The 57,671-nt window shown below is 41.6% G+C and carries 36 protein-coding genes (2 of these 36 cut by a window edge); 13 read left to right on the top strand and 23 right to left on the bottom strand.

What is annotated here, in order from left to right; genetic code table 11:
- The 4 genes from G6053_RS03845 to G6053_RS03830 form a co-directional block, all read left to right on the top strand.
- A protein-coding gene (locus G6053_RS03845) for a SusC/RagA family TonB-linked outer membrane protein (RefSeq protein ID WP_165305605.1) crosses the window boundary here: on the top strand, positions 1 to 2,815 show its 3' portion. 410 nt of this gene lie to the left of the window's left edge; 2,815 of the gene's 3,225 nt are visible here — the last part of the coding sequence; its start codon lies off the left edge, out of view; the stop codon is at positions 2,813 to 2,815.
- Positions 2,816 to 2,833: 18 nt separating this feature from the next.
- On the top strand, positions 2,834 to 4,414 hold the full coding sequence (locus G6053_RS03840) for a SusD/RagB family nutrient-binding outer membrane lipoprotein (RefSeq protein WP_165305604.1): 1,581 nt from the start codon (positions 2,834 to 2,836) through the stop codon (positions 4,412 to 4,414).
- Between the two features lie 71 nt (positions 4,415 to 4,485).
- On the top strand, positions 4,486 to 5,922 hold the full coding sequence (locus G6053_RS03835; RefSeq protein ID WP_165305603.1) for an alpha-L-fucosidase: 1,437 nt from the start codon (positions 4,486 to 4,488) through the stop codon (positions 5,920 to 5,922).
- Positions 5,923 to 6,128: 206 nt separating this feature from the next.
- Entirely contained in the window at positions 6,129 to 7,163 is a 1,035-nt protein-coding gene (locus tag G6053_RS03830) for a sialidase family protein (RefSeq protein ID WP_165305602.1), read from the top strand.
- A gap of 50 nt (positions 7,164 to 7,213) precedes the next feature.
- On the opposite strand, the gene G6053_RS03825 is transcribed toward G6053_RS03830, so the two are convergent.
- The 7 genes from G6053_RS03825 to G6053_RS03795 form a co-directional block, all read right to left on the bottom strand.
- Positions 7,214 to 9,577: a glycoside hydrolase family 3 N-terminal domain-containing protein gene (locus G6053_RS03825; protein ID WP_206531863.1), complete on the bottom strand. Its 2,364-nt coding sequence runs from the start codon at positions 9,575 to 9,577 to the stop codon at positions 7,214 to 7,216.
- A gap of 483 nt (positions 9,578 to 10,060) precedes the next feature.
- Complete coding sequence (locus G6053_RS03820; RefSeq protein WP_165305601.1) at positions 10,061 to 10,858, bottom strand: glycerophosphodiester phosphodiesterase family protein; 798 nt, start codon at positions 10,856 to 10,858, stop codon at positions 10,061 to 10,063.
- A 172-nt stretch (positions 10,859 to 11,030) separates the two neighbouring features.
- The gene (locus tag G6053_RS03815) at positions 11,031 to 12,224 is read right to left on the bottom strand and encodes a metallophosphoesterase family protein (protein ID WP_165305600.1); all 1,194 of its coding nucleotides are present in this window, start codon (positions 12,222 to 12,224) and stop codon (positions 11,031 to 11,033) included.
- A gap of 30 nt (positions 12,225 to 12,254) precedes the next feature.
- A complete protein-coding gene (locus tag G6053_RS03810; protein ID WP_165305599.1) occupies positions 12,255 to 13,907 on the bottom strand; it encodes a SusD/RagB family nutrient-binding outer membrane lipoprotein in 1,653 nt (550 codons plus the stop codon).
- A 14-nt stretch (positions 13,908 to 13,921) separates the two neighbouring features.
- Positions 13,922 to 17,575 (bottom strand): SusC/RagA family TonB-linked outer membrane protein, encoded by a 3,654-nt coding sequence (locus G6053_RS03805; RefSeq protein WP_241254914.1) that lies wholly within the window; start codon positions 17,573 to 17,575, stop codon positions 13,922 to 13,924.
- 118 nt (positions 17,576 to 17,693) lie between these two features.
- Positions 17,694 to 18,674 (bottom strand): FecR family protein, encoded by a 981-nt coding sequence (locus G6053_RS03800; RefSeq protein ID WP_165305598.1) that lies wholly within the window; start codon positions 18,672 to 18,674, stop codon positions 17,694 to 17,696.
- Positions 18,675 to 18,737: 63 nt separating this feature from the next.
- Positions 18,738 to 19,358 carry a sigma-70 family RNA polymerase sigma factor gene (locus tag G6053_RS03795; protein WP_165305597.1) on the bottom strand — a complete coding sequence of 207 codons (621 nt, stop codon included), beginning with the start codon at positions 19,356 to 19,358 and terminating at the stop codon, positions 18,738 to 18,740.
- 399 nt (positions 19,359 to 19,757) lie between these two features.
- On the opposite strand from G6053_RS03795, the gene G6053_RS03790 reads away from it, so the two are divergent.
- Positions 19,758 to 22,148 (top strand): TonB-dependent receptor, encoded by a 2,391-nt coding sequence (locus G6053_RS03790; protein WP_241254913.1) that lies wholly within the window; start codon positions 19,758 to 19,760, stop codon positions 22,146 to 22,148.
- Between the two features lie 116 nt (positions 22,149 to 22,264).
- On the opposite strand, the gene G6053_RS03785 is transcribed toward G6053_RS03790, so the two are convergent.
- Positions 22,265 to 22,957 carry an outer membrane beta-barrel protein gene (locus G6053_RS03785; protein WP_165305596.1) on the bottom strand — a complete coding sequence of 231 codons (693 nt, stop codon included), beginning with the start codon at positions 22,955 to 22,957 and terminating at the stop codon, positions 22,265 to 22,267.
- A 415-nt stretch (positions 22,958 to 23,372) separates the two neighbouring features.
- Here G6053_RS03785 and G6053_RS03780 point away from each other — a divergent pair, with 415 nt between their 5' ends.
- Together G6053_RS03780 and G6053_RS03775 are read left to right on the top strand one after the other, a co-directional pair.
- A complete protein-coding gene (locus G6053_RS03780; RefSeq protein ID WP_165305595.1) occupies positions 23,373 to 25,295 on the top strand; it encodes a heparinase II/III family protein in 1,923 nt (640 codons plus the stop codon).
- Positions 25,296 to 25,553: 258 nt separating this feature from the next.
- Positions 25,554 to 26,810 carry a glycoside hydrolase family 88 protein gene (locus tag G6053_RS03775; RefSeq protein ID WP_165305594.1) on the top strand — a complete coding sequence of 419 codons (1,257 nt, stop codon included), beginning with the start codon at positions 25,554 to 25,556 and terminating at the stop codon, positions 26,808 to 26,810.
- A gap of 151 nt (positions 26,811 to 26,961) precedes the next feature.
- Here the strand turns inward: G6053_RS03775 and G6053_RS03770 are convergent, their stop codons facing one another.
- The 3 genes from G6053_RS03770 to G6053_RS03760 all read right to left on the bottom strand — a co-directional run bounded on the left by G6053_RS03770 (position 26,962) and on the right by G6053_RS03760 (position 29,457).
- On the bottom strand, positions 26,962 to 28,947 hold the full coding sequence (locus tag G6053_RS03770; protein ID WP_165305593.1) for a polysaccharide lyase 8 family protein: 1,986 nt from the start codon (positions 28,945 to 28,947) through the stop codon (positions 26,962 to 26,964).
- A 136-nt stretch (positions 28,948 to 29,083) separates the two neighbouring features.
- Complete coding sequence (locus G6053_RS30735) at positions 29,084 to 29,281, bottom strand: hypothetical protein (protein ID WP_241254912.1); 198 nt, start codon at positions 29,279 to 29,281, stop codon at positions 29,084 to 29,086.
- Positions 29,278 to 29,457, bottom strand: coding sequence for a hypothetical protein (locus tag G6053_RS03760; RefSeq protein ID WP_165305591.1), 180 nt, complete (start codon positions 29,455 to 29,457; stop codon positions 29,278 to 29,280). Before G6053_RS03760 ends, G6053_RS30735 begins: the two co-directional genes overlap by 4 nt.
- A 122-nt stretch (positions 29,458 to 29,579) precedes the next feature.
- Between G6053_RS03760 and G6053_RS30730 the strand changes: the two genes are divergently transcribed.
- Entirely contained in the window at positions 29,580 to 30,191 is a 612-nt protein-coding gene (locus G6053_RS30730; protein WP_241254911.1) for a hypothetical protein, read from the top strand.
- Positions 30,192 to 30,242: 51 nt separating this feature from the next.
- The gene (locus tag G6053_RS03750; protein WP_165305590.1) at positions 30,243 to 31,328 is read left to right on the top strand and encodes a Gfo/Idh/MocA family oxidoreductase; all 1,086 of its coding nucleotides are present in this window, start codon (positions 30,243 to 30,245) and stop codon (positions 31,326 to 31,328) included.
- 124 nt (positions 31,329 to 31,452) lie between these two features.
- On the opposite strand, the gene G6053_RS03745 is transcribed toward G6053_RS03750, so the two are convergent.
- From G6053_RS03745 to G6053_RS03710, 8 genes are all read right to left on the bottom strand, one after another.
- On the bottom strand, positions 31,453 to 32,697 hold the full coding sequence (locus G6053_RS03745; protein ID WP_165305589.1) for a YdcF family protein: 1,245 nt from the start codon (positions 32,695 to 32,697) through the stop codon (positions 31,453 to 31,455).
- 11 nt (positions 32,698 to 32,708) lie between these two features.
- Entirely contained in the window at positions 32,709 to 34,229 is a 1,521-nt protein-coding gene (locus G6053_RS03740; RefSeq protein WP_108636028.1) for a RagB/SusD family nutrient uptake outer membrane protein, read from the bottom strand.
- Between the two features lie 66 nt (positions 34,230 to 34,295).
- Positions 34,296 to 37,547, bottom strand: a complete 3,252-nt coding sequence (locus G6053_RS03735; RefSeq protein WP_165305588.1) for a TonB-dependent receptor — start codon at positions 37,545 to 37,547, stop codon at positions 34,296 to 34,298.
- Between the two features lie 523 nt (positions 37,548 to 38,070).
- Complete coding sequence (locus G6053_RS03730; protein ID WP_165305587.1) at positions 38,071 to 38,742, bottom strand: hypothetical protein; 672 nt, start codon at positions 38,740 to 38,742, stop codon at positions 38,071 to 38,073.
- Between the two features lies 1 nt (position 38,743).
- Complete coding sequence (locus G6053_RS03725; RefSeq protein WP_108636032.1) at positions 38,744 to 39,115, bottom strand: hypothetical protein; 372 nt, start codon at positions 39,113 to 39,115, stop codon at positions 38,744 to 38,746.
- Positions 39,116 to 39,122: 7 nt separating this feature from the next.
- Complete coding sequence (locus G6053_RS03720) at positions 39,123 to 39,884, bottom strand: hypothetical protein (RefSeq protein ID WP_165305586.1); 762 nt, start codon at positions 39,882 to 39,884, stop codon at positions 39,123 to 39,125.
- A 4-nt stretch (positions 39,885 to 39,888) separates the two neighbouring features.
- On the bottom strand, positions 39,889 to 40,542 hold the full coding sequence (locus G6053_RS03715) for a hypothetical protein (protein ID WP_165305585.1): 654 nt from the start codon (positions 40,540 to 40,542) through the stop codon (positions 39,889 to 39,891).
- A gap of 11 nt (positions 40,543 to 40,553) precedes the next feature.
- Positions 40,554 to 42,296 carry a hypothetical protein gene (locus tag G6053_RS03710; RefSeq protein ID WP_165305584.1) on the bottom strand — a complete coding sequence of 581 codons (1,743 nt, stop codon included), beginning with the start codon at positions 42,294 to 42,296 and terminating at the stop codon, positions 40,554 to 40,556.
- 901 nt (positions 42,297 to 43,197) lie between these two features.
- Between G6053_RS03710 and G6053_RS03705 the strand changes: the two genes are divergently transcribed.
- Complete coding sequence (locus G6053_RS03705; RefSeq protein WP_165305583.1) at positions 43,198 to 44,289, top strand: DKNYY domain-containing protein; 1,092 nt, start codon at positions 43,198 to 43,200, stop codon at positions 44,287 to 44,289.
- Between the two features lie 37 nt (positions 44,290 to 44,326).
- Here G6053_RS03705 and G6053_RS03700 read toward each other — a convergent pair whose 3' ends face one another.
- Positions 44,327 to 45,427 (bottom strand): Fic family protein, encoded by a 1,101-nt coding sequence (locus G6053_RS03700; RefSeq protein ID WP_165305582.1) that lies wholly within the window; start codon positions 45,425 to 45,427, stop codon positions 44,327 to 44,329.
- A 312-nt stretch (positions 45,428 to 45,739) separates the two neighbouring features.
- Here G6053_RS03700 and G6053_RS03695 point away from each other — a divergent pair, with 312 nt between their 5' ends.
- On the top strand, positions 45,740 to 47,203 hold the full coding sequence (locus tag G6053_RS03695) for a hypothetical protein (protein ID WP_165305581.1): 1,464 nt from the start codon (positions 45,740 to 45,742) through the stop codon (positions 47,201 to 47,203).
- A gap of 99 nt (positions 47,204 to 47,302) precedes the next feature.
- Here the strand turns inward: G6053_RS03695 and G6053_RS03690 are convergent, their stop codons facing one another.
- The 3 genes from G6053_RS03690 to G6053_RS03680 all read right to left on the bottom strand — a co-directional run bounded on the left by G6053_RS03690 (position 47,303) and on the right by G6053_RS03680 (position 53,931).
- Positions 47,303 to 49,195 (bottom strand): alkaline phosphatase, encoded by a 1,893-nt coding sequence (locus tag G6053_RS03690; RefSeq protein WP_165305580.1) that lies wholly within the window; start codon positions 49,193 to 49,195, stop codon positions 47,303 to 47,305.
- Positions 49,189 to 50,745, bottom strand: coding sequence for a RagB/SusD family nutrient uptake outer membrane protein (locus G6053_RS03685; protein ID WP_165305579.1), 1,557 nt, complete (start codon positions 50,743 to 50,745; stop codon positions 49,189 to 49,191). The genes G6053_RS03690 and G6053_RS03685 overlap by 7 nt, the downstream gene beginning before the upstream one ends.
- A gap of 99 nt (positions 50,746 to 50,844) precedes the next feature.
- Positions 50,845 to 53,931: a TonB-dependent receptor gene (locus G6053_RS03680; protein ID WP_165305578.1), complete on the bottom strand. Its 3,087-nt coding sequence runs from the start codon at positions 53,929 to 53,931 to the stop codon at positions 50,845 to 50,847.
- A 227-nt stretch (positions 53,932 to 54,158) separates the two neighbouring features.
- Between G6053_RS03680 and G6053_RS03675 the strand changes: the two genes are divergently transcribed.
- Positions 54,159 to 55,952 carry an alpha-L-fucosidase gene (locus G6053_RS03675; RefSeq protein ID WP_165305577.1) on the top strand — a complete coding sequence of 598 codons (1,794 nt, stop codon included), beginning with the start codon at positions 54,159 to 54,161 and terminating at the stop codon, positions 55,950 to 55,952.
- Between the two features lie 229 nt (positions 55,953 to 56,181).
- Positions 56,182 to 57,671, top strand: the 5' portion of a protein-coding gene (locus G6053_RS03670) for a PAS domain S-box protein (protein WP_165305576.1). The gene runs 385 nt beyond the window's last position; 1,490 of the gene's 1,875 nt are visible here — the first part of the coding sequence; it begins with the start codon at positions 56,182 to 56,184; its stop codon lies beyond the right edge, outside the window.

Raw genomic sequence — 57,671 nt, 5'->3', positions numbered from 1 at the left:
CAACTTCGGTTCCGCATTATACGGTAAAGCACCAGGTGTAAAAATCACCACTGCTCCTGGTGGTTCGGCCAGTGCGGTAAATGTGCAGATCCGTGGGATCAATTCATTAAACTATCAACGCCAACCACTTTACGTTGTGGACGGAATTATCATCCGAAACGATCAGCAAAATGGGGCTGCTGGAGCCAACAACAACAACTTCGATCGTGATCAACGAATCCGCGGCAACGGAATGTTGGATATCAATCCTGCAGACATCGATAACATATCCATTTTAAAAGGTGCTGCAGCAAGTGCATTATATGGCTCAGATGCAGCGAGCGGAGTGATTGTTATTACGACAAAAAAGGGAACTAAGGGACGCGGTCTAGGTGTCGATTTTAATTACACAGGATCCTTGGAGCGCGCCGCATTCTTACCGAAATTTCAAAACGAATATGGTCCGGGGTATGATGCCGGCATTAACGTCACCAATGGCGCTACCGAAGAAGGTTGGATCCTGGATGCCAAGTCACCCACTGGACGACGACCTTACTTTAGGTCCTACGCAAGCTTCGGTCCCAAATTTACGGGAGAAGATGTTCTTTGGTGGGATGGCCAGATTAGACCTTACGTTGCGCGTAAAAACAATTACTACGACGTTTTCGACAAAGGTTATAATTCTACCGCAAACATCGGAATATCCAATCAGACTGAAAAACTCAATTATCGTTTGAGTGCAACCCGCATGGATTATAAAAGTACCAGCCCGGGAAGCAAACAGACAAAAAATACATTTAATTTAAATAGCTCATTAAAGCTAAGTAACCGTTTATCCACAGATATCGTCGCGAATTATATCAACACCAACACGCACAATAGAACATACCTTTTAGGACAGGTACTAGGTAGTTTTGATGGATTCTTCAGTAGAACGGAGGATATGGCAGCCATGAAAAAAGCCTATCAAACATCAGATGGCTATAAGTATTCGAAATTTGGTACAGGCCGTCCGGAGGATTTTATTTACACAATGCGTGCATCAAACCTATTGGATTATTTCTGGAATCAGTATAAAAACAGTTATGATGAGGTTGAAAACCGTATTTTAACCAGCGCGACATTAAATTGGGATGTAGTTGATCACCTCAAATTCAGAGGAAGAATAGGGAATGACTTTACTTCTGCTACCAGTACAAATAAGCAGTACACAGAGAATGCAACGAAGTATAATTCGCCGTCAAGCAGTACCGGTGGCTATTCAACCACTAAAGGAGCCTATTCAATTTTATATGGCGATTTAATGATGACATATAGCAATAAGATCAATGAAAATTTTGACTATTCAGCTAGTGTTGGCTTTCAATCCCGGTCAGAAAATTACGATGATCAATCCTCAAGCACCGCTTCTGGGCTCGTTACTGAAAACTGGTTTAGTTTAAGCAACAGCTTGGCGCAGGCTACAACGACGAATGCTCGAAAGGAAATGCTTAAATACGCTTACTTTGGGTCATTAAACATCGGTTACAAGGGCTTTGCTTATCTTGATGGAACATACCGTTCAGAATACTCATCAACTCTTCCTCCACAAAACAACAACTACCAATATGGTTCCCTAAGTGGTAGTTTCATTTTTAGTGATGCATTTAATATCAAATCCGACAAGTTTTCCTATGGTAAGTTACGTGCTTCGTATGGTATCGTAGGTAATGATGCTGCTATTTACGAAGCCAATATCGCCTATACTCAAGCGCCTTTGTTAACAGTGAATGGAGCTATACCGGCATTGACGTACAAAAACCGATATGGTAATCTAGATCTTAGACCGGAAAGGAAATATGAAATGGAGTTCGGTCTGGAATTGAAATTTCTAAAAAACAGAATCGGCTTAGATGCAAGTTACTACAACAACTATATCGAGGATCAAATTCTTGGGTTGACAACACCTGCATCAACAGGTGCAACATCTCAGCTTCTAAATATTGGAAAAATAGCTAATCATGGATTGGAATTATCCATTAACGGAACGCCTATCCAAAACGAAAATTTCACTTGGAATTCCAGACTAAATTATTCTTTCAACCGCTCTAAAGTCAAAGAATTATTGGCGGGTGTTGATGAATTGGTTTTTTACTCAGCTGATGCCAATTCATTAAAAATTACGGCAAAAGCAGGAGAAACTCTGGGAAATATCTATGTATATGATATCGCTAAAGATGAGAATGGCAATAATCTGATATCGGATGAAGGCTTTTATGTAATGGATAAATCCAAATATAAAATGGTAGGCAATATTATGCCTAAAGCAATTGGTGGATGGACAAATACCTTTAACTACAAGAACTTTAGCTTAGATTTCACTGCTGATTACCGGTTTGGCGGTAAAATGGTATCCGAAAATCTTAAGTATGGAATGGCTTCCGGACTTTATGAGAACACACTTCCCTACAGAGAAAGTGGCATCACGCTACCGGGTGTTAATGCCAATACTGGAAAAGCAAATGATGTACATTTAAGTGGAGCGGAATATTACTTCAATACGTTTAACTGGGGTGATGACTCCTGGTCTGAAAAAGGTGCGGTTTATGACAATAACTTTATTAAACTAAGGGAACTTTCTATTGGTTACCGGATCCCGGACAGCTTTACAAAACGCATCAAAATGAACAATCTTAGATTTTCATTAATCGGAAGAAATTTATTCTATTTCTACCGAACATTGAAAAATCTTGATCCTGAAGCTCCAGTAGGAAATGCTTGGTGGGCTCAGGGTGTTGACGTTGGTTCCTCCGCAGCAACAAGAAGCTTTGGTTTTTCGTTAAACGCTAATTTTTAATCACTTTTTACTGAAATCATGAAAAAAATATTTTTTACCATATTTACACTTACGACTGCTTTAACCTCCTTGGTAGGCTGTAAAAAGCAATTGGATGAAAAATTTCAAAATCCAGACGCTACCGAAAAAGCCAGTGTTTCAGCATTCTTTGCCGAATTGTTAAATAATGACCGGGTGAGACCTTCCTATTGGCATTATAGAACTTTCATTTTATCAAATCAGGCAATTTATACACAAACAGCATCTTTTATCCCATCCAATTCCATGTATCAGCCAAATGATGGCTATTCATATGATTATTGGGTAGATTTCTATTCACCAGGCGTACTTGGCATCTATAGAGCCATGGAAAAAGCCTATGCTGCACTCCCTGAGGAAGAAAAAGCTAATGCCAAAGTTATCTTGCAGGCAGCAAAAGTAGTTGTCTTAGACGAGGCTTCAAAGTTAGTAGACAACTATGGCGATATCCCGTTCAGCGAAGCAGGCAGCCTACCTTCAACTAATGTGATCAAACTTCCAAAATTTGATGATCAAAAAGAGCTGTATTATCAATTCATATCGGATTTAAAGGAGATAAACACCTATTTCGATACCGTAGAATCTAATCCCGAATTCGCCAAATATGATATATTAAACAGCGGTAATGTCGGTAAATGGAGAAAGTACACAAACTCGCTGAGACTTCGTTTATTATTGCGAATTTCCAATGTCGACGAAGCCAAAGCACGCACGGAGATATTGGAGATCCTAAATAACCCAAGTCAATTTCCATTAGCAGATGGAAACAATAATGGCAGCTATGATCCAAAAACAGAAGATATCCTTTTGGCTCCATTGACAAACTATACAGGTACATTAAGACAAGGGCTGATTGAGGGGCCTAATCATTATGCAACTGACCATATGTTAAACAAGGTTATGTTACCATCAAAGGATCCCCGTATTCCGGTATTTTATGACAAATTTGGAGTAACTGTGGATAATAAATTTATACCAAACAAAGAGTATAAAGCCATGCCGATTACTTTTACTTCCACCGAGATGGAAAAGAACTATCAAAGCTATTCTATTTTGGATTCCACAACATTTGCTGACAACAAAGAACTTCCCGGTATCGTATTTTCAGCCAGTGAAACCAACTTTATTAAAGCCGAAGCTCAGTTAAGATGGGGATCAAGTGCTGCAGCTAAAGAGGCTTATAATACAGCTGTAAAACAGTCAATATCTTTCTACTATTATTTGAACAATATAAATAAGTCCGGTTTAAAAACCGAAACTAAACCTGCCGACAATGTCATCAATGATTTTATTGATAAATCCACGATAACATTCACAGGGGATAAAAATAAAGACCTTGAGTTAATCTATACGCAAAAATGGTTGCACTATGGTTTTCTACAGGCACAACAAGCTTGGTCCGAATTACGACGAACAGGCTATCCAGTGCTAACCTTTCCAGTAGCTGGGCTTGTCAACTTCGCGAATCCACCTATGAGGTTGAATTATCCATCTTCAGAGGTATCAAATAATAGTAAAAATTACGAAGCCGTAAGATCAAAGGACACACGAACAACCAAAATTTTCTGGGACGTCAATTAATCGACACTACATCTCCTACAGAAAGCCACCTTCAAGTGGCTTTCTTTTTATCATTTTCATTATATTTATACATGCAAAAACTGACAACCATTATATCAACCGCACTCTTGGCTACGACCTCTATTTTAGTCTTTGGTCAAGCCCATAATGTGTCGGGTGGCTATCAAAAACCTACCGATCCGCAGGTGATCGAAACCCTCGAACAATGGCAAGACATGAAATTTGGTCTCTTCATGCACTGGGGGACCTACAGTCAATGGGGGATTGTTGAAAGCTGGAGTTTATGTCCGGAAGATGAGGGCTGGACACAACGCAAGCCTGAACATGGCGCAACTTACAACGAATACGTAAAGAACTACGAAAATCTACAGACAACATTCAATCCTACGGATTTCAACCCACAAAAATGGGCCGATGCCGCCAAAGCAGCCGGAATGAAATATGTGGTCTTTACGACCAAGCATCACGATGGATTCGCCATGTTTGACACCAAGGAATCGGATTATAAAATTACTTCCAGCAAAACCCCTTTCTCTTCAAACCCAAAAGCTAACGTCACCAAAGAAATATTCAATACTTTTCGCAATGACGGGTTCAAAATCGGAGCTTATTTTTCAAAACCGGATTGGCATACGGATTATTACTGGTGGAGTTATTTCCCGCCAAAAGATCGCAATGTAAACTATGATCCCCAAAAGCATCCTGAACGTTGGGAAAAGTTCAAAAACTATACCTACAACCAAATCAATGAACTTACATCTGAATATGGCAAAGTCGATATCTTATGGTTGGACGGTGGTTGGGTACGTCCATTCAAAACGATTGATCAATCTGTAGACTGGCAACGAACCATCAAAGTTGAACAAAATATTGATATGGATCGCATTGGTGGCATGGCCCGAAAAAATCAGCCCGGAATCATTGTCGTAGACCGCACCGTTCCCGGTAACTGGGAAAACTATGTCACACCGGAACAGGCCATACCTGAACATCCCCTGGACATTCCTTGGGAAAGCTGTATTACTATGGGTGACTCGTTTAGCTATGTTCCCAACGATAATTATAAGCCAACAAAGAAAATCGTCGAAACTCTTGTCAAGATTATCGCTCGTGGTGGTAACTATTTGCTGAACATTGCTCCTGGCCCTAAAGGAGACTACGATCAGGCTGCATATGATCGTTTAAACGAATTGGCCGCTTGGATGAAGATCAACCAAAGTGCTGTATACGCTACACGTACCATTGCGCCTTACCATCAAGGTGATTATTATTATACCCGAAGTAAAGACAATAAAATCGTCAATGTATTCCACCTGTCGGAGGGAGATACTTACCAACAGCCGAATGAATATGTCTTTGAGGTACCTGACAATTTTAAGGTAAAAAAAATAACAATATTGGGCCATAAAGGTCGTTTGAATTGGTCGCAACATGACAATCAGATCACCCTGAGAAGTCCGGGTACAAGATTTAATTATGCTACCGCGATTCAATTGCAAAGCAAGTAACAAAAAAGCAGCTGGATTACATCAAGCTGCTTTTTTGTTATCCGATAACGATGATCGATTTCAGGCATTTTCAGAGGCTTTCATTTGACTAACGAAGATCAACAAATACAAATCCACCTGATCGCTACCATCAATCATTGTTCAAATAACTAAAATACAACCTATAAAAAACAGCACTTGTGAACTTGTCAGCACGTACTAACCGAATGAAACAGATAACCTTATTTTTAGCATTATTACTCATAACATTTTATTCATGTAAAAGTTATAAGCCGCAGATCATCTCATCCCGGCAGATCTTCAAGGAAGGACAGGTCAATTTCAAACAATGTCATGCTTCGACCATACAATCCATCGGCAAAGACAGCCTTTTGGCTTGCTGGTTTGGCGGCACGCAAGAATCCAATCCGGATGTGGTGATATGGAGTTCCCATTATACAGACGGAAAATGGCAAACACCAGTACAAATCGCTGATGGGATTCTTGCAGACAAACGCTATCCGACCTGGAACCCCGTGCTCTATCAACATCCTAAAAGTGATACCCTCTATTTATTCTATAAAATTGGTCCTAACCCAAGAGAATGGAAAGGCTATGTCAAATACTCCCTCGATAAAGGTCGTCACTGGTCTGTGGCACAGGCATTACCCGATGGTATTTTGGGCCCAATTAAAAACAAACCATTTACATTGTCTAATGGAGACATACTATCTCCTTCCAGTACCGAATCAAAAGACGAAATCTGGAAAGCGCATGTAGAAATAAGTCGCGACCGGGGTAAAACCTGGTCTATTCATACAATTCGGCCCGATACAAATATTCAAGTCATTCAGCCCAGTATTGTCCAACACAGAGATGGCCGCCTCCAGGTACTTTGTCGCAGTAAAGAAAATAAAGTAATGAGTGCTTTTTCTTCCGATCAAGGCAATAACTGGGGATCATGGAAAGCCACCAATCTGCTCAACCCCAACTCGGCTACTGATGCCATCCGATTGAAAAATGGTTTATTTATGATCGTTTACAATCCCGCCATAGCAGGAAAAGATTGGTGGGAAGGGCGTACAAAGCTGCGTGTCGCAACTTCCCGTAATGGCCTACAATGGAAAGATGCTCTTATACTTGAAGACGGGGTCAAGGGGGACGAGTATTCTTACCCCACAATTATTCAAGATAACAGTGGTCTAATACATATCACGTATACATGGAATAGAAAGAGTATCAAGCACATTATCCTTAAATAAACAAAGGGATCTATTTTCAATAGATCCCTTTGTTTATTTAAGGAATTGTCTTAGTAATCCTTCTTTAGTTCCATCTCTCCTTTCAATCGAATGTCGTCGGATGACGCCCCGATCAGCAATTTGAATTTCCCTTTCTCTGTTTTCCAAACATTATTTGCGTTCCACAGTTTAAGATCTTCTTTGCCTAACTGGAAAGTGTACCTTTCTTTATTTCCTGCTGCAATGGTTTTACGTTCGAATTGTTTTAACTGCATAATGGGTGTTACTACCGAACTGACTTCATCGACAACATATAACTGCGCTACTTCATCACCGGCCGCGCTACCCTTATTTTCGACATCAAAAGAAACCGTACACACAAAATCAGCTGCACCTTCGGTCAGTCCGACCTGTAAGTTGCTGTATTCAAATTTACTGTAACTTAATCCATAACCAAAAGCATATAGAGGTTTGGCCGACATCTCCACATAATCATGATGTTTAGGTTTTGTATGATTATAATGTACAGGAAGCTGGCCCACAGAGCGAGGCACAGAAATCGGTAACCGGCCGGCCGGATTATAATCGCCAAACAGGACATCGGCAATAGCCAATCCACCCTCCTGTCCGGGATACCAGGCATTTACGATCGCAGGAATATGTTCAGCAGCCCAATTCAGATTAAGTGGTCGTCCCATAATGGTCACCAGGACTACAGGTTTTCCTGTTGCCCGGATCGCTTTCATCAGTTTTATTTGATCGCCCATCATATCCAACGAAACGCGATCAAATCCTTCACCGCTTTCCATATCACTGACAGTATTGGGATCTACATTCGCTGCTCCGGTTGCCTGGTAAGAAGTTTTAAAATCCCGAGCACTCGAACCTCCGAGAATCAAAACTACCACATCTGCTTGCTCAGCAGCCGCTACCGCAGCTGGAATATTAGAATTTGCCGTATCACGGATGGCGCAACCTTTGACATAATCAACTTGCGTTCCTCTTCCCAGAGCCGAGCGAATACCTGTCAATACAGTCTGAACCTTCCCTTCGGCCTGTGGCGCAGTATAATCCCCCAATTGATTATAGCCATTGTCAGCATTTGGCCCGATCACCGCAATCCGTTTCAACGATTTGCTTAATGGTAGGATATTTTGTTCGTTTTTCAGCAAGATAATGGATTCCCGTGCAACCTGTCGTGCAACAGATCTATTCTGTGCTGTGGCAACTTTTTGAGCAACAAGCTTCTCATCTACATAAGGACGGTCGAATAGCCCAAGGTTAAACTTCATCCGTAGCACCCGCGCTACTGCAGTATCCAATACTGCCGGCTCGACCAGTCCTTGTTGTACCGCTTGCAATAGATTCGGGCCGTATCCCGATCCGCTCAAGTCCACATCCAATCCGGCATGTATACTTTGTGAAGCGGCTTCTGCTGCTGTCGCCGCCGTTGCATGCCCACCGTTGAGACCAGAAATACTTAATAGATCTGACACCACAAATCCCTTGAACCCCCAGTCTTTCCGTAAAATATCTTTCAACAGCCAAGGATTTGCAGAGCAAGGAATACCGTCAATACTATTATATGCCGTCATGACCGACCCCGCACCGGATTTAACGGCACGCTCGAATGGCGGTAGAAAATACTGTCTTAGGCTTCGTTCACCAAAAGATACAGACTCACCATTATGTCCGCCATCGGGTGCAGCGTAAGCAACAAAGTGTTTCAATGTACCAATGATTTTATCCTGTTGCCCAAGCTTCTCACCCTGAAAACCACGGATCATGGCGCTTCCCATCTGTGCGATGAGGTAAGGGTCTTCCCCATAGGTTTCCTCGGTCCTGGACCAACGCGGATCGCGCGCCAGATCAAGAACGGGGCCATAACCATTCTTTCCGCCGACAGCGTAAGTCTCCTGAGCAATTGTTGATGCCATACGCTGAATTAGATCCGGATTCCAGGTACTCGCCTGCCCTATTGCCGTCGGGAATACCGTGGCACCAATGGCCATATGTCCATGCGGAGCTTCTTCAGACAGCAACAATGGAATACCCAGGCGGGTGCTATCCAACATGTATCGCTGAATGGCATTGGTCGCCCGTGCAGCTTCCGTGGGAGTAAGACCATTGAGTAAGGTTTTTTGTGTCCAGGGATCGGCACGCAATGTGGCCCACAACAAGCCGATATGCTGCTCCTTTACCGCTTTCTTTAATTTATCACTAACCCCGACATACTTGCCCTTTTTCTCATACATATCCCATCCAAGCAATTTGCTTAGTTGCCCGACCTTCTCTTCCACGGTCATACGCCCTAAAAGATCTTTGACCCGCTGTTCGGTAGGCAATGTGCCATTTTTATAGGGCAATTTTTGGGCTTGAACTTTTGGCGAAAGCAATGTTGCCATTGCCGTAAAAAGTATTATTTGGACTTTCATAAGTAGTCTATTTTAAGCATTTTTTATATATTATGAGACCTGTAGTTTTTGCATCACACACTATATGCAACCGGTTTCAAAATACTAAATTAACGATTTAGCAGTAATAATCAAGATAATTTTTCGAATATAGAAAATTCAGAATCCGAATCAATAGAACGAATAAATTACCTGCATATATGCAAAATCACTACATCGTATTCATTATCCAAAACGAAGGAAAGGGTTATTAATTTCTATACATTTACAATTCATGTAAAAAATATTATCTCCTAAAATAAGAAAAGACGGCAAGCCGTCTCTCCATTCATGTGTTATAGGAATGCTACTTATTTTTTCTGCTTTACTTTTCCTTTAAAATGGTATTCCATTGGCAATAATTTATCTATGCCGCCTCTCATTTAGTTATAACTCCAACGTCTCAACCTGCCGGACTGCTACAGCGCATAAATATTTTCTAACCGAATAGATAAAAGAATAGCATTATTCTCCGGTACGATCAGTTTCCGAATGCACTGTAATTGCATCAGTCCAAAGACCCGGATAATCTGTTTGTACAATACGTACATAAGGGTATTTTTCCAAGAATGACCGGTAGACTTTTACCCCTTCCAGGCTTGCTTTTTCATCATCATCCCCCAGACTATTCATCCAGAAATAAACACCCTGCTGCCGCAGGGAATTAAGCCTTTCTGTGTCCGTAAACGACTCATCAAGATGGATGATTGATGTCATCTTCATCTGTAGAATCGCATTCAGTTCCTTCATACTCCGTGCCCGCGGGAAAATCGTGATTTTTGTATTGAGTTTATAGATGCCCGGCATATCTTTGTAATCATAAAGAAAAAATAACACCTGGTCTTCCATCCCCTCTTGAGCGATAAGATCATAGGTTTTGGCGACAAATCCCTTCCGTTCTTCCTTAAAATCCAGGTCAACAATAATTTTCCCTTTACAGACACGCAGCGCTTCCTGCAACGTTGGAACTGTCAAATTAGTCATTTCACCTTCAGCGGGGCCACGCAAACGCATTTTCTGAATTTCGGCGTAGGTATGTTTACTGACCTCCCCACTTCCATTTGTGGTACGATTGAGTGTATTGTCATGCATCAGTACAAGTACACCATCTTTTGTGGCGCGAACATCCAATTCCACAACGGAAGTACCCAAGCGAATCGTCTCTTCAATTGCAGCGATAGAATTTTCGGGATACGTCAGGTGTGCACCCCGATGTGCCGCGATATGTATACTCTTTTGATCCAGATTTTTTAGTAAATTCACAGACTGAGCATATAACATGGTAAGGGACATTCGCACTATACCTAACAAGATAATACAATAAAAGCTTTTTTTCATCCTTATAAATTTGTTTATTCGACAACCAATACTCCTATGGATCAAGGTCCGTCGACTTTGTTTTCAGACGGAAATGATCCATAAGCGTACGTTATGATTATTTTTTTGACAGCTCAAACGAATCAAACAATTGTCCATTGAGCTTATAACTTGCAAAATAGAGTTTATTCGCCCTGAATTTTATCACCTGGTAGAGTTGTGTTTTCTCGGTTGCAACATCCATCCATCGCTCAGAATCAGATTCGTACATCTTTGGTCCCGCTACTGACAACAGGTATACAGGTCGTTTTCGGCCAAGGCTACCCCGGGCATAGGTATGATCGTGGCCCTGCAAGACCAAATCAACACCATATTTCTCGAAAATAGGTTTGAACCGTTCTCTTAATATGGTATTGTCTCGACTTTTTGCTGTAGAGTATACCGGATGATGCATCACAACAATATTCCATTTTTTCGTGGAAGAAGCCAGTACACTCTCCAGCCATTTTTCTTGTGTAGAAGCCGCTACCGAATCCAGCATAATTAATTGGGAGTTTAGAGAAATAATGCGCAGGTCCTGATAGTCCAAGTAGTAAACCGCATCCTGAAGTCCCACAGGTCCATTTTTTGGTAGGTTAAACTGTACTTTCCAATGCGGATCCAAAACCAGACTTCCTGTCGAATCGCGTCGGTATTCATGATTCCCGGGCGTGGGGATAGCAGGTATCATTTGATGAATGAACCCTGCCCCTTCATACCATTCAGCCCATTCCTCATCCGTATTGGAGCGATTGATCAGATCACCGGCATGAACAATAAAACGTGCATTTGATTCCTGCTGAAAAGCACGGCGAATCGTCCGTGACCAGCGCGAACGCAAATCATTCTGAGCATCCCCCAGGTAGATAAAAGAAAAATCACCCGAGTGTGCCGCCGTTTTAAATTGATTCCACGCACTCCAATGGGTACCGTCACCTACGCGATAGGTATAGGTTGTTCCGGGTTTTAAATTCCGAAAGCTAACATGGTTATAAATATCCTTCTGCTCGCCCCTTTCCAGATACGATCGGGTACCTTCTACTGTATGCGCATTTGTTTCAAAATCGGGATTGCTTTGCTCTTCGGCAATCTGTCCTATTATTTTTTCGCCATTACCCGTCGCGCGCCAGGAGACCGACTGTGTGCTGCTCGGATCGTCAGACCAGGTCAACATAATACGATCCGGCTGTTTATCCGTCACACTGGACTGTGCCTGACCATGCGCCATGGAACACCATAACGCTATTGCTAAAAAAAGAGATTTTATTTTCATTGTTATTTTAATCTATGTATCCTGTATATTTTACCAAGGTTTACCCGTTCCTTGCAATAACCAAGGTTTGGACCATGCACTATTTTCATTATCAGCCTGCGAATACGCTGTTTTCTCGATACGGCTTAACGCTTCTTCGGCATTCTTATGATTCACGCTCATTTCTGTCTGCATGTAAGGTACACGTACCGGAAGCTGTGCACGGATCGCTGCAGGTCCAGCTTTTAATTTTGGATACCCCGTTCTCCGATAATCAAACCAGGCCTGTGCACCGGTGGACCAGCTAGCGATCCATTTTTGCTCGATAATCTGTACTTGTGTATTTTCAAAAGTCACACCCTTTTGGCGAATATAATCTGCGTAATTTGACGCTTTTCCCCAGCTTGTCAGCGAGGCTTGAATACCACGTTCATAATATGTACGCGCAGTCTCGGGTACAGCCCAGCCCTTCCAGGCCGCTTCAGCCAAGATAAACTCCACTTCGGCCGCAGTCAACAACCTCGCTTTGAGCAAAGTTCCTTTGGCTGAGCGATAAATATCATTGAGATAAGATACATGGGGATTGATTGAAGTCTGTCCGGGTGTCGGATTCAAATTATAAGCGGAAGGATTTTTAGATCCACTCGGTGGCAAACCCACATAATCTTTATCTGTATCAATAGGTATTCCCTTGATTACATCGGGTGACAGGATGCGAATGCCGTTAACAATTTTATCGGTACCAGGGGGTACCGTGCTGCTCACTTCGATTGGTATCTCTACCCTTTTTGCCCAAACGGCCAGTCGTGGATCATTCAGTTCCTGAAGTCGGTCGACAAATGTAGCACACATTTTCATTCTTCTGAAATTGCTTCCACTGGCATCATACACCGTATTTGACGGCCAGGAATCGGCAGCATTATTGCCGGCAAAATCCATCAGTACCTCATCTGCCGAACTGGTAATCAGTGGAAACTTATCGGGATTGGCCAGCATGTTTTCAACTCCCTGCCTGGCAAAAGTATTCGCCTTCTCTGAAATACGCATATAATACCTCAAGGCTAGGGAATTGGCAAAACGGCGCCATTTGGAGGCTTTACCATCAAAATACACATCAGCACCCGCCAATACTTCATAGGATGCATCCGGTCGCGACAGCAATTCATTTGCCTGTTTTAGTTCCTCGATAATCCCTTTGTAAATCACTTCCTGGCTATCGTATTTTGGAAAATTATATTTGGTGTCCCCCAGTTCTGCTTTCAAGGCATCCGTATAAGGCGCATCGCCCCATAAGTCGGTGATCAGGCCAAACAGATAGGCACGCATCACCAGGGCAACACCCTGATGAAAATTCAGGCCCAATTTCTCGGCCCGTTTACGCATCAATTCGTTATCCCGCAGAAAACCATAGTAACTGTCCCAGCTCAAAATTCCTCCCGTCCATTCATAGTCATTATGCGAGTTGAACCAAGCATCAAACTGCGTATGTTGCATCACTCCACCAAGATCGGAGAAACTTAATTCATTGTATTTTTTTGCTGCTCCCGTCAATATCGTTGGCAATAGCAGATTGGGATTTGCATCCTCTTCACTCACTCCATTCGGATTGATATTGAGTTCTGTCAAGTCTTTACACGCAGAAATACTCAAAATCATCCCTAGCGCAATGATCATTTTCGTTAATGTCTTCAACTGATTTTTCATCCTTATTACCGGTATTAAAATGTCACATTTACTTTAAATCCTATCGGCATTGACCAAGGCGTCACGTTATAACGCTCAATTCCTTGTTTAAATCCAATGCCTGTTTCGGGCTGGAAAGCCATTTCCGGATCTATTCCCACTTTTGCTTTGGTCCATAAGATCAGATTGCGCGTATAGACCCCTAGGCTTCCATTTGCTATGCCGAGCCGTTTCAACCATTTTCCCGACAGATCATAGCTAAAAGAAAGTTCACGAAGTTTGACAAATGAAGCATCGAATGTTGCTGCATTCATAAAATCCCATGGATAATTATCTGAGTAAGCAATATATTTGGTCCCCTCGGCACCTAAATTTTCAGTATATCCTGTGATATTGCCTTTATCATCGTATTGGGCAATAACCCCGGGATTAAATACGCCGAAATTTCCGGTGACACCACCCACATTCACAGGATAACCGCCATACTCTTCCCCCGGTCCCCCAACAATCGGATAGCGATTCCCTTGGACACGCACCAGATTATTATCTATCAGGTAATTTCGAAGTGTCTCTCCTGTCATTCCCTTGGGGTTGATCAACTGATCAAGAAAACGCTGTGTGGTCAGGTTGGATTCAAAATAGCGATAAGTTTGCGACATGAATTTTCCACCAAAACGCATATCCGCCGCGATATTCATTGTCCATTTTTTATACCTTAGGCTGGACTGCAGCCCCATGGTAAAATCCGGATTAAAGTTGCCGATCTTATTGCGACTATTATTGATCCGGACGGCCTGCCAGGAACCATTTTTATTTAGGATTGGAAATCCGTAATAAGGCGATGACTGATCTTCAACTGTGACCAGCTTCGAATCGTATAAATCGCCTATTTCTTCCCCTACATAGGTACGTGCTCCTCCTCTGCCGTCGGTCCAAAAAGTATAAAATTCTACTCCTTCCGATAATTCATCAATACGGGTACGGTTGCGGTGCCAGTTGAGTCCGAGATCCCATGACCAATTTTCTTTGGCGATAGGCCGCCCCGAGAGGGCCAGCTCGATACCACGGCTACTCAATAAGCCGGCATTAATATTTTTTGAATTGAAACCACTTGAACTTGGGAGCGTCGTAGAGATGATCTGGTTTTTATTCGCCAACTTGTAGTAGGTTCCCTCAAACTTTAAGCGATTGTTCCACAGACCGAGATCCATCCCCAACTCATAAGATGTTGCGATCTCGGGTTTCAGGTCAGGAATCAAGAGTGCTCCGGAGCGTGTCAGGCGCAGTACATCTCCCCAACTGCCCGGATTACTCAGCACATTGGATAGGTTATAGGGATAGGTATCATTTCCGACCCGTGCAACTCCAGCTCTAAGCTTCATTAAATGAATCGCTTTAGGCAGCTTCAATACCTGATTGGCCAGTAGACTTAGTGATGCCGAAGGATAAAAATAGGATCGGTTATCCACCGGAAGCGTACTTGACCAATCGTTACGTCCTGTCAGATCCAGATAAACCATATCACGATAACTTAGATTCACCAATCCATATACGCTGTTTATTGCTCTTTCCGAGATGGAGCTGTAGAAGTCCAGATTCAGTGGACTGATGTTTGCCAATGTATATAAGCCCGGCGTGATTAGACCGGCACCATTTTTTGATGTATTTTGCACAGACTTACCACGGTTGTAGCGCAAATTGCCTCCCAATGAACCCGTCGCATGGAAATCACCCATTTTCTGTGTGTAAGTAGTCAGAACATCAATATTCTGCTCCATATTCATCAGATTCACAATCCCATAGGCACCCCGGGGCTCATTGGTGTAGCTATAGGGAATTTTTGTTTCCCTATTTTCCCAGTAAACATCTGTGGCATAGCGCAGCATCGCCGTCCAGTCTTTTTTAATCGTCCAATCCAGCCGTAGATTTCCAAATACGCGATCCCGGGTAAAGGCATTATTAACGCCATAGGCCAAAAAATAGGGATTATTATGATTGCCTATAGACTGGGAACGCTGTTGTAGCTGTTCCTGTCCGGGGAGCCAATAATCCTTTAGATCGAGAATATTAATGTGTGGAGCAACCTCATAAGCCGCCTGAATAGGATTTGTCCCCCGATTTCCAGCTGGTCTGTTATTCGAATTATTTCGGCTGGCATCCAGAGAGAGGCCTAAAGTCAGACTATTTCGAAGTCGCATGGTTGAATTGATATTTAACGTATTTCGAAAAAGGTCTGCATTGGGAATAATCCCTTTATTAGCCATATTAGAATACGAAAAACGGTAATCCAATCGTTCACTGCGGTTACTCAGGGAAATACCATTGGAACTTGTTATACCCGTTTGCACAAAATTCTTGATATTGTCCGGATACGATTTCAATTCCGTTGGGATCGGTTTCCCCTGTTCATCAAGCGGGCTATTCCATTGAACAGCTTTATATCCTTTATCTAGGGCTGGGCCGACCATGACAGTTGACTCCTCTTCGATGATCAAATTGCCGGGCTGGTCACCGGGTCTCCAAGGCATGGTACCGCTCGCAAATTTATTATGCAGATCAATAAACTTATAGGGAATATCAAATACCGTGTTGCTATTGACAGCAATCGTCATTTTTTCTGCATTCTTCCCTGTTTTGGTTGTAATTAATACGACGCCATTGCCCGCTCTTGAACCATAAAGAGCAGCTGCACTGGGTCCCTTCAAGATGGAGATATGCTCGATATCTTCGGGGTTGATATTGGCAATGGCATTACCATAATCGACTTTATTGTCATCCCCTATTTGACCGATATTATTCAGACTATTCATTAATGGCACCCCATCGACGACAAAAAGCGGCTGATTGTCTGTACTCAACGAAGAAGCTCCCCGAATCACCATATTGACTGTCGAGCCTGTTGGTCCCGTTGAACTGATCGTGACTCCCGGAACTTTCCCCGCCATTCCAACCAAAAAATTATCATTGTTGACGCGGTTGAGATCCTCGCCTTTGATCTTTCCGACTGCATAACCCAGGGAACGATCCTGACGTTTAATCCCAAGTGCCGTTACCACGACTTCATCGAGCACACTATCATTTCTTTTTAAGATCACCTGACGTACAGTAGTATTGTTATCATCCAGTTTTATAGGATGGAGTTCCTTTTTCTCATAGCCAACATGTGTGATCACCACATGATATTCACCAGGACTCAACTTGACCGTTACCTCTCCTTTTGCATTAGACAAGCTACTCTGCCCGGTCTCAATCACATGCACAGACGCGCCGGCTACGGGCTTGTTGTCCACATCTAAAATCTGCAATTTCAACGGATAAGAGGTTTGTTTGCCCGCATTTCGAACAAGGACAATCCCGCCCGTGACTTTCCTTGATTGAATGTCGGTACCTCTCAAAATATAGTTCAATACCTCATCGAGATGCACGTTGCGGAATACCTTTTCAGTTATTGCTATACGCTCCAGGTGGAGAATATTTCGATCATAACCAATTGCCTGACCTGTTTCCTGCGAAAGCTGGAGAACAGCTTCCGCAGCATTGCCACTACGGAGATGAATATTGATCAGATCGCCAGGTATCAGATGTACGCTATCCATTGCCCCGGCACGACTATTTGCTCCCGAAATAGAAAGCACTGAACAGAGCGCGAGCTTTACTGCCAGGCTGGTGAGCTTTGTTATTTTATACATATATTTGTATGAATGTTTTTTAACATGACTTATTAAGGTGCTCACTGGTCGATTTAGCGGTTTGCCAGATGAGCACTTTTCCTTTGATAGATTTTCCGTCGTTTTCTGCTAATTCAGCTTATTTGTGTAAGATTATTTCATTTTTTTCCCTCCTAAATTTGATTTGATGAATAGTGCAGATCATATTCAAGACCTGATCCAAGGACTCAACCTGAGGAATCATCAGGGAGTAGTTGAATTTATCCGTATCAAGGTTGTCTGCAATCAATACAACACCATAACGGTTATAAATAATTTCTTTTAGCGCATCGAATCCCACATTATTCAATAGCATGCCACCTTGTGTCCATAGATTCACAGTACTTGGATGCTGATCAAAAATTTCAAAATGTTTTTTTGCCAGACTGTAACGTGCCGCTTTACCCCTAGTCAGGATATGTTGTTCCCCATTTTCTTCAGCGAACACCTTTACACGTCCGGTTTTAACTTCAACCGTAACTTGTCCGGAAGCCTGTGAACGATTGACATTGAATGAGGTCCCTAATACGGCGACAGAAATAGCCCCTGATGCTATCTTAAACGGATGCAAAGTATCACGCTTGACCTTGAAGAAGGCTTCGCCACGATCTAAAAAAATGGTTCTATCTTTTCCGTAGTTTATCTTATCATAGCGAATCTGTGCATTTCCATTGAGAAAAACAGAAGTTCCATCGGGAAGAAAAATCTCCCGCAATTCACCGGCTTTCGTCACTGTTTGCATAAGCTGCGTTTCGGATACTGTTGCCCCGGAATTGAGCGCTGATTGATTGTCCCGGAAAAATAGAAGAGCTGAGACACCTAGTAATACGAATGCGGCAGCGGCAGATAGCCAGCGAAACCGTTGGTTTTGAGCTGCTTTTTTTCTCTCGGCCCGTACAGCTGGTACAAGTCGCTCAAACAACTCGTCCTTTACCGCATGACGATGGGCCGTATCATGAAACGGATTAATATCTTCATCTGTAATAGACTGATACCAACTATCCACCCGTTTACTTTCCCCTTCAGTTAATTTTCCCTGTAGGTAGTATTGTATTATGCGTTTAAAGTTCTCAATATTCACTGTTATTATTTTTTATTCTAATACAGGCGAATACCCTCGAAGTACTTTAATTCAATGTGTTTTTTATATTAAATAATAATGAAGCAGATAACTGCCTGCGAAGAGTAGAAAAATAGAATCACGTTCAGCAAATCGTTGGGTCAATTCCTGACGCAGGATTCTTCTTGCATCCGATAAATAATTTTTGACAGTCTGTTCGGCCAGGTTTAACTCTTTGGCGATTTGCGTTATCGAATAGTTTTCATAGCGCATCAAATAAACCGATCGCATCAGCTTGGGCAACCGTCCAATAGAGTCTTCCACAATGACCTCCAATGCCTTGTACTTTGCTAAACTATGATCATCTAAATTGGTAAATAGCTCCATTCGTAAGGCAGCCTGATCAAACACCTGTTTACGAACCCGCTCCGTCGCATAATAATTGAGTACTTTGTTTTTAACAGAAGTATAGAGATAGGATTTCAAGGAGTTATATTCGGTGTTAATGAGATTGCGCCTTTCCCAGATGTGTATAAAAACTTCCTGCACGAGATCTTTTGCGGAGGCTTCATCCCTAAGATGGCGAAAGACTGTTGTGTACAGCTCCTCCCAATACAAATCAAAAAAATAGGTAAAAGCTTTGGGATCACCTGCTTTAAAAAGTGACAAATAATGGTTATCTACATGGGCTTTGGTCGTTTTCACCTTACAAAGATAGTGGCACAAGATTACGGGAATGTTAATTTTTCCGGAAGATTTCAAACACAATCTTCCCATTTACATGAGGTGGGTCGATATTGTACAATAAGCCTTCATTTTTGTTAATAACCATGTTAAGTACCTAAGTATTAAAAGACATTTTGTTGAAAACCTGCCCAGCATCGGGTGGGCGAAGCCCGATGCTTTCAAAGTACCGAGCAATCGCTTTGTATAAAAAAAAATGTTAACAACACTGTTAATTTACTCTATATAAGTGCTATTTATGTTAATAACATTTTTACCGCATCCTATTTCCAAAGACAAAATAAGTCTATTTAAAAAAATTATCCCGGTCGCTAAGGGTAAAACGAAAGTTAGCTGTCATAAAAATAAAGCTTAATCAATATGAAACTAACATCAATCTTAATCATAGCAATGGCGACCCAGGCCACGCAATCACTTGCGCAGGTTCAAGATTCGACGAAGACAAACCGACGGATGGTGACCGAGACTGTCAAAGGGACTGTCCTGGACAAAAATACAAGACTACCACTGATCGGTGCCACCATTATTCTTTCTTCCAACGGAGATACAAAATCCGTTAGTACAGATCAGCAGGGGGTATTTAGGCTGCTGCAAGTTCCTGTTGGACGTCAAGTATTACGGGTACGTATGGCGGGCTATAGACAGGAAGAGCTATCAGAACTGCTCATCACCTCTGGCCGTGAGAATATCCTTAATATTGAAATGGAACCACAGGCAAACACCTTAAACGAAGCCGTGGTTTATGCCAACACCGGAAAGCAACCATTAAATCAAATGGCGATGACCAGTGGTCGCTCATTTTCACCAGAGGAGACCAATCGGTATGCTGGGGCTTTCTTTGATCCGGCCAGAATGGCACAGAGCTTTCCCGGAGTTGTTGCCGGTGGTGACGACAATGAGATAATTGTGCGTGGAAATTCGCCTAAAAGCTTACAATGGCGATTGGAAGGCATCGAAATTGTAAATCCCAACCACTTTGGGGCCGAAGGTGCCGCCGGTGGAGGGATCAGTATGCTTAATACGATGGTTTTGGGAAAATCTGATTTCTATACTGGTGGACTGGCTGCTGAATACAACAACGCCATATCGGGAGTATTTGACCTTAAATTTAGAAAGGGAAATACCGATAAACGCGAATATACATTCAACGTCGGTGTGTTGGGAGTAGGTGCAACTTTAGAGGGGCCTTTCAAAAAAGGAAGCGATGCCTCTTATTTGATCAGCTATCGTTACTCCTCATTGAGTCTATTGGAAAAAGTAGGGGTAAAAGTCTCGGATACCGGTATCCCAAAATACCAGGACCTCTCCTTTAATTTTGTATTTCCAACCAAAAAGGCCGGAACATTTTCATTGTTTGGGATAGGCGGTCTGGGAAAAATAAAGGAAACTGCCAAACGCAATTTCCAGGAATGGGAGGAACGCACAGATGCACAGGACATGAACTTGGGATTTAATGCTGGTAGTGCCGGGCTAAAACATCAATATATCGCCAATGATCGATTGTATTTCACCAATATTATTTCGGCATCGGTCAGCCGCAATTCCAATAAAACAGATACCCTGACACAGGATTATGTTACTAGCCTGTATCATAAAGATAAATTTACAAATACCGCAATCCGTTATGCTGGAAGCCTCAATTATAGAGCAAACAGTAAAAACACGATCCGGGCGGGAATCAATGCCAGTCTGCTTCGCTATGATCTCTACGCCTTAACCTATGATACCGAACTTGCCGCATTAAAAGAACGGATCAATGAACAAGGGAATACCAGTACCTATGACGCTTTTGCACAGCTCAAAACTGAACTGTCCGATCGCCTGACACTAAATACGGGGGTACACGCTAACTATTTTGCCTTAAGTAAAAGCTGGACTGCAGAACCTAGACTGGGCTTAAACTGGAAAGTCGCGGCAGACCAGACGATATCCTTTGGTACCGGGCTTTACAATCGTTTAGAACCACTCAGTTATTATTTTGCCAAGAACGGAACCGGTCAAAATACAACAGACAATACAGCGCTATCCCCTACCAAATCCGCGCAGGCTGTTATAGGCTATGAAAAAAATCTAAGCCGCACGCTGAGATTTAAAACCGAAGTCTATTATCAACATTTATACAATGTCCCTGTATCCTCAGATCCAGACATGAACTTCTCCCTACTCAACGTGTCGGATATTTCGGCAATCGGAACATCAACCTATCGTCAATTGGTCAATAAAGGTACAGGCAGAAACTATGGCATTGAGTTAACGGTTGAAAAATCACTCAGCAAGGGGTATTATTTTATGGCCACCACTTCAATATTTGATTCCAAATTCAAAGCACTCAATGGCAAAGAATACAATACAACATTCAATACACGCTATGTCGGTAATCTATTATTGGGAAAAGAATGGACAGTAGGAAAAAATAAAAATAACCTATTCGGGATGAACGCCAAACTGATCTACGCGGGCGGAAGAAAATACTCTCCGGTGCTGGAGGATGAATCCTTGCGCTTAGATGAGGAAATCATCGATCAAAGCCGGATTAATACGCTAACTGCCGATCCTTATATTCGACTTGATTTTTCATCAAGCTACCGCATCAACCGCAAAAAAGTGAGCCACCTCATCATCCTGGATATTCAAAATATCCTCAATAGAGAGAATACGGTCGGGATGCATTACAACTTCAGCAAACGTATCATCGAACCGCAAAAATGGACCGGGATCATACCGACCATTAACTATAGGATCGAATTCTAAACGCTACATATAATAGACTCGAATAGACTTACGATATAAAAAGATTGATTCCTAAAATGATTTTAGGAATCAATCTTTTTAAATACAGGCTTATAGCTATAATAAAAAAATAGTTTCTAAAACTTGTAACCCAAAGAAATCCCTAATGAACGATTTCTTAGTGATCCCCCAGGTTTATAATCGCCCCATTTTGATTCTAAATTAGCAATCCCTTTTTGAAACTCCATACCAACAAGATAATGTCTCCTGAATAGATAGTTCACCTTGGCCCGAATACCGTAATCAAACGATTTTCCAAGAATATAATCTCCATAATCCGCTATACTGGCATCATTTTGAAACTTAATATCACCTTTCTGACCAATACCGATATCATCAATATAGACCTGTTCGGAGGTTTTCCATTTCCCTCCTAGGCCAAAGCCTATATAAGGCCCAAGTCCAAATTGCAGTTGATCGTTACCGATTGGTGAATTAAAAACAACATCAATGGGTAGTTCCAAATAGGAAGTATTAGCCTTAAAATTCTCGCCCCAGCCGATAAATTTACCTTCTTTTCGTTCGAAGCCCCGTTTAGCGAATACAACCGCCGGCTCAAGAGCGAATCGTTCGCTCATTCTTATCGTCGGACCAATTCCTAAATACAGACCTCCGACGGATTCCGTATTTGCTTTATTACCATCCTTGTTTTTTGCATCGATATTCGAGAAGTTCAGGCCTGCTTTCACATTCCATTTAGTTTGTGCGTGTACGAGACAGCCCCCGATTGACAAACATAACAATAACGACAGTTTTTTGATAGTCATCATAAAGAAAATAGGTTTATATAATTTTCATTGTTAACGATAAACAAATGCAAACCGCTACCATTGACCATCAATTTACGGAATAAATACAATTTCATTGCCTATATCTGGCTTCTTTTCAGCATAAATTCAGCTAGAAGCATACTGATTTCTTTACGAAAACGATTGCGACGAAATGACAGAATCGTTCATACTGAATACTGTAAATTCACAGTACAGAAAATTCATTTTTTCATCCAATTAAATCTAACAAAGCCAATGATCAAGATCCAAAACGCATCCGTTGCGAAAAATCGCTGGGTGCACGCGATAATCTCGTTACCAGAGGGTATCAACCCCGACATAAGCTTTGGCCGGTACCGGGACAATAAATAGAGATGAACGCGGCACTTCTGCCACAAAATCAAGATTGGTAAACATGAGAATATATCTAATCCTATTCTTCTTTCTCAGTAGTCTCTCTTTTCAGAGGCTACTGGGAAAAGAATTAAAGCTACTCACAGGCACTTTTAAACAGGAAGATCTCAAGATCAACCTGAGCCGGGACAAGTCCTGGATTCCCTATCCAAGTTATTCCGATCGTAAGGCATGGGATCAGCTGATAGCACCCTTCCGGGAGCAGGTTGTTGCCAAAGGCGACAAAGCACTCGACTATCAATGGCAGGTGGTCAAGGCAACAGATTATCTGGAGTATGAACGCTCAGGCAACCGCGGCATGATGGAAAAGCCGATGAACGAAAACTGTACCGCGCTCACAAACTTGCTATTAGCTGAGCTAGCTGAGGGGAAAGGACGTTATATCGATCAGATTTTAAACGGTACCTGGCATATGACCGAGATGTCTACTTGGTCATTATCGGCCCACCTACCAGCTTTCCAATCCAGCAAAAGATCCCTACCACAAGAACGGATACATGTCATTGACCTCATGGCCGGCGATGTAGGATCCTTACTTTCGTGGATACATTATTTCTTTCGGGACACCTTCAACACTATCAATCCGGAAATTAGTCTACGCCTAAAACAGCATATCCAGCAACGCATTATACAGCCTTATCTGGACCGCAATGATATGTGGTGGCAGGGCTTTGAACTCAAAGGAAACCAATTGGTCAACAACTGGAATCCCTGGTGCAATTTTAATGTGCTCACCTGCCTGCTGCTGATAGAAGACAATCCGGATGTTCAACTGACTGGCATCTATAAAACAATGACTTCGGTTGATCGCTTTATAGATTATATCAAAAAAGATGGTGCCTGTGAGGAAGGTCCATCCTATTGGGGGCACGCCGCCGGTAAATTGTACGATTACCTCAAGATCCTTTCCCTGGTAACACAAAACAAGGTCAGTATCTTCGACAAGCCGCTTATCCGTGATATGGGTGAATACATCGCACAATCGTATATCGGTGGTGACAGATGGGTGGTCAATTTTGCCGATGCCTCAGCCAAAGGCGGTGGAGATCCTCTTCTCATCTATCGTTATGGGCAAGATGTACACAGTACCGAAATGATGCAATTTGCGCGATACATGACAGATCTTGGCGGTAAAGGTGCGGACTTTAGACCCTCACGGGATATCTTCCGTGCATTTGAAGATCTACGCTGTTTTCCGCAGCTTCAACACACACAGGCAGCACTTCCACAAAATGCATTTAAGTGGTATCCGGAAACGCAGTTTCTCTATCTGAAAAAGGAAGGTTTTTTCTTCGCCGCCAAAGGTGGTTTTAATAATGAGAGCCACAACCATAACGATGTCGGGAGCTTTATTCTATACCAGGATCAGCAACCCCTTTTTATTGACGCGGGTGTGGGAACTTACACGAAGAAAACATTTAGCGACGATCGCTATAGTATCTGGACCATGCAGGGTGCCTACCACAACCTTCCACAGATCAATGGTACTGATCAGGCGTTCGGCAAAGAGTACAAGGCCGAAAATGTGGTATTCCTACCTGAACAAAATAAATTCCAGCTCGATATCGGGAAAGCCTATCCAAAAACAGCCAATATCGAACATTGGAATAGAAGTTACCGCCTTGCAGCTGACGGTCTGACCATAGCGGACGAGTTTAAGATCAGCAGTCCAACACAGGCAAATATTATCCACTTTTTGGTTGCAAAAGAGCCAAAGATTACAAAGGGAGTAATAACCTTAGGTAATAGTCTGGCAGTGCTTCATTTTAACGATGGACAGTTTGTTGCTTCGTACGAATCTATTCCGCAGGACGACCCACGTCTGAGCCAGGTATGGGGTGAGCGGCTTTACCGCATCAGCCTCAAGGCCAAAAGCATTAAATCGACAGGAAAATATAATTTTATCATTAAAACAGCCAAATGAAAAGAAGAAAAGATTATTATGTAACTTACTAATAATATACGCTCTTATGAAACCATCATGATTTATTCAATCCGAGTGAACCGAACGATTGAGCTCATGAATATCATAAAATACCAATTTAATGAGTAAACGAGTTTATTTATACCAACGAGGCTAACACATATACCACCGAAGGCAGCGTGAATCAAGCGAACCAAACGAAGAGAGCTCATGAATACCCTAATCATAAAATCATTGATAGACAAATAATTTATGCAGATGAAAAAAAGAAAAACCAGTTTAAAAACAATCCTTCTTATCGCTTCTGGGCTTTTTGCGCTCAGCTTTATCGACCAAAAGCCAAACTTCATCGATGCTAGCTTCAACGCTGCAGAGAAACAATATCAATTTTTGGCCAAAGAAGCTGACAAAGACCATAAGTTCCCACGTACATTGACTCCTTCCGGACAATTGCGCGGAACCGATGAATGGGATTGGACAGGAGGTTTTTTCCCTGGCTCACTATGGTATATCTACAACCACACCCACAATAAAGAAACGGAGAAAGAAGCGATAAAATGGACCGAAGCACTCGAAAAAGCGAAGGACTTGGATCAACATCACGATATTGGTTTTGTCATGTATTGTTCCTATGGCACGGCAATTAAATACCTCAAGGATCAGAAAAAAATTGCCGATTATAAAGCCATTCTTGTCCATTCGGCCAATACCGCATTAAAGCGCTTTAGCCCACAGGTCGGTGTCATCAAATCATGGAATGAGAAAAAGTCATGGGATGGCAAAACACTTTGGAAATACCCGGTCATCATTGACAATATGATGAACCTCGAAATGCTGTGTTACGTTTCGGATCTGACAGGTGATCCTAAATATAAAGATGTGGCCATCAGTCATGCAACACAAACCATGAAAAACCATTTCCGCACAGACTATAGTACCTACCATGTTGTAGACTATGATGCCAGCGGAAAAGCAATCCATCAACAGACAAATCAGGGGTATGCCGATAATTCAACCTGGGCACGTGGACAGGCATGGGCTATCTACGGATTTACCATGATGTATCGGGAAACAAAAAAACCAGAGTTTCTCAAAACAGCACAGGCAGCAGCTAAATTTTACATGACCCACAAAAATCTTCCAAAAGATAAAATCCCTTACTGGGATTTCAATGCTGGACAACAGGGATATAAATCAGATGCGGATTTTTCAACGTTAAAGCTCAATTACGTCCCTCGTGATGCCTCAGCAGCAGCCATTGTCGCTTCGGCACTCGTTGAACTATCGACCTTAACTTCTGGAGCAGAAAGTAAATCCTATTTAGCTTTTGCCAAGGAAAGTCTACAGACACTATCAGGAGCAGGTTATTTTGCCAAATACGCAAGCAACGGAGGTTTCTTGCTCAAACATAGTGTCGGCAGTCTGCCACATCATTCCGAAATTGATGTCCCTTTGACCTATGCAGATTATTATTATCTCGAAGGTCTAACTCGATTGGAACAACTCAAAAAATAATAAAAATAGGCTGTATCAAAAGCTGATTTTGGGCAAGCAACGCCAATTAATATTTTGAAACCTCAGTTTCACAAATGAATAAGGTCCAAGTTCTGTGGAGAACTTGGACCTTACTTTTTAATATTCACGGCAATTCGAAAGAATTAAATCTTTATTTATTACCGGTCAGGATTGTTTCTGATGAAGTACTACCCGCGTACTCAGCCTGCGGAAGCTTGATCTCGACAATCTGATTTACTTTTGCACCTTTATTGATGAGATGAATACGTATAGCTTTTTCCTGTTGCAGTGGATCTGCCACATCCAGCTTGAAGACGCTATTTCCCTTTGCGATTTGCAGAATAACCGGCTTATCCACCTGAATAGACCAAGCTCCAATTTGATAGGTACCAGACTCATAAAACACGGCCTGAATAGCGGCCAGACCCAGATGTTCTACAGCTTGAACAGCAGGCGTATTGTGCCAGATTTTTAGCTGCTGCATAGCCCGCTTATCGATCTGATCCACACCAGGTACCACGATATAAGCATAACTTCCATTGACCGGGCCTCTTGCGTGTTCAAACCATAGTTTGAATACCTTTCCATGAACAGGATCTTTGGACCTGGAACGATTGATGCGGTACCAAGAGCCCGATTGTTCTTTTGCCGTCAGAGCGACTTTCATCGCTTCCGGAAAGTAATAGCCGACCTGATTGTGTATGACATATTCACCTTGTTTGACATTTCGAACCAGTGAATCGGTTGACATCTGCTCTTTTCCATTCCATACGACAGGGCCATGCAACCAAGTTTGATTCAGTGTTGTTACGACCGGTTCCGCAGCACTACAGTTAATTCCACTGCCCAGACAAACAATCTCCTTATCAAAAAAGAACCATGCTTTTTGTGCAGCCAGTCCATCGTATTGAACAGACATGGCCGATGCGCCGATTGTACCATTGCTGACCCCACCAGAGAAACTATTGGCAGCCAGTACACCCCACTGTTCTTTCAGTTCCTGATCACCCTGATAATCTCGGGTTGTTGTCCCCGGAATTTTGTCCCATTCCCATACTGGCATGATATTATAGTATTCTGGACCAAATACCTGAATATTGGTTACACCATCTGTCATATTTTTACCAAGCATATTTTCACCGTTTCCTGACTCCGATTTGTTGGTTCGCTTGCTTGCCAGACGCAGGTTGAAATGAAACTGTTTTCTGAGGTGTGTTGTGTAGTCTCCTTTCCAATAATGTCGATGCAGAGATTGATCTTCAGCATTAAAAGCCTGTATACTATCTAATTTTGCCAATCCTTTCTTCCAGATCTCATTTTTAGCTGGATCAATCAATTGCATCTGCTGCAATATGGCGACTTCCTGGTCCTTGCGCAATATATCTGGTCGTGATATCCCACGTCCATGCACATTAAAATCAATATAACGTGAGCGTATGATCGGCAAGTAGGTTTCCAAAAGAAATTTTTCGAAGAGGGCCAATTTCTCCTTATTAACCGCATAAGGTGTCTCGCGAACATAGGCCATTACCTTAGAAATTCCCTTTAAAAACTCTTCGCCATAGCCCGCGATATACAATTGTGGTCCATGCTGTAAGTAAGAGAAATCATATTGCAACCCTTCTTTCCCATCCACCAACTGGATGGGAAAAAGCAGTTGTTCCATAGCAGCAGTCAGTAGACTGGCATCTTCCAGGATCAGTGCACGATAGAAATAATGCATGGCAATATCACTTTTGTTCGCGCCCGTTTTCTTATAGGGATCCCCTCTTTCCATCAACTTGACCAGTGCTGTTTCCACTGTAGCTGGGATTTTCTCCTGACCAAATTTCATCAGGATCAGACAGACACCTATTGCTTTAGGAGAAGCGATTTCATTGTGCCACCAGTTTGTTGATTCAAATCGGTTATTTGCCCAGTACTGTGCTGCCCGTACAATCTTGTCATAAAGCGACTTTTGCTGATAAGATTTACTCTTGGGCGAGACATAAGCTACGATCAAAGCTTTCAAGCGATCCAAGTGTTCTCCTGGAGGCCACAGTGAAATTGATTTACTCGTGTAATCTATATCAGACCAAGTACCAGCTTCAGTCAGCTGATTGCTCCAGATTGTGGTTTTATCACCGTGAGCAGCCAAACTTTGCAATTCGTCCTCCTACACATGTTTTTTGATGCGATCAAATGTATAGTTGTCCTGGGCTTTAGCCATGACAAGTCCAAATGCGAGTAAAAGTATAAGTATGATTTTCATTCGTTTTTTATTAGCTATCCGATTAAGGATATTGTTTTTCTGCGGCTGTTCCGACCACCTCCATTCTGTGCTTCATGATCTGGTTCTGGTCATTATCCAAAACAGAACTCAACCATTTGGGCTTTGCCATTTTTTGCTTCCCATTCGGCACGTGAGGGTGCGCAAACCGATGCAGATGCATAAGCACACTGAAAAAGAATTCCATGTTTAGCCAGCTCATCGATATGCGGTGTATGCACCTTCTTTTCCGCCAAAGCAGCCAAAATCATCACAACCGCCATCGTCGCTCAGGATCACAATGACATTGGGCCGCTGCTGTGCAAAAACAGAAATTTCAACTAGAGAAAGTACACTCAACATCGCAAGTATACGATAGCACATTTTCCGATTGATCATCGCATTAGATTTATCCCTAAATGTAACCTTAAATGTATTGGATTTTTTGTAAAAAATCGAAAACGATTTCGTTAAGTCAATTTTTTTTAGTCCTTTAGATATGTAAATCTAATGTGAAGCAGATGGAAACAAATAGCAGAAATCAACTCGCAGTTATTGCTAAAGTTTTGGTCGGAAATCTTCAGGAGCAGGCTTTAACAAAGCCCCTGACAAGCCTACGCGAAAGTAATCGGGAGTCCATCCTGCCAGACCTTTTTCAGTTTGTGGACAAATGGTCAAAAGCACCATTTCCAATTGTGGTAGCGGAGCTCTGGGCAGACTTTACGAAGCTCATTTCCCTTCATTCCGAATGGGGTTTTGTGGTTATTGAAGGCGCATGTATTGCGGATATTCCGAGTTTTTACGCCGAAATCAATAGGGTTTATATGGCCGATGAAAATTGGAAAATTGGCAGTCTTGATGGTTTCGATGACCTGCTGTACGGTGGCTTTGGAAAAGTTCAGGAAGCAAAAAAGCATACGATCATTTGGAGGGACATCGATCACAGCCGTGCGGCACTAGGAGTGACAACCACCCTCGCCTACTATCAGGAAAAACTCGCTGCTAATTCACCTTTCAATCAGACTTATTTCCAACAGAAACTGAGTGATTTACAGGCCGGAAAAGGACAGACCTATTTTGATATCGTAGCGGAAATAATACAATCGCATCCAAAGATTGACTGGATTTACTAAAGGATTTAAAGATTTCAAAATGTTATCTTTATTGAACCTAAACAGAATACCATGAAACATATAGTAAAGATATTTTTTTTGTTGACGATGCTATTTCAGCATATTGCTTATGCGAATAGTCCACTGAAAGTCGCTGTTGCGGGGCTCAATCACGACCATGTATATCTCCTGCTGAATTTATACAAAGAGAAGAAGGTCGAGATCATTGGAATAGCCGAGTCCAATAGTATCCTCGCGGACAGGATTCAGACACAATACAATCTTCCGAAATCCGTTTTTTACCCAGATCTCTCTTCATTATTAAAAAGGGTAAAACCTGATGTGGTTCTTGCTTACAACCCCACCAATGAGCATATCAATGTAGCGGAAATCTGTCTGCCGCTCAAAATACCGGTCATGGTAGAGAAGCCAATGGCGACCACATTGTCTGATGCAAAACGTATCGCCACACTCTCCAAGGAAAACAAAACACCTTTTTTGGTCAATTATGAAACAACTTGGTACAGGAGCAACCAGCAGCTCAAGCAATTGGTAGACCAAAATGCCCTGGGCCGTGTGACACGGATGATTGTAAAAGATGGGCATGAGGGGCCGAAGGAAATCGGATGTAGCAGTTATTTTCTCGATTGGCTGACGGATCCGCAAAAAAATGGTGGTGGTGCATTAATGGATTTCGGCTGTTATGGGGCCAATCTCATGACATGGATCAAGAATGGCGAACGGCCTATTTCTGTCAGTGCTATTACACATCAATTGAAGCCCGAAGTTTATTCAAAAGTCGAAGATGATGCGACCATTATCTTAAAGTACCGCGATGGCAGTACTGGTATCATCCAGGCATCTTGGGCATGGCCTTACAGTGTAAAAGATCTTCAGGTATTTGGGACAAAGGCCCAACTCTATGCACAAAATGAGAAAAGACTGGTGAAATATACACAGCATAATGAGGAGCCGACAGTTATTCCAACGGATCAGCCTTATTTTGAAAACCATATCCAATATTTGGAACATGTTTTAAACCGAAAACAGCTAGCTGAAGGCGATCTAGGTTCCATCACTAATAATGTGACGGTAGTTGAGATATTGGAGGCTGCAAAGCGTTCTGCGAAAGAAGGAAAGACGGTAACATTAAATTGATCTTTAATAGAAAAAGGTATATAAATAAGTAATCCACATACCTTTTTCTATATTTACCAACATCGTTGACAAAGACATGTTGGATTTGTTTTGTCTTGTTCAATCTGAGTTCTGAAGTGAACCGTTAGGGATCCAGCGGCTCATCCGGATCAATTGTGAATGCTTCTTCTTTCGCCTGAAATTCGATGATAACATCCGAAATTCGTTTTCCAAGGCTGTAGGGGACATAACCCAATTCGCGGATACAACGGTCGGCCATTTTTTCTACAGCATCGATATGTGCCTTACTGCTGTTGACGATGGCAAATTTATCTTTAGGAAATCCATAATTTAGTAATATACGGGCAGTATTGCGCAGATTTGTAGTTGTATGGCGGGCATGCGGATCGATCAGGATCGCTTGTTCCGGAACTCCCATGACATTGATCAGGTACTTTTTCATCTCGATTGCCTCGATATAAGCCGTTTTATAGGGATGTACCTTTCCCCCGGAAAGTACAATAAAAGGGGCCAATTTTTCAAAATAACTACGGGCAGCCATGCGTGCACGTAACATTCCGCCTGGACTGATCGGCTGTCCATAAATTTCAGGGCCTGCCCCCAGCGTCAGCAACAGGCTGTAAGGATAGGCTGAAAAATCCGTCTTTTTCAATTGTTCAAGCGCCTTTTTATTTTCCAGTTCCATCAGTGGCTCCAATTGCGCGACATCCCAACGTTCATTGATCTCAAGCAGCCTAACTGCTGTCATCATTGTCATAAAAAGCGCCTCCTTACCAGTCGGAATATCTTTTAGCACATCCTGACGTACATCATCCAAAAGCCGAAGGTAAGCCTTACGATTCACATCAAAAGAAATTGAATCAATCTTGGGATAGTTGGGCTTCTTGCCACCGCCATAGACATCAACAACATAGTTCATGGCACCAAAGTCCTGTAACAGCGCTTTCTTAAGATACATTTTTGCAGTCTCATCCCTTGGTATACCATAAGTCCTTGATGGCATCAATGTCGATTCAACCATTTCCTCCAATTTCCTGTTGCCTTTGATCTGACTGGAAATTTGTTCAGCCATGAGTTCGATCTCAGAATTTCTCCATTTAAAAGCTTCCAGAAAACAGCTGAGATCCGTGCAATGATCACTTCGCTTAAAACGGTCAAACCGCTGGTTCAACAATGCCGAAACAGCCTGGGACGCACAAAGCTGCTGTATTAAGGCGGAATCCTTTAGCAACAGATAGCTTGCGTAATAATTCTTGCGGATTACCCAGTCCTGCGGACCGGAAGGATTGGGTTTGAGCTGACCTTTGGAAATATGCATTCCGCATATTCCCAAAGTCAACAAAATGACCTTTTTAATGATACCTGTCATATCCGATTCTATTAATAACCCGGATTTTGATACATACGCTGAGGGTCCAATTTATATTCATCGAAAGGAATTGGAAAATACCGATCCTTTGTGGATATATTGGAGATTTTAGCGTTCCCATAATCCGCCTGGTTTTTAGTTTTAAAGTACGTCACCAATTCCTGCGGATTATAGTTCCGGATTAAATCAAACCAACGTTGATTTTCGAAAGCCAGTTCCACACGGCGCTCGTGCAAGATCGCCTCCTTTAATGTCGGGTATTTTGTACGGTAGTCATTGCTTAACATTGAGGCTGCATAAGAAGGCAGGCCAGCACGTTCGCGCACCTGATCCAATAGCGCAATAGCCTCAGCTTCTTTACCCAGATGGTATTTTGTTTCGGCCAATAATAACATCACATCGGCATAACGGATCAAGATCCAGTCATTACCTCCCCATCCGTTGGTTCCAGCCTCTGCACTACTGTCCCTAAATTTAGTCACAAACCAGTCATTTACTTTCGCATCCGGTGCAAATTTGACCGAAAAATCTTTCCGGATATCATTTGGTTCATAATCCTTGATGAGATCTAATTTTACAACTTCTCCCGCTCCTGTTGAAGTAAATCGCGAATTAATAGACTCTCCTCTAGCCTGATAGTTACGCGCGATGCTTGAACTATAATTTTGATCACCCTGTAGGTACTGAATCTGAAAAACCAATTCTTTACAAGCCATCTTTTGTTTCACATCAAAAACCTCTGTATAAGGGATTTCTTTTAGTTGACCAAAGGTCCGCATTCCATAAGAAGCATTGAGATACTGTTCTGCTTTAACCAGGTTTTCCGTTGCACCTGTGGGTTGTGTGGCTGCTAAAGTTAAATATACCTGTCCTAGAATAGCATTCACTGCTGCTTTTGATGTACGCCCCACGGCATACTCATGCTGCGTATTGGGCAAATCACTTGTTAGGGCTTCGGTAAGATCCTTAATAATCTGTTCATAAATAACCGATTCCTTCTGACGAAACGCCAGTTCATTTGCCTGCTCTTTGTTTATTACCTGGACGGTTGCCATGGGAATATCACCGAATTTACGCACCATATGGAACAGCAATAAGGCACGGACAAATTTTGTTTCGGCCATGTAACGTTGTTTTAGCGCCTCACTTGAAAAAGAGACTTCGTCAATATGAGTTAAGATAACATTACAACGACTAATCCCAGCATACATTGCCGCCCAATGTGTTTTCAGATAGGTGTTGCTCGGCAATAACGAAAAGTCATTGAACTGGAATGGCTCTCCGGCATTTGACTGGTTATCATTTCGCCCGGTATTATCCGAGCGTTCTTCATTATAGAGGGTACTACCTTCACCAATTGTGTTACCTGAACGTAACGTTTGATAAAGGCCATTAACAGCTAATAATACGTCGTTTTCAGATTTAAAGTAATCATCAATCTGTACTGCATTAGGATCTTTCTGGTTTAGAAAATCTTTGCTGCATGAAGACATAGTAAACAACACAAGCGGTAATAAATATCTTTTTTTCATTGAATTATTTTTTTATTAGTGTGGCCATTCGATATGTTGTAAAAAATCATAAGGGCGCCATGAATATTAGAAAGTTACTTTTACACCGAGATTATAGGATCTGACCAATGGGTACAGTCCATAATCGACACCCGGAGTTAGGTTTCCCCGTTGGTTATAATCCGGTTCGGGATTATAGCCTTTGTATTTGGAGATCGTAAAAGGATTGTCCACCGTTGCATACACCCGTATTCCGGATAAACTCAATTTTTCAGCGATGTTTTTTGGCATATTATACCCCAGGGCAATATTGGTCATCCGTAAAAACGAACCATCCTGAAGATAGAAATCCGACAGACGCGTACTGTTACTTTGTGTACCACCGCGGGAAGCACGGTATACCTTGCCGTTACCTGGGTTTTGTCCCGATCGGTAGCGTTGTGCAACATCAGCATACTGGTTTCCGGAGCCTTCCATGTTATAGAGGTAGTAATCATAGCCATCCAGTACTTTATTGCCTTGTGATCCATTGAAAGATGCACGTAAATCAAATTCTCTGTAGCGCGTACTCAACGCAAAGCCATAGGTAAAATTCGGATGGGGATTACCGATCACCCGTTTGTCTGCATCATTAACAATACCGTTTCCATCAACGTCCTCAAAATAAAGGTCTCCGGGTTGCAGCGGCGTAGATGAAGCTGCTGATGGCGCTACTGTTTTGTAATTTTCCTCCGTTGCCACACCAAGAACTTTAAAGCCATAGAACATACCGATTGGACTTCCTTCTTGTGTAATGTGTGTCAGGTATGAACGTTCTGCTCCATTGGTTAGGATCGTCGATGATCCCCCCAGATCCAATACCTTATTGCGGTTGACATTAATATTTCCACTGATGCCCAATTCGAATTCATTTTTACGGATCAATGTTGCGTCCACTTGTAGATCAAATCCTTTATTTTGCACCTTAGAATTTGGCAAATTTGTCAAGATTGTCGTTGATCCAGATACTGCAGAAATTGGTTGATCAAACAATAAATTAAAAGAGCGGCTCAGATAAAAATTGGCCATGATATTCAAGCGACCTTTCAACAAACCAAGGTCAAGACCCGCATTGTATTGCGAGGTTGTTTCCCAGCTTAGATTGGGATCAAATACATCACCTGAGGTATAACCGGTTTTTACATCATTCCCGATAATAACACCTGCCGGCGAGTTAAAGACCGAGACTGAACGATATTCTTTGATATTGTTATTACCGCTACGACCCCAACTCGCCCGCAACTTTAACGTCGACTGCTGTCCTAACCAATCCGTGTAAAAGTCTTCTTTAGAAATTGTCCAGCCTCCAGAAACAGAGGGAAAGGTTGCCCATTTATTATTCGGACCAAAGCGCGAAGAACCGTCCGTACGGATGGAAGCTGAAAGGAAATATTTCGAATCAAAATTATAGTTTACCCTGCTGAAATACGATTGAAGCGTTGTTATACGTTTAAAAGTATCATCTTTCAACAATTGGAAATTAGATGGATTAGCCCCTTTATCCGTAATTTCGCCTATAGCATCATTACTGAAGCCGTTGGCTCTGACTCCTTGATAGTCATAGTCGGTGCGCTGTGCAGAATATCCTAAGAGTGCTGAGATCTGATGTTTCCCACCAAAAGTTTTATTGTAATTCAACGTTGTTTCCAGCAACTTATCCAGTTCATTTTTTGTTTTGGCGTCTGCGTAAGCTGCAGTAATAGCCTCAGGAGAATAAGGTCTTTTATCACCATTTGAAATACTTGTTGGGCGGTAATAATCGTACTTTTCATCGTAGGTAGATAAACCGCCATTTACTTTTAAGTTCAGTCCATCAATAATTTTAAAATCGGCGAAGGCATTATACAAACCTCTTTTTCCACGGCGGTTATTTTTGATCTTGGTAACATAAGCCAAAGGGTTTTCAGGGTTTTGTATACCAAAACTACCAGCGGATAACTCGCCCATTAAGAATTGTGCATACGTACCATCCTCGTTATAGACAGGCAATGTTGGAAGATAGATCAGGGCCGCCATAGAAGGGCTACGGTCGTACCTTCCCGTGGTCACTTCATTGTTGTCGTTGTAAGTAAAGGAAACATTGGCGCCCACCGTCAATCTTTCGTTAACTTTGCTATCTATATTGGCGCGAAAGTTAAATGTCTTTTGATCCGTGCCCAACATAATACCCTGCTGATTCTGATACGAACCGCTTAAAAAATATCTGTTTTTTTCATTGCCTCCGTAGGTTGACAAGTTATGCCTTTGAAAAGGAGCATTACGGTATAACGCGTCCTGCCAATCGGTGTCGTATTTTGATTTTTTTGCCGTACCTGTTGCAAAATCATAATATTCTTCTGGAATACTGACCGAACCTGCATTTCCCACATTCGCTACACGAGTTTTGTTATCATCAAGACGCTTACTATCGGTCCATGCAATTCCTTTTGCTGCCAAAAGATCTCTATAAGAATTATTACGACCATCAATCAAAAGGTCGATAAACTGTTCTGCATTCAAAACATCAATTTTTTTGGAGAGCTGACCAAAGCCACCCAGCACTTCATAATCCACATTGTTTTTACTTTCTTTACCGCGCTTTGTCGTGATCAATACCACACCGCCTGCCGCACGGGATCCATAGATGGCAGCGGATGCCGCATCTTTAAGGATATCTATAGATTCAATATCATTGGGATTAATATTTAAATTATTTCCAGCGGGATAACCATCGATGACGTAAAGAGGATCCGAGCCAGCATTAATGGATCCCATACCGCGTACGCGGATCTTGGTTCCGTCATAAGGGGCACCGCTTGTTTGCATGACCTGTACGCCGGCTACTTTACCAACTAAAGCCTGGGATAGTTTTGGTGCACTGAGATTTAATTCTTCAGCCTTCACACTTGCAATGGCACCAGTAACATCAGATTTTCGTATTCTCTGGTAACCGATTGAAATCGTCACCTCTTCAAGCGTGTTTTCACTAGTTTGTAGTGCGAAGACCTGCCCCTTGGATTGCCCAACTGTCTGTACAAGGCTACTAAATCCCACATAGGAAATATTGAGTTGATCACCGATCTGTGCGTCAATCTGAAAGTTTCCCTGCTCATCAGACTGAGCTGATTTTTTTGTTTTTAGATTTAGGATCGTTGCTCCCGAAATTGCATTTCCCTGTGCATCGACCACACGGCCTTTAATTGGACTCTGCATTGTCAGGAACTGCGGTTCAGTTAGGGAGAGCGGTTTGGCTTGAACAGCGGATGAGCTTGCTGCAATGGCACATAACAACCAAAAGACATTGTTGGTTTTAATTTTCATAAGTAGTGCATTTGATTTACGGGTACAAGGTTACAAATGCAATATGAAGGTAGTGTCAATTAAAGGTTAATAGTTTTTAACTAAACCGAGTTAGCAAACAATATAAACTTAACAATAGGATAACAATAATGAAAGCAGTTAGCTCCTCTTCTTAGCGAAGCGCGCGCGAAGCAACAACCGCAACAGTATATACATGACTACTGCAAAAAGGACATTACCGATCAGTTTGGGTGGTTCAAATTTTCGAAGCTGGCATATTCATCGCTTTCGACATTGTAGCCTGTCCCGCTTGAATAAAATTCTCAAGGAAATCCTATTGTTAACTTGCCATCCACAGGTTGGTCATTCTGATAAGAAATGACAGTCAAAACAGCAAAAATACAAATGGTACCAGCCACTCCTTTCAAAATGGTTGGTACCATTAATGTTCTATTGCCAGGAATCATTGTATTCATTGGAATAAATATAATGATTGTTCTTCTACTCAGCGCCAGCCATTTAATAAATACTGTTTCTGGCTAGCTTACTGAAAATCCGGCAATAAAAAAGAATAACTATTTTCGATATTTCTAACAACGAGTTTGTTCTGTTGGATGAAGCTATACAAGACATTTTTAAGGTGTCGTGGGAAAATTTGTAAATGAACAAGACCGGTATGTTCGACCTCTCGAAACATTTGCAACGCTGTGGCACCATTTTCGAAGTAATTATTCTCCAGTAATGCTTCTAGTTTTTGTCGGACATGGAGCATGGCATCCGATTCAAGTTGAAGATCTTTCTCAGCTTTCCATTCTTCAAATTGTAATTCTGGCGCAGGTGGCTTTTTTTTACCCGTTAAAAAGGTCCAAGGCACCTCAATGGAATAACTCCATTTCACCTCATCCTCTTCGATTTTAAAACGTACGAGACGCTCCTGGGAAACTTCAAATTCTTCGCGATGGAATTCCATGGCTTCTATGTGTGAACTCGCATATATCCGATCCAGTAAAATAGATTCCTGTGTTAAAAACTTCTGGACTTGAAACATTTTCTCAAAATCCAGATAGGCATGATCAGGCTTGCCCAGTAAGAATGAAAGCTCCTCGGGCCGCCATTCTTTTTTTATCCGCCGCTTGAAATACGTATACCATAGCTGAAAATCATGTGAATACATCATTCCACCGTGGGAAGTTTTTATTGTAGATTCGGTATTCATACTAAGTATTTTCTTCTTTGTCATCATTTTTCATGATCTCATGAATCCGATCCTCCAATACCTTTTTATGCCATTTTTCAAGAAGCTCCTTGGTCTTCCCGATAGGATCATCACCACCGGTTTCCATCATTTCCACCCAACTTTTCGCAAAATCCTCATATTCAAACATTATCCCCTTCGATTTTGTATATTGAATCATATATTCCATGGCAAATAAATTGGCCCATCGGTGAGGATCAAGGAATTCACACATATACTGTGCGATATCAATTTTATTTATAAATTCTTGAACCACTTCTTCGGGTGTGAAATTGAAGATATCACAGAACTGTGTAAATTCGGTGGTTAAATTAATTTTTTCTAATGTTTTCATTGGTTTTTTATAATATGTTATCCTCCGCTCTATTCTCCAAAAAATCGTCTAGCCATTCCTGATAAACTGCAACCCGTTTTTCAAGCCCACGATAAAAAAAATAGCGTTTATTCAGTTCCTGAATTTCCATAATAAAATTTTTAAATCTGGCTGAATTACGATATTCCAAATTGTTAATATTACCATAACCATCGTGAACCCGAATAATAAATCCAAGAATAGGATTATATTCGCCTTCATCCAAATGAAGTTCCGCTAGATAATCGGGTATGGAAACCAGCTGCATCATTCCATTAATATAATGGGAAGGATGTGTATTATTTAAAATGCAGGTCAATAATAAATCCTTGTTAAGTTTGAAACAAGTATTTTCATCCAGATAAATGATATCTTTCATTTTTCTTCCTTTTGATAAGATATCATAAATTTGCCCAGTAATTACACGCCCTCTATTCCTTCGCTCTGTAGTACTATAATTTCTATTTAGGCCCAATTTCACCTGACGTTGGATCAATTTTACACCCCGCTCTTTTTCCCTTTGGTCCAATTTAATAGATAAAGGATCTGTTCCAAGTTTGAACTTATCATCAATAAAATGAATACCTCTGGTAGCCAGATTGTAGCTTGAGTTATCCACAAAATTTTGATCCATAAAAGAATAATGATCCAAAAACAACTGTATAAATGCAGGTACCGCTATACCAAAGAGCTCGCAGATCAGTTTAAAATTCCGAGGTACCACCAAGGGTACAGATTGCATATCTTCCATTTTTCTATTTGTGTTGAATATAGCGGTAACCAAAACTTCTGGACTTAGATTTACGAAGGGGGGCTACTCCCTTCTTTCCTAGCATAAGTTCCAGTTCCTGCTTTAAAATGTTTACCCGAATTCCGTCTCCGATATTTTTTTCAGCGCAACGCCAGAGCTGAAGAGCCGTACAATATCTCTTAAAGTACCCCTCTTCCAATAAACTCATCAGCAGCAAATTCGTAGCAAGACGATCTACTTTAATTGTTTCAGCATCACGAAATTTATCTTTATTTATTACTTCCATAAGCCGAAAAAAGACAATGCTCTCCACCTCATTGATAAAATATTCCATTTGGTAATAGCGGATCCCCTCCTCCTCCCAGATGGATAACTCAAATAGATAATCAGTCCGACTATCAAATGCATCAATCTGCAATTTCCCTCGAACAAATACCCACTGGAGATGAACCATAACTTCTAAATCACCAATGGGAATTTTGAATTCCTCTATATCTTTGATATAGTCCTCATTTTGTCCCATCAAGAACGCCAATTCTTCACGGGTATAGCCAAAACTTATTCGATTCAGTATCAAAAGATAAATTGCACTTGCATAGTGCATAGAAAATTCAGCTCGAAATTTTCCTATTAGAGGATTGGTAATTAAATTATTCATCCTTTCCTCCTTTAATTTTGATTCGCTCCCATTCCCGATTTCATTTCCATATATCTTAAACTCTGCTCGCACAGATCAGCAAAAAAGGCTACAATCCGATTAGCGTTGGATTTAAAGTACTCCATTTCCAGCTGGTTCAATTCAGGAGGCAGCTCATGTATCCGCCCTTTCATATCTTTTAATAGCTCTTGGTACAATAGAGCTTCGGCAGGTTCATTTGAGGTAAAAAAATCGCTTATTTTTTTATCACAGATACAACTCCATTCGACCAATTCCTCCAACGTTGCATTCATTGGCGTGTAACCGATCCGTAGGTAGAGGTAGCTATGTATTCCTATTAGAATCAACTGATTTAACAACAGCACCGCCAATTGCTTGTTCGAAGGACGAGCATCAGAAAATATGGCCAGCAGATCGTGCATGAGCTTTACGTTACGTGTCCAGACATTTGTCGTTTTCAACAGCGTATCGGGCCAATTTACAGGAGTTAGCGAATATGTCGGCTTATAGCGTGGATTGCGGTAAAGGACAACAGAGTCATTCCAGATCGTGTGCGAAAAGCGACTTCCTATATTTAATTTCGCTGCGATAAAGCTGCTGCTTAAAAATGAAATAACTGCTGTCGCCCGACCAAAAGAAGCGTTACGGAAGTAACATTGTCCAACCCATTTTTTAATAACAACTATGTAAATGCTGACATTTCCAACATCTTTTTGGGGATAGTCGAATAATCCCTTACCATGAGTTTTACTCACATAATAATTGAGTAACATCATCTGTTCAACCTGATTGTCCCTGAGGATCTGATAAAGGAGTTGCTGTATATCGGACTGATATTGTTCAGGCCAGGGGAATGTGTGAAAAGTAGATACAGCGGCCAACATTTCCTGCTGTGCAATTTTAACTTTTTCTTCTTTCACCAATTTAGTCTTTGCAAGCTCCGCCTGAACGGCCGCTTCAGTCGCCAAATTCTTTTCGTATTCAGCCTGCAATTCCTCCATAAAGTAACGGAAGAGTTTTTCTATCGCCGCCTGCATGACGGCACAATGATCGTATAACTGTGAAGCCGCTATGGCAGAAATCTCCAGATCTCTATTTTGATTGACGGCATTAAAGGAAGTATCCAATAAGCGGAAGCGCTCTTTCTCTTCATCTCCCTCACCCATAAATACTTTTTTAAACATCGAAAAGTGTGTATCGAGGCTTCTTATCCTACTGTCTAGACTGTGTACATTATTTCCTTTCCCCTCCACCATCACCTGCAGCAATTTTAAATGGCTTTCCAGACTTTGATGGACCATAAATAATGCACGGAGATAGTTTGCTGTACCGGCAAATGTCTGTGCCGCCTGTAAAAATTCCGCGGAAGCAGCCAGCACTTTTTGATAATGCTTATCGGAGAGATCCAGTATACCCCTTATCTCTTTCGGTTTACTGATTGCGGTATTGTTTTCACCGGAACTAAAAATCTCATGCTTGGGCAAAGCCGCATAACAATAGAATAAACTTCCCATCTTGATCTTATTTTTCAGTTCAGGGGTAAAAATCAACTCAAATGAGATACGTTCCTGATCCAACAGACATAATTCCACAATAGGTTTTAATATCTTATGCGAAAGGCCGCTCACAGGCTTAAGCGTCAAAACCAGGTGCTGATATTCCTGATCCAAAAACTGATATTTAACGAGATAAACCCGATCGAGATCCATACGTTGGGATAAACGGTCGATAATCAATTGGTTATTAATTTCCATAATAATGACTTAATAAGTGTAAAATTTCACAATATACAGCCTACTGAACAACAAATGGTTACAACCAATTATTGTAAAAAAACAACAGCTATATTGGAAAAAAATCAGAAGCAACTACCAAGGTGATTAAATAGAAAATCAACAGGTAACATACATTTGCGTTTGCACCTTGGTTTATTTTAGGAAAGGTCGGCAATCAACATAAAAATCGTATTGAAATTTCAAATACACTCATGAAAGATAGCTATCTGTCTGCCGACAAAGAGACAGATAAGTTATTCGTGTTTTACATTATTCAAAAAACACTATTACAATACAATTATATAGTTTATATATACAAATGTAGTAATTAAAAATATATCACACAAATATTTTAGAATAAAATGGTTTCGCCACGAATCGCATACCTTTCTTTCGCTAGAGCTGTCGCCACTAGCGCCATTAGCGTATATGTTGTAGCACCGCTCAAATTATGATATCCATACCCAATGAGATCCTTTATCGATATCGAATCAGTACTTAATCTATACTTAGTCAGTACGACAAGGGTGCCTCATCCGGTTTTGACGTCCCGTTTATCGCACTCCTTCGATCAGGAAATATGTGCTAATTATTGTTATGTTTAAGCGTAAATTGCGAGACCGGGAACTTAAGCTCATAAGGTTATGTAATTTATCATAAACGAATCATAAATAGCCATTAGCGAATTGTAAACCGCTGTCGCGTGCGATGTCATAGCATCGTATTTTTATAGTAGATTAAAATAGTACCGTTTTGAAGAATTATAGCGTCTAACAAGCCGGAATAAAACTTAATCCATTCCCGATTGGATTGATTTTGCTGTTCACTATATCTACGAGTGGCAATACATCATCAGGGAGAAAATCATATAGAGGAGAGTATGAAAAATATTTTTAAAATGGGAATTCTAAGCACATGCATCGGCTTGTTCTTCTCCTGCAAAGAGCAGGTCAGCCCTTTGTCTGAAGACTATTATAAAAAAAGTGGAGCGATCTATTTTATCCCCGGAGGTAATGGTTTTGAACGCGGTTCAAGAAAGACGGAAGCAGATGTAAATAGTTTTTCTGTGATCAAAGACGTCTATGCACGTGATAAAGACAATATCTATTTTATGGGTTGTCCACAACAATTCGTTGATGCAAAGACCTTTCGTTTGAAAGGAAAAATTCCCATCGATCAGTCTCACGTATTCGATTTTGTTGGGTTTCCATCAGCTACAGGAGCATGCAGCAAACAACAACTCACCGTCATTACAGGCGCGGATCCCGAAACGTATACTACGCTGTATGATTCGGTCGCATCCCTATCTAAAGATAAATCACATTATTTCTACAATGCCCAACCATTAGCGGTTGACTACGCCTCATTTAAAATTTTGAATAAAAATTTTGTAAAAGACAAGAATAGGCTCTATGTGGTCACGGAGAAAAGTATCAATCCGCTCAGTTACACAACGGACAAGATTAATGTACTCAACAGCGAATACCTCATTATAGATGGTAAAACATTACTTTATTACGAACCTTATCAGAGTATCGGCGTGCTTGAAACGACTTTGCCATCGGCCAATAAAATCAAATTGTTAGACAAAAAATCAATCATTATTGATCAATTAGTTCTCATTGAAGGAAAGAAATTTGAATTCGCTGATGTTGATGCCGGCAGTTTTAAAATATTGGAAGGGATAGGTGGAAACTCCTTTTGGTCCGGAGACAAAAATCATATTTTTTATAATGAACAGCCGTTGGTGGAAGCCGATCCAAAAACTTTTGAAGTTCTTAAACGTGCTGTCGCCAAAGACGCCAGACATATTTTCGTCGGCGATAAAATCTTTGAAGGCCCTGATGTCAAAAGTTTCAGAGTTGTAGATAAATCAAAAACAAATCATGATTTCGAAGATGATCTGGGCCACAAGTACTGGTACCGGCCCAAAGAGGGAGGAGCCGAACTCATTCCGGTAGAGAAGAAATGATGCTATCGCTTGAATCTATTCTTTTAAAATCGGTCGTCTAACGGAGTATAAGTTCATAACGTACGGATCTTCCAAGCCCAATTTGTTCAACTATACCTTGCTCTTGCAGGTATTGCAGATCTCTTGTTGCAGTAGCTTTTGAGGTCTTCGTAATGGACATATACTTTTTTGCTGTCATACCACCGACAAATCCTTCAATCCCCTGTTCTAGCATACGATTAATAACCTTCATTTGCCGCTCATTCAATAAATCCCTGTTTCGATCAAAAAACTTTGCTTTTATTACTGTAAACTCAATCAGTTCTTTTGCTTCTTTTTGAGATTCTAAAATAACTTGGGTAAAATAGCCTATCCAACCTGTGATATCCAAGCTAGCCTGAGCAATTTTTAGATTTTCATAATAAGCCTGCTTATTTTTTTCGATAGTCTTTGATATCGACAACAAGACAGGAGCCTGTAATGTATTGGATAAAGTGTATTCTGCCAGCGCTCTTCCGATCCGTCCATTCCCATCTTCAAAAGGATGAATAGATTCAAAATACAAATGGACAATAGCTGTCTTGATCAGGGCGCCAATAATATACTCCGACTCTTTAATTTCATAGGATTTAAACCAGTGAACCAGTTGCTCCATCTCTTTTGGAACAACAACAGATGGAGGAGCTTCATAATGGACAACTTCTTTACCATACGAGCCGGAAATTATCTGCATAGGTTCATCACCTGTACGCCATACTCCCGCATTAATTTTCGGAAATCCTGCCATAAGTATGGCATGCCACTCCTGGATCAAATCGACGCTTAATTCTTTTACCCCACTCTCCCGTACGGTTGTCATCAATTTCGCAACACCAGTAACTCTTTGGTCATGAACGACTAGGTCATCTTTAATACCGAGATTTCTTTTGATGGAGGACATCACGTCCTCTCTACTCATATATTCGCCCTCGATCTCTGAAGTTTTCATTGCCTCAGCGATCAGAATCTCCACAAATGCTTCCTGTTTTAGTTCCGCATTTAATCCCGTTAACAAACCATTTAGCTCTCCCATTTCTTTAGCAAATGCAACAGCTATAGGTAGAATCTCTTCGATACTATAGCTGAAATGGGGCCATTCTTTATATTGCCAGTTATACATTTGAGCCGATTTTAAATTCTAATCGGCTCAAATATAAGTAAATTTTGAGCCGATTAACCAATTTAATCGGCTCATCGAAAAAAATAATGCAGGGACAAACGGACTTAATCTGGCTGTCCAACAACCAATCAAGTCGCTTCATAATCACTGAATTCGGCTATTTTCCCAAAGGCTATTTTCGCCTACTTTAGCTTCAGGATCCCCGTATTCAGCTGAATCCTATCATAAAGTGTTGCATTGGCACAATGAGCATATACGAAACTTTTCGTTGCTCTTTTAAACAGCGAACACTTTCTATTAAAAAGAAAAAAGATGATCAAATCAATATTAGTAGGTTTAATAACCATTCTTTGTATGACGGCCTGTGCACAAGAGTCCACCATAAATCCATCCTTGGAATCTATCCATTGGATTCCGATGCAGACCAAGGACAAACAATTCGTCTATGTGGACAGTTCGCTCCAGCAGCAGCTGACACAAAAATTCTACGAAGCCGAACCCTTTACCCCTACTGGTTACGCTATCGTCTCCAATGAGAAGAACCAGCAGGCTTTAATTAATTCAAAGGGAGATTTTATAGAACATTATTCTGATACCGATCTTGGGCTACAACCACTAGATCAGGTGACGCTACTCATGAAACGTCGGGAGCATGAGAAAAAACTGCCTTTCTGGAACTGGGACTGGAGTATCATGGGTGGTGGCATAAAAAAAACAGCGACCTATGTTAAGCTAGAAATCCGTGTGCTAGAAACCGACCAGATCCTGTTGGACAAAGATGTTCCCTATGACGAAAACGAATACAGTTCGGCTGTATACGATCTGGATGATAAACATTTCGTCCTAAATGGGAATCTTTATGAACTAAAAAATCAGCATCTAAAAAAGCTTAATACAAAAATTGATATGATTTTGGAAAATGGCCGATATATTCTTCCTGCTGAAAATCGTTTTGAGATCTACGATATTCAACAGAACCGGCCTATTTTTTCCAATCTGGTCGGTGTCGATAAAATAGACTTGCTTTGGAACGGCCAGCCTTTACAGCTGGATTCCATCAATCAGGATCGCTATAAACCAACAGTGCCTAAATTGTTAAAAGACAACAGCACAGGTGCCATCTATGTTTTTCCGGAATATGAGAAAGCTTTGCCAAAACAAATCAAACAGGCTACTGCAGCACAGATGGCTTTCCTGAGAGAAGTTTCTCTCGTGTATTCTGTCAATAATTCACCTTACTTTATTTTGGGGAGATTTAATTATGACCACGAGGTATGGGCTTATGACTGGCTGTATCTTGACAAGGATGGCAATTTATTGGATAAAATCAACGTTAAGGATTTCTTTATTTTGGATCAGGTAGATTATCTGGTCTGGCCGGATAAACATATGTTGTTTACAAAGAACACCCTTGAAAAAGATTGGAAAACGGGAAAAATAAAATACGTCTATCAAACCGAAGCATTATACCTCATCAACGTCAAAAAAGGTGAGCAGGATCCCACCATGGGCCTCTGGAATGCTAAGACCAAAACATGGGATCTACTGCCAAATTTTCAGCATATTGATATCTTGGATGGCAAACAACAGATCTTTTCCTTACAGATACAAAAAGATGGCCCTTTTACGTTGTACAATAATAAAACGAAACAGCAGATCGGGACCAAAAGCTATGGCACAATCAATCCGAGTGGTCTGGTACAGGTAAAAGGCGCGGAAAATAGAGAGAATTACTATTACATAGATATCTATACCGGAAAAGAGTACAAGGAGTAGCTTCTTTCCTTCGTCGCCTTTTAAAAGCTTTTTATCAATAAAAGCCCCGTTGTGATTTTACGCACAATCGGGGTCTGAAATGTAAAGGAAATAAAATTCTTATTTTACGGCTTCCAATAGTTTATGGAAAATCGCTGTATTATCATAGACACCCCGGAATAAGAACGAACGGGCACCATAGGCAAATACTGGGACAAAAGCATTTGTATGATCATTACTGCTGAAATTAACCATTACCCGTCCTGATTTACGATCTGAGTCCAGCAATGTCAGTCCACCGGTTTCATGGTCTGCAGTTACGATAACCAACACCTCCGGATCCTGATCCGCTAAGCGTAAAGCCTCTTCGATCGTTTTGTCAAAATCCAATGTTTCCATTACCGAATAGTTGAGATCATTTGCATGCCCGGCATAATCTATTTGCGCAGATTCTGCCATCAAAAAAAACGGCTTACTATCGCGCGAAAGGAACTTTATACCGTCCAACATCGACTGTTTCAAAACAGCTGGTCGACCATCTTTTACCGGTTTTAGGAGTTCATCTGATAGGAAAACAATTTGCTTACCCTCAGATTGATTGATCTGATCTTTGGCAATTGAAACACCCGTATATCCTTTCCAGTCTTTTTTCTTTTCCAGCCAATCTGGCTTTCCGCCCAGTATAAAATCCATTGTGGAATGTTGGAACTGTCCTAGGATGGCTTCACTCTCATTGCGTTCTTGCTGGTGCGCATAGAAGACTGCGGGCGTAGCGTCGGTTACATCACCGATACTGATCGCACCAGTCTTCCAACCTTGATCTGCCAGTACCGCAGCTACACTAGGTAGCGGTTTACCGTTCGTATCCACAGCAATTGCACGGTTATTCACCTTCTGCCCTACAGCGATAGCCGAACCTCCGGCAGCTGAATCCGTATTATCCGAATTCAGGGCCTCAGTCTGTAACAGCCCTACCATTTTGATCTGTGTCATATTCAATATGCCTCCATTGGCTAACGCTGCTGCTTTTACCGCAGCTAATCCCATACCGTCTCCAATTAACAGCAGAATACGTTTCACTTTGCGATCTTGCCCGTCGTATCGAAAGCTTGGTGTATAGACCGACTGCGATTTGGCCAATTGGAAGGATGATCGTTCGCGTTGATCGAGAAACAATTCTAACGTCTTAGGGTGGTCTGTATTCACCCAGTATACGCCCAGATTAATGAGCTGTTGCCAGGCGTTCGGACTATCGTGCGTCCCATAAAACCGAAAACGAAGCCCCAATGAATCCGCCTTTGCAATTGCTTGCTTGATGGCTGGAATATTTTCAGGTAATCCCTTGCCATTCCAGTCTGTATAATCCTTTAGATCTGCGCTGATTAATCCCGTCTGGGCTAAGCTGGCGGCATCATAGTTCCAGTTCACTTCACCATCAAAAAACAACCATTTGGGATAATCCTTAAATCCACCTGGTTTGGGTCTCCCACCCGTCACGATTACTTTAACTGCATTGGTATTTTTAAGCGGATTGAACAGATCACCATATTGCTCCAGTGCTTTGACAAGAACGGGCAATACCTGTTTATAGTTTTCTTTGACGTCGATAAGCAATTGTAGCTTTTTTGCTTTATCAGCAAATGCAGTTCCGCCATTTTTACGGTATAGTTTAGCAACAGGATCCAGATAAAGCGTATTGAGTGTGTTCTCCGTTTTGATTTCCTTTGCGTCATGCGCAACCATCAATTTACCGTTGCGCAGAAAAATATCCGCTTCAATGGATTCCATTCCAGCATAATAGGCCGTATAGAAAGGCTGGCTCTGCCAATAGTCATTGTGACTATGTCCGGCATAATCGATCGCTCCCTGTTTTTCCTTATCCCGGCTGAACATGAGTTGCTCAAACTTGTCAGTCAGCGTTTGTGCAGAGGACCAGAGAGGCCCTCCACACAAATACGTCAATATCAATAGTCCTCCCAATTTACTTGCAGAGGTTTTTGGAAATCTTACCATCCTTGATTTTGTTTAATCAGACCCCCACTATTATCCACTTCCCTACGTGGTACAGCCCATACGTGATGAATTTTCGGATCAAATTTACGACCGGCAAACTCAATTGGTTTACCTGCTCCATCCACCATTGCATAGGTATGAAGCGGTTTGGCATAAGTTGCTTCTGCATCACCCCAACGTACTAGATCACGATGACGGTCCGCAAATTCCCCTGCCAATTCATTACGACGTTCACGTTTCAGATCGGCCAAGGTCATCCCGGTTTTCTCTATAAGGTTGGCACGTCTACGAATCATATTCAATTCTTTATCCCCCGCTCCAGTACCATTCAGCATAATCGAAGCCTCTGCTTTAATAAGTAATATTTCTGCAAAACGGATCAAAGGTACATTTAAATCCGTCGCCATATGATTTCCATTTGGACTCACATGCCCTGTCGCAACTGGATTTACATGTGAGAAAGGCTCCATATATTTATTGAACTGCATATCACAAGTAGCCGAGCCTGCCGGGGCAAATGTCCGCTCACTACCGAAGAACATAAACTTATCCCCTGGCTTCAGGATTGTTGCTTCCCGACGCGCATCACCGGCTTCATAAGAATCATACAGTTCTTTAGTTGGCATATAGTAGCCCCAACCATTATATAGACCCCAGGCACCATTGGTCAGCATAACGCCCGGTAAAATGGATCCCCAACCATCTGTACCAGCAGCTGTGCTCGTCACAGACCAGATATATTCTGACCCCCAGTTGTTCGCCGCTTTGAAAACATCTGTAAAAGATTTTTCTAATCCACGTTTTCCTTGATTGATCACCATATCGGCATAGAGGATTGCGTTTTTATAATCCTTCTTATACAGGTACATTTTGGAAAGCACAGCCCATGCCGCCACCTTATGCGCCCGCCCATAATCCGCTTCTTCTAATTCATTGAAAAAAGGCAGCTGATCAGCCGCATCTTTCAGCAACTTCTCAATATGACGATAATTTTCTTCGATATTGGCAGCCCTAGGTGTAGCCTTTTGATTATCCATATTTTCAACGGTAACAATAGGCACGCCTGCTCGTTCATCCGCGTAATTCACAGCCAACTGAAAGTACATGTAACCTGCGTTAAAATTCGCTTCCCCCAGAATGCGCTTCTTTAAAGCTTCATCCATGGAGATTGAAGGAACATAGCGCAAAATATCATTGGCCTGTTTGATAACTGCATAACGCATTTGCCATTGTGTTTCGGTATAACCACCACCGATGTAATTACTATTAAACGTTCGAATGTTTTCAGCTTGCGCATTATTTCTTCCGGTAACCATATCATCACTGGCATTCAGAAACCAGGCAAATCCACGGCCATAGAAATCCTCTTCATCATAAAGGTAATAGAGTCCATTGGCGCCTTTTATGGCATCTTCTTTGGTTTTCCAGTAACTTGCTTTTGAAGGCGCTCCTTCAGGCAAGATATCCAATTTGTTGGTACAAGATTCAAAGGACATTCCCATACTTCCTAAAAGCAGGGCAAAACATATATTTCGAGTTATTTTTTTCATTGGAGTATTTATTTTAATAGGTGCAAGATGATCGAGTTTAACTATTCGTCTTCCGATTTGAAAACCCTATTTTATCTGCAACGTTATCCAAATTTTAAATTAAAAAGTGACAGCTGCCCCCAATAGGAAAGTACGCGATTGTGGATAGCGGCCCGCATCCACACCATAATTGTTCATTCCTACCTCAGGATCCATTCCCGTGTATTTCGTTACGGTAAACAGGTTGGTTGCCGAAGCAAAGAACCGTAGCTTCTGTACCTTATACTTTTGTGTTAGTTCCCGCGGCAATGTATAGCCTATGGTTAGATTTTTTAAACGTAAATACGATCCATTTTCCACATAGAAATCTGACACATTCGAGAAGTTACCGTTGGGGTCTTTAACCGACACACGTGGTATATTTGAGTTCGGATTACTCTCTGAATAAGCATTCTTAATCTCCTCAAACATATTGTAAGGTTGTCCAGAAGCGGCATTCAAACCCGTATATTTCAACGTATTGAACAGTTTATTTCCTTGTACCCCCTGGAAAAAGATGTTGACATCAAAGTTCTTATAGCTGCCATTGAACGTCACACCATAGTTAAAATTCGGATAAGCACTGCCCAAAAATATACGGTCATTATCATCGATCTTACCATCCCCATTTTGGTCAACAAATTTCATATCTCCAGCTTGGGCATTGGGTTGTATTTTGGTTCCAGCACTGTTTTTATATTGCTCGGCCTCCTGATTGGATCTGAAAAGACCTGCTGTTTCTAGACCGTAGTACGAATACAATGGATGACCGGGTTCTGTCAACAAAGGTTTCAAGATGCCACGATAGTCAACTTGCGAAGTTATTTTAGGAAAATCCTCAATCAAATAATCTACATTATTGGAGATCTTATTGACTGAAGCAGTGATATCATATTGGAAAGCTGCATCTGACTTGCTGTTATAGGTCAATGCAAATTCAAACCCTTTGTCTGTCACACGACCGCCATTGACAGTTTTAGTTTGCAAACCTGTAGTCCCTGGTAATGCGATTTCCATCAACATGCGGTCTGTCCGCTTAACGAAATAGTCCGCATTCAGGGTCAATCGATTATTTAACACACCGATATCCAATCCCAAGTTTGTCTGTTTCGACTGCGCCCAGGTTAACTGTGGGTTACCCATAATTTTTTCTACATATCCAGGCATTAAGTTAGGCGTTTTTCCAACCCAATTGTCGACGCGCTGTAGCAGTGGACTTACAGCAGTGGATGTCAATGATCCTAAATTCCCTAAAATACCATAACTCCCTCTTAATTTTAAGGTATTGATCAGTTCGGAATCCGAGAGGAACGCCTCCCGATGTATTGCCCATGCTCCAGATACTGATCCGTAGTTTTGGAACTGATTCTCTTTAGCTACCAGTGATGTGCCATCGCGGCGACCGATCAAAGTCAGCATATAACGGTTGTCGTAATTGTAGTTTGCGCGTAGAAGATAGGATACCAAAGCTTGTTCCAACTTACCGTCAGCTATAGGTTGAATCCGTCCGGCATTGACTAAGTAACGATAGTTTTTGGCTTCGTCATCAAAATTTTCACCCACAACGTTACTGTAATTCTCAGTCGTTTTTTGATACATGTATCCAGCCAAAGCGTCGAAGTGATGTAGACCGAAATCTTTTTCGTAGGTCAAAGTTTGCTCAGCCAGGATATCTGTCAAACGGTTGGTATTAACCGCCAATGAATTGGACAAGGAAGGTTTTCCAATCTCAGGAATACGTGCGGTAAACTCTTTGAAATCGGTGAATTGCTTTGTATAGGCAAAATTTGATTTAAACTTCAACCCCGGAAGCAATTTGAACTCAACATATGGATTGATCAATAGGTTGTTTACAGGATTATTGACATCCAATCGCATCAAATAAGCCACCGGATTGATGACATCACCGTAAGATCCTGGACCATACATTTCTGGAAGTCCTGAAAATTTACCCTCGGCATCATAAACGGACACGTTCCTTGGATAGTGAATCGCGGATAATACTGCACCTGTATAACCCGAGCTTGTGTTTGCGCCCTGCCCATTGGTAAAAGAATAGGAAATATTTTCACCCAATTTCAACCATGGTGTCACCTGGGTTTGTGAATTTACACGAAAATTATATCGTTTGGTATAGGTATTAATCAATATACCCTCAGCGTTTCGGTAATTGAAGCCTGTGTAAAAAGAAGACTTTTCATTGCCAGCGCTTGCAGATATATTATAATCCTGTGTACGTGCTGTACGGAAAATTTCATCTACCCAATCGGTACGGGTAATTTGCCCATCCGGATTTTTTGCAGCATCAAAAGCCGGATCACGGGCTACACCAGCATTATCCGCGGCCAAATTAGATATCATAGCTCGGTCTGCCGCATTCAGCGATTGCAGAAGATTATGTGCTTTTTGTACACCATACTTAGCCTCAAAATCAATCTTCAAATCACCGTTCTTACCGCCTTTTGTTGTAATCAAAATAACACCGCCGGAAGCACGCGCTCCATAAACTGCCGCCGCGGCATCTTTCAATACACTGATATCCTGAATATCATTTGGATTAAGCTCCGGAGCCCTCGCCTGGAGCACACCATCAACAACATATAAAGGCTGTTCGCCATTTATACCGCCCATACCACGGATATTGATACTCGGTTTAGACGTCGGATCACCACCCTCAGCTGTTACCGTAACCCCCGGAGTCTTGCCTTGAAGTACCTCACCTATTCCAGCCATTGAACGACTGTTTGTACCTTTCAGATCTGTTGTAGCAACTGCACCAGAGACTGTGCTCTTCCGTTGTGTACCATAACCAACCACCACGACTTCCTCCAATTGACTGGCATCTTCGGTCAACGTCACTAACAGCGTATTGCCCGTCACCTGTTGATCGAGGGCCTTGTACCCCACAAAACTAAAACGCAAGGTTTCGCCTTGTTTGGCAGACAATTGAAATTGTCCCTGCGCATCTGTTACTGCTGTTTTTCCTGATTGAACGTTTTTAACTGTTACTCCCGCAACAGGCACGCCATTGTTCGCGACAACTGTTCCTTTCACTTGCTCCTGAAAGACACCGCTTCCAACGACATACGAAAAAGGCTTTTTGTTGGGAAATGCTTGTCCCTGATAGGCAATCCCAAGCGCGAGTGGTAGAATTAAAAATTTATTCATATGATTGATAATGTGTGGCGAAAGTAGAAATTACGAGTTATCAAAATTTTAATATCGTATTAACAAAATGTAAACCCGCCTTCAGTTCGTTTAATTGGTATATTTTTTTTGGTTTTCATAAAAATAGAATTTTTTTTTATGTCTTCAAATGTATATACATAATAAAAATTCGATTTAGCATATCTATTTTTTTACTTATCTTGTTATCAAAAAAGACAACAACCTGTATGATACCACAACTCAGAAGAATCGCCCTCTTATCTTTACTAATTCTCAGCGCATCAATAAGACTTCTTGCTCAAGAGGACCGAAAGGCAGACTGGTTTAAAGATGCCCGTTTTGGCATGTTTATTCACTGGGGGCTATACAGCGCTGCGGAAGGAATATGGAAAGGTGAACCCCTCCGTTATATGAACAACTATGCGGAATGGCTACGCTACCGCAACCGGGTATCAAAGGAAGAATATGGAAACTTGGCCAAACGCTTTGACTGGAGCAAAATAGATCCTGAACAATGGGTGCTCCTCGCTAAAGAGGCCGGAATGAAATACATCATCATCACCACCAAACATCATGATGGTGTAGCACTTTGGGATACCAAAGTAGGCACTTACAGTTTACCTAAACTCAGCGGTGCTAACCGCGATGTGATTAAAGAAATCGCAGCAGCATGTAAAAAACATGGGATGAAGCTCGGCTTCTACTACTCACATTGGATCGATTGGGAACATCCTTATGGCTGGAACCATCAACAGGAACTCTCCGGGCATGTTACGGATCCACAGTACAACCAATACTGGCAAGAAAAAGTAATCCCCCAGCTCCGTGAACTCATGAGTAACTACGGCGATATTTCATTAATCTGGTTTGATATGTGGATCCCCTATCAAAAATCCATCATTAAAAAAGAACAACTGCTCCAAGTAGTCAGGCTGATCCGTGAACTACAGCCAAATTGCTTGATCAACTCACGTCTCGGCCTTCCTACAGATGCCGAAAATGTAGATTTCGAAACTTTGGGTGACAACCAGTTCGGGAGCAACTTTATTGCACATCCTTGGGAAACACCCGGTACCATCGCCCACTCCTGGGGTTATAATGGTCAGGAAAATGAATGGAAATCAACCAGCCAGATTTTTCAGTCACTGATCTCAAACGTCAGTCTCAACGGCGGGTTTACCCTGAATATTGGCCCTCGCGCCGACGGAACTGTTCCTTATGAAAGCGTAAGCCGTCTACATGATGTAGGCTCCTGGTTAAATACCTATGGCCAAGGGATCTATGGCAGCACTGGTCTTTCTTTAAAAAACAACCATTTTGACTGGGGTTACTTGACCACCAAAACCGAACAGCATAAAACCGTTGTCTATGCGCATGTATTTAACTGGCCGCTGGATCATAAGCTACGCATTACAGGAATTCAATCCAAACCATCCAATGTATCGCTAATGAAAGGTAATACTTCAACACCTTTAAATTATGATCAGAGCCTGAGTCTAATCCATGTTGACCTACCGGCGGACCAACCGGATCATTATGTTTCAGAGGTAAAACTGACCTTTGACGGACCTTTAGAACTGGACAAAAATACAGTCCCTGAATCCACCTTCGGCGGCTTTTCATTAAAATCAACCAATAGCCTGAACAATGACCTAAAAATCGTGCGCTATAACGGTAAAAATCCAACCTATGCCATACTCACAGGAAACACAAAGATCGACTGGGAAGTAACTATCCCCGAAGCAGGGAGCTATACAATCGACTTTTCCGCCCACAATCCGAACAAAGAGCCTATTCCGTTCGAAATTAACGTTGCCAGTCAACAACTAAAAGGAAGTTTTGGGCCGAACAAAAAAATGGTTGTCGAGCCAAATGAAAATAACTACACCGAGGAATTCGTGGAAAAACGCATCGGGACGTTCAAATTTGATAAACCGGGAAAATATATTTTGACCTACAAATCCCAACAGCAGCTCCCGCTCTGGTTTAACTGGTTGTGGCTGGAAAAAATAAAAAATTAAATTCCTTCGCAGAAAACGATGTTAAAAAATCAGCAAAAACCTTTGGGAAATAGCCAAAGGTTTTTGTTATATTAACGTAACTATATGCATAATGCCTTTTTGTATATAAGTTGCCTACTTTAATATTTTTTTATTATTTCACAGCAAATGTTACCAATTTTGTAAATAAAGAACAGATAAATCTCCTATCTTTATACATGAGTAAAATGATCCTAAATATTGTTGGTTAATGCATCTGGAACAGAACTCTTTATCTACACCTTCCGCTCAAACACAACGTTCGGGATTGGAGGGATTGATTACAACTTTGGAAGACGGCACCATTCTACATCTCAATGAACGCGCATGTGAGCTTTTAGCGTTAGACAATATTGAAGCGAAAGGCAAGAAATTACATCAGTTGACTACATTCTATTCATCTGAGGATGCATCGCCTCTTACAGCAGAACAGACTCCCTTTCAAATCGCGCTTAAAAACAATCCTTACGACAAAGAAATAATCTTAGGAATCGCAACAGGGGGTACGTTTAAATGGTTTGTTTTCCATATCAGCCGGTTCTCCGAAGAAAGTAAGTCCGGCCTTCTGGTATCTTTCATCGATATTTCAAAAGTTATCAATCAGAACCATGCCCTGAAAGATAAACAACAGCAGTTGCAACTGCTGGTTGCCTCCCTCAACGATCTTGTCTTTGAAGTAACCGATACCGGAGTGTTTAAAAACTATTGGACCAATGACCCCGGTTTACTATTCTACCCACCGGAGGAATTTTTAAACAAAAGCCTGACCGAACTTTTCCCGGCAGATCTGGCTATACCAACGATTCAACTGATCCAGAAGTCTCTACAGTTAAACAGGGAATTTAAAATGGAGTTTCAGTCTCCTTCCGAACAGCATAAAGACAAATGGTATAGTCTACAGATCAAACCTATTCATCGATCACAAAACCGGATCGCATTGGTTGTCTCCGATATTACAAAGCAGATTGAATCAACCGAAAAAATCCGATTTAACGAACATAAATTCAATCAGGCCTTCCATTTCTCTGGTTTAGGTATTGCTTTGACAAATCTAGATGGTTATTGTATTGAATCCAACCATACATTAACCAAGATCCTGGGGTACACACAGGAAGAGTTGTCGACAATGAAATTCTCACACAACGCCCATCCAGATGACGTCGAACGTGACATCGGGCTCAGGAGACAACTTATTCGTGGTGAAATTGAAACGTTTACCATACAAAAACGTTACCGACACAAACTCGGCCATTATGTGTGGTGTTCAGTGACAATTGCAGCAGTCTTTGACAATGCCAATGCCCCCCTATTTTTGATCGTTCAGGTTCAGGATATTTCTGAATCAAAGAAAAATATCGAAATATTAAAGCGGCAAAAAATAGAATCTGATCTGGTTAAAATGGACCTCGAAACCAAAGTCAGACAACTGGAAGAATTTACGAATATCCTTGCACATAACTTAAAAGGGCCGTTGAGTAATATGCCGATGCTCATCGATGAGCTTAAAGTCTCAACAGATGAAAAGGTAAAGGCTGATTTTCTGGACCTTTTGAAGATCAGCACGGAGCAACTTACCGAAACGTTACACGACTTGGGTGAGATACTCGAATTGAGGTCGAATAAATCGCTCGTATTTGAAGACTGTGATTTTCTCCAAGTATTCTATAAGGTAAAACAGCAGTATATTGGAGAAATACAGCA

The sequence above is a fragment of the Sphingobacterium sp. DR205 genome, from assembly GCF_011064245.1.
GTDB classification, from domain to species: Bacteria; Bacteroidota; Bacteroidia; order Sphingobacteriales; family Sphingobacteriaceae; genus Sphingobacterium; species Sphingobacterium athyrii.
This window is presented reverse-complemented; position numbering and strand designations above follow the sequence as displayed.

Coding starts and splice junctions, on each gene's coding strand:
- G6053_RS03815 (WP_165305600.1), bottom strand. CDS start 12,224: ATGAAAATAAAATCTCTTTTTTTAGCAATAGCGTTATGGTGTTCCATG.
- G6053_RS03695 (WP_165305581.1), top strand. CDS start 45,740: ATGATCAAATCAATATTAGTAGGTTTAATAACCATTCTTTGTATGACG.
- G6053_RS03805 (WP_241254914.1), bottom strand. CDS start 17,575: ATGTATAAAATAACAAAGCTCACCAGCCTGGCAGTAAAGCTCGCGCTC.
- G6053_RS03750 (WP_165305590.1), top strand. CDS start 30,243: ATGAAACATATAGTAAAGATATTTTTTTTGTTGACGATGCTATTTCAG.
- G6053_RS03705 (WP_165305583.1), top strand. CDS start 43,198: ATGAAAAATATTTTTAAAATGGGAATTCTAAGCACATGCATCGGCTTG.
- G6053_RS03735 (WP_165305588.1), bottom strand. CDS start 37,547: ATGAAAATTAAAACCAACAATGTCTTTTGGTTGTTATGTGCCATTGCA.
- G6053_RS03740 (WP_108636028.1), bottom strand. CDS start 34,229: ATGAAAAAAAGATATTTATTACCGCTTGTGTTGTTTACTATGTCTTCA.
- G6053_RS03785 (WP_165305596.1), bottom strand. CDS start 22,957: ATGATGACTATCAAAAAACTGTCGTTATTGTTATGTTTGTCAATCGGG.
- G6053_RS03775 (WP_165305594.1), top strand. CDS start 25,554: ATGAAAAAAAGAAAAACCAGTTTAAAAACAATCCTTCTTATCGCTTCT.
- G6053_RS03830 (WP_165305602.1), top strand. CDS start 6,129: ATGAAACAGATAACCTTATTTTTAGCATTATTACTCATAACATTTTAT.
- G6053_RS03690 (WP_165305580.1), bottom strand. CDS start 49,195: ATGGTAAGATTTCCAAAAACCTCTGCAAGTAAATTGGGAGGACTATTG.
- G6053_RS03730 (WP_165305587.1), bottom strand. CDS start 38,742: ATGAATACCGAATCTACAATAAAAACTTCCCACGGTGGAATGATGTAT.
- G6053_RS03700 (WP_165305582.1), bottom strand. CDS start 45,427: ATGTATAACTGGCAATATAAAGAATGGCCCCATTTCAGCTATAGTATC.
- G6053_RS03685 (WP_165305579.1), bottom strand. CDS start 50,745: ATGAAAAAAATAACTCGAAATATATGTTTTGCCCTGCTTTTAGGAAGT.
- G6053_RS03720 (WP_165305586.1), bottom strand. CDS start 39,884: ATGGAAGATATGCAATCTGTACCCTTGGTGGTACCTCGGAATTTTAAA.
- G6053_RS30735 (WP_241254912.1), bottom strand. CDS start 29,281: ATGAGCTGGCTAAACATGGAATTCTTTTTCAGTGTGCTTATGCATCTG.
- G6053_RS03810 (WP_165305599.1), bottom strand. CDS start 13,907: ATGAAAAATCAGTTGAAGACATTAACGAAAATGATCATTGCGCTAGGG.
- G6053_RS03675 (WP_165305577.1), top strand. CDS start 54,159: ATGATACCACAACTCAGAAGAATCGCCCTCTTATCTTTACTAATTCTC.
- G6053_RS03680 (WP_165305578.1), bottom strand. CDS start 53,931: ATGAATAAATTTTTAATTCTACCACTCGCGCTTGGGATTGCCTATCAG.
- G6053_RS30730 (WP_241254911.1), top strand. CDS start 29,580: ATGGAAACAAATAGCAGAAATCAACTCGCAGTTATTGCTAAAGTTTTG.
- G6053_RS03840 (WP_165305604.1), top strand. CDS start 2,834: ATGAAAAAAATATTTTTTACCATATTTACACTTACGACTGCTTTAACC.
- G6053_RS03715 (WP_165305585.1), bottom strand. CDS start 40,542: ATGAATAATTTAATTACCAATCCTCTAATAGGAAAATTTCGAGCTGAA.
- G6053_RS03780 (WP_165305595.1), top strand. CDS start 23,373: ATGAGAATATATCTAATCCTATTCTTCTTTCTCAGTAGTCTCTCTTTT.
- G6053_RS03760 (WP_165305591.1), bottom strand. CDS start 29,457: ATGATCAATCGGAAAATGTGCTATCGTATACTTGCGATGTTGAGTGTA.
- G6053_RS03790 (WP_241254913.1), top strand. CDS start 19,758: ATGAAACTAACATCAATCTTAATCATAGCAATGGCGACCCAGGCCACG.
- G6053_RS03710 (WP_165305584.1), bottom strand. CDS start 42,296: ATGGAAATTAATAACCAATTGATTATCGACCGTTTATCCCAACGTATG.
- G6053_RS03745 (WP_165305589.1), bottom strand. CDS start 32,697: ATGACAGGTATCATTAAAAAGGTCATTTTGTTGACTTTGGGAATATGC.
- G6053_RS03835 (WP_165305603.1), top strand. CDS start 4,486: ATGCAAAAACTGACAACCATTATATCAACCGCACTCTTGGCTACGACC.
- G6053_RS03825 (WP_206531863.1), bottom strand. CDS start 9,577: ATGAAAGTCCAAATAATACTTTTTACGGCAATGGCAACATTGCTTTCG.
- G6053_RS03725 (WP_108636032.1), bottom strand. CDS start 39,115: ATGAAAACATTAGAAAAAATTAATTTAACCACCGAATTTACACAGTTC.